This is a genomic window from Palleniella intestinalis, assembly GCF_013166595.1.
GTDB classification, from domain to species: Bacteria; Bacteroidota; Bacteroidia; order Bacteroidales; family Bacteroidaceae; genus Prevotella; species Prevotella intestinalis.
This window is the reverse complement of sequence record NZ_JABKKG010000004.1, coordinates 230,687-288,357: the sequence shown is the minus strand read 5'-3', so window position 1 is coordinate 288,357 and position 57,671 is coordinate 230,687. Positions and strand designations below refer to the sequence as shown.

Here is a 57,671-nt window from a genome sequence, read left to right as displayed (position 1 = left end):
CGGAGTCTTGTCATACCCTCCGACCTTGTATCCGTTATTGTTGAAATAGCGTTCGAGGGCGGACATGCCGATGCCTCCTGCCCCGATAAAGTATATTGCCTTCATTCTTGTATTGCCTTTCTTGTTTTAATGCCTTATTTCTTCTCTGCCTGTTCGATGACAATCTTGGCTATCACCTCCGCCGAATCACGGAAAGCGAGCTTCGCTGCCTCACGCTCAAGCGCGCTGATGCGTTCAGGACTGTTGACGAGTGCTATCGTTTCCCTGACAAGTTCCCGGCGTGCGTCCTTGTCAGCACAGAACACTGCTGCCTGCTTGTCGGACAATGCGCGGGCGTTCTTTGTCTGGTGGTCTTCCGCAACGTTAGGGGAAGGGACGAGGACAGCAGCCTTTCCGAGAAGGCAAAGCTCTGAAATGCTTGACGCTCCGGCACGTGAGATGACCACATCTGCGGCACGGTACGCCATCGCCATGTCGGAAATGAACGCCTGTGGGTGGACAAGCCGGGTGCCGGAAGCCTCCGCCTTCTTTTTGCACTCCTCCGCATAGAACTTTCCTGTCTGCCAAAGCACCTGTATGCCGGCTTTCTCGAACTCGCCGATGCCCTGTGCTATGCTGTCGTTAACTGTCCTTGCGCCCAGCGAACCGCCAATGACGAGAACTGTAGGGCGTTCAGGCTCAAGTCCGAAAGCCTTGCGTGCCTCCTCGCGTGATGCCTTGCACTCGAGCAGAGCCTGACGGACAGGGTTGCCGGTGAGGACGATGCGCTCCTTAGGGAAGAAGCGTTCCATGCCTTCGTAGGCGACACATATCTTGACAGCCTTCTTTGCCAAGGACTTGTTTGTCACTCCGGCATAGGAGTTCTGTTCCTGGACGATGCTGGGGATGCCCATGGAATGCGCGGCGTTGAGTGTCGGACTGCTGGCGTATCCGCCCACACCGACCACTGCCTGCGGGTTGAACTCACGGATGACCTTCTTCACTTGTGAGCGGCTTTTGAGGAAGTCGAGCATCACACCGACATTCCTCGGGCTCCAGAGAGGACGGATAAGTCCACGCACGGGCAGACCGACAATCTTGTAGCCTGCCTGCGGCACGCGCTCCATCTCCATGCGTCCGTTTGCGCCGACGAATAATATTTCCGCATCAGGGCGCAGCGCCTTGATTGCATTTGCTATCGAAACGGCAGGGAAGATATGGCCTCCGGTGCCTCCACCACTTACTATGATTCTCATGGGTTGTTTTGGGTTAAGTTGTTGTTTTTGTTATCATGATGAAACATGATGTAACATGATAAAGCATGATATAACATGCTTCGGCATGATGCCTTCCTGTTTCTCACACATGCGCCTTCTCTGTCGGCAGGCGTTTCTTCGCCGATTTTGAGATGGAAAGGAGCATGCCTATGTACACGCAGTTGATGATTGTCGACGTTCCGCCTTTGCTCACGAGCGGCAGCGGCTGTCCTGTGACAGGCGCAAGTCCCACGGCGACAAGCATGTTGAACATCGCCTGGATGACAAGGAGCATGCCGATGCCCATGGCAAGATACGCCGGGAAGGTGTTGGCGCAGTTGCGTGCGATATGTCCGGCGCGCCAGAAGATCATCACATACAGGCTGGCTATGATTGCCGCCCCCCACAGTCCGAGCTCCTCGATGATGATCGCGAAGATGAAATCCGAGAACGCCTGCGAGATGAAGTCACGCTCCTCGGAGTTGCCAGGACCGCAACCGATGCCCTGGCTCTTGACGATGGCGATGTTGGCGTGCGCCACCTGCGCGTCCTTGTCAAGGTCGTATTCGTCAGGAGAGATTTCTCCGGTGGACGTAAACTTCTCTATACGTGACTTCCATGTGTCAAAACGGTGGAACACTCCGCCGGACTTTTCTCCGTCCTTCTCCAGCCTGTCTTTCTGTGCGCTTGCAGCATATTCCACATGCTCCGTGTTTGCAGGCGTCGCATCCGATGCCGATTTGCCGAACGCCATAATGCTTGATACGACAATGACACCGAAGATAATGACCACGCCGAGGAGCTTTCCGAGCTGTGAAAGCGGGACACGGGCGACAAACATCATGAAGAACACCACTGCGGAGATGAGCACTGCGGTGGAGAAATTCTCCAGCAATATGGGTATCACGATGAACACACTTGTGCCGAGAACCCACCAAAATGCCTGTTTGTCGGCACCTTTCTCGGTCTGCATGGCACTGAGAATCTGTGCGACGGCGAGCACCAACGAGCCTTTCGCTATCTCGGAAGGCTGGAACTGTATGCCGGCGATGCCCATCCAACGGCTTGCTCCGTTGGTGCTTTCTCCGAAAAACAGCACCAAGAGGAGCATGAACACGGAGACGATGAGCAGCGGAAAGGTGGCAATCTTGAAGTATTTGCACGGCACATTGAGCACACAGATCATGGCACCGATGCCCATCAGGATGAAGAACGTGTGCTTCATGACAGGGAACCAGTAGCTTCCGCCCTTGTATATAAGGAATGACGAGGCGGAGAACACCTCAATGATGCTCACCAGACAGAGGAAGAAGAATATCATCCAGATGACCTTGTCTCCCTTGAAGAGATTCTCTAATTTCTTGTTCACTTTACCTTATTGTTAATCTATGGTGTACGGATGTTATTCCAAAGTGTTACCTTTGACGGTGCAAAGTGTTACCTTTCACCATGTAAAAGGTTACCTTTTGCATGGTGAAGTCTAACCTTTTGTTTGCCGTTTTGTAATCTCCCGAATATCAATGTGTTAGACAACACACTCTGACTCGTTATCCCATGCGGTCAATCATGGCATCGCATTGACAAGAGTCTTGAACTGCTCACCACGGTCTTCCATGTTCTTGAAGAGGTCGAACGATGCGCAGCATGGCGAGAGAAGCACGCAGTCGCCAGGTTGTGCAAGGCTCCGGCAAGCCTCGACACAGTCCTTCATGGAGTGAGTGTCGGCAACCGGCAGCCCGAGACTGTCGAAACTGTCGTGGAGCTTGGCGTTGTCCGCACCGAGATAGACCACGGCACGGCACTTTTCCTTCACTATTCCGGTGATTGTGGAGTAGTCGTTGCCCTTGTCCTTTCCGCCGATGATAAGCACTGTAGGCTTGTCCATGGCTTTCAGAGCGACATGGCAGGCGTCGACATTTGTCGCCTTTGAGTCGTTGACATAGAGCACTCCGCCCTTTTCTGCGACACGTTCAAGACGGTGCTCGACACCCGGAAAATCCTTCAGGCACTCACGCACGAGAGCCTCATCGGCACCTGCGCTTCGTGTTGCAAGATAGGCGGCGAGGGCATTGCGCTTGTTGTGCTGACCCATCTGTGAGAACTCGAGTTCCATGTCCTCAAAGTCCGTGTCGACAAAAGCATACTGTGACGGCATTCCGTCGTTCACCGGACGGCTTGAAGGCGTAGGCTGCGGAGCGTAGTCGAGCATGCGCTTGCGCAGTTCCTCGGAGATGTGCTCATCCTCTTTCCAATAGATGAAGATGTCGTTCTCCGTCTGGTTCTGTATGATTCGCATCTTAGAATCGGTATAGTTCTGCATCGGTGTCGCGCCATTCTTGAGGCAATCGAAGTCGTAGCGGTCAAGATGGTCGGGCGTGATGTTCATGAGCACGGCGATGTCAGCGCGGAAATCGAACATGTTGTCAAGCTGGAAGGAGCTTATTTCGAGGACATACCAGTCGTGGTCTTCCGTCGCCACCTGAAGGGCGTAGGAGCGTCCGATGTTGCCGGCGAGACCGACATCCACGCCGGATTTCTTCATTATATAATATATGAGTGACGTTGTGGTTGTCTTTCCGTTGGAACCCGTGATGCAGATTGTCCTGCCATGGCTGTAACGCTGTGCGAACTCGAGTTCGGCAAGGATAGGTGTTCCCTGCTCTATCAGCTGCCTTACGAGCGGCGCTGTGTCAGGGATGCCCGGGCTTTTCACCACCTCGTCGGCATCGAGGATGCGCTCTGCGGTGTGCTTTCCTTCCTCCCACTCTATGTTGTTGGCGTCAAGCAACGCCTTGTATTTCTCCTGAATGGTGCCCATATCGGACACAAACACGTCGTAGCCCTGCTTCTTTGCGAGGATTGCTGTGCCTGCTCCGGACTCTCCGGCACCGAGTATCGCTATCTTTCCCATCGTCGTCTGTTTTGGTTTGGGTTATGGGGTGTGGGTGTTGGTTGGAGCTTTATTATTAATAATGAGGCATTGTGTTATATCATGTTACATCATGTTGTATCATGAGGAATCATGTTGCATCATGAGAACCAATGAACCTCCAACCCATAACCCACAACCTTCCGGTTATCTTATCTTAAGAGTTATTATTGCAAGTGCCGCGAGCAGCACGGTGGTTATCCAGAAACGTGTCGTGATTTTTGACTCCAGCCAGCATCCGCGAGGCCAGTTGAGCAGCACTTTCACGTCCGGAGCAAGCTGTCCGGGCTGTATGCGGAACGTGTCATGGATAGGCGCACGCTTGAACAATCGCAGTTTCTTGCCGCGCTTGTTGCCGTATTTCGCCACCTGAACCTGCAGCAGCACGGAGACGCTCTCCATGAAGAAGATGAAGCAGAGGACAGGTATCAGCAGTTCCTTGTGGATGATGATGGCTGTCACGGCTATGATTCCGCCGATGGCGAGAGAGCCGGTGTCACCCATGAATATCTGTGCCGGATAGGCGTTGTACCACAGGAAACCTATCAGTGCGCCGATGAATGCGCAGAGGAAGATGACGAGTTCCTGCGAACCAGGCACATACATGATGTCAAAATATGAGGCGAACGACATGTTCGACGACACATAAGCCAGGATGCCAAGTGCCACTCCGATGATCGCGGCATTGCCGGAGCACATGCCGTCCATGCCGTCATTGAGGTTGGAACCGTTGGAGACGGCTGTGACAACGATGATTGTCATCAGCACGAACACAGCCCAGCCGGCGGCTTCCTTATGCTCGCCCATGAACCCGACGAACCATTTGTAGTCGAGGTTGTTGTCCTTCACGAACGGGATTGTCGTTATTGTGGACTTCACAGGCTCACTCTTGTGCACCACAATCTCCGTGCCTTGCTTCTTCATCGACACGTTCTCGTGGATGACCGCGTCAGGGGAAAGCCAGAGGGTCAAGCCGACAAACAAGCCGAGAAGGCACTGTCCGGCGAGCTTGTAGATAGGGCGCAGTCCGTCTTTCGTGATTTTCATCTTGATATAGTCGTCGATGAAACCTATCGCTCCAAGCCATACGGTTGTCACAAGGAGGATAATCATGTAGATGTTGCGCAGCCTTCCGAAGAGGAGACATGGCACAAGGATGGCGACAAGGATGATGACGCCGCCCATCGTTGGCACGCCTTTCTTCTGCTGGCCGTAAGGGTCTATGGAGACATCGCGCTGTGTCTCGCTGACATTGCGCTTGCGCAGCCATTTTATGAAGTACTCACCGAACCATATACTTATGACGAGTGAGGTGATGAGTGCCAAGATGGCACGGAAGGATATGTAGCTCCAAAGGTGTGCTCCTTGGATACCGTATTGCTCCAGGAAGCGGAAAAGGTAGTATAGCATAATACGTTTCTGCTGCTCTTATGTTTGTTTTTCTACATTCCGAAGACCTTGCGGACTTCCTCACGGTCATCAAAATGGTGCTTTGTCTCACCGATAATCTGGTAGTCCTCGTGCCCCTTTCCGGCGATGAGGACCACATCGCCCGGCGCAGCCAGTGTCAGTGCGGTCTTTATGGCCTGACGGCGGTCGGTGATGCGGAGGACTTTCTTCATCTGTTCCGCATCAAGTCCGGCTTCCATGTCATCAAGAATCATCTCCGGGTCTTCCTTTCTCGGGTTGTCGGAAGTGAGGATTACGCGGTCGCTCTGGCGCACGGCTTCCTGTGCCATGACAGGGCGCTTGCCCTTGTCGCGGTTGCCTCCGCATCCGCAGACGGTGATTACCTGTCCTTTGCCGTTGAGCACTTCGTGGATTGCCTTCAGCACATTGTCGATTGCATCAGGGGTATGGGCGTAGTCAACTATGGCTGTCACGCCTTCCTTTGAGCGTATCGGCTCGAGTCGTCCGGCAACACTCGTCAGTGTGGAGAGGACGAGGAGCACATCTTCCTCCTGCTTTCCAAGCATCAGGGCGGCACCGTAGACGGCGAGAAGGTTGGAGACATTGAACTTTCCGATGAAGCGGACGGCAACCTCGCGGTTATTGATTTCGAGGAGCATGCCCTCGAAATGGCATTCAAGGATGCGTGCCTTGAAGTCTGCCATGCCACGTGTGCTGTAAGTCTTCACAGTGGCCTTTGTGTTCTGCACCATGACCATGCCGTTCTTGTCGTCAGCATTGGTGATTGCGAAAGCACCTTTCGGCATATTGTCAAAGAAGAGTTTCTTTGCGTTGCGATAGTTCTCGAACGTTCCGTGGTAGTCAAGGTGGTCGCGGGTGAGGTTGGTGAACAGACCGCCGGCGAACTGCAAGCCGCCGATGCGCTGCTGTACGATGGCGTGGCTGGAGCATTCCATGAAGGCATATTCGCATCCTGCTTCAACCATCCGTGCGAGGAGGCGGTTGAGTTCGATAGGGTCAGGAGTGGTGTGTGACGCCTCTATCGCCTCATCCTCTATGTAGTTGCACACTGTGGAGAGTAGTCCGCACTTGTGACCCATTCTGCGGAACATACTATATAATAAGGTGGCGATTGTCGTTTTGCCGTTCGTTCCCGTCACGCCTACGAGCTTCAGTTTCCGTGAAGGCTCTCCGTAGAACATTGTTGCGGCAGGACCGACAGCGGATTCGCATGACTGCACCTGTACGAATGTCACATTTTCGCATTGTTCTTCAGGCATATCCTCGCAGATTATTGCCACGGCTCCGAGTTCGATGGCTTTAGGAATGAACTTGTGTCCGTCGACTTGCGTGCCTTTCATCGCCACGAAGATGTGTCCCGGCTGTATTCGGCGGCTGTCGATGTTTATGCCTGTGATATCCTTGTCAGTGTCGCCTACTGTCTTCAGTACGCTGACTTTCTTGATGATTTCCGATAGTTTCATGATAACATGTTATAAATTCTGTATGCCACATCCTGCATAAAAGGAGGGCTGTTCTTGTTCTATAGTTCATTCCCTGCTTATGGTTCTAACCAAGTTCAAGGGATATTTTCATGTTTTTCCTTATCTTCGTGTTTGGTGCAATGCTTTGGGTCTTTACCTTTCCTCTGCCCGTCAGATGCACTTTCACTCCTCGGCTCTCAAGGATATAGACAGCATCGCGGGCTCCCATGCCGATGACATCCGGGACGAAATACTTTGACGGCGCACCGCTTTTCACAAGACTCACGGATGCGGCGTTCTTCTGTGCCGTGCCCCAGATAGGGTTTCCGGTGGCATAAGAGCCTTTCCAACCGCCACCGGTCTTCATACCGAGGCGTGTCAGGACATAGTCAGCCGCCAATATGTTGCCCCTCTTTACATCAGGGACAAGCACCGAGGTGGAGTCGCGCGCCGTCAGGTGGTCACGCTTCAGCTGGTGAGCCATGATGCCTTCTGCGATGTCATGGAAGACCACTCCGCACATTCCGCCGCCTGAAGCAGGGAGACCTGTCTTCTTAAGGCAGACGATACACGTGTACTGAGGGTCGTCATACGGGAAATAACCGCAGAAGGACAACCAGTAGCGCACTGTGCCCGACTTGTAGGAACCGTGCTGGTCGGCAATCTGCGCCGTGCCTGTCTTGCCGGCGACACGGAAGGATTTGCTGCCGGCTTTCTTGCCAAGCCCCTTTGAGACTACACCTTCAAGTATTGCCTGTATCTTGTGGAGAGCCTCCTTGTTCTTGTATGTCTTCTCTATAAGGCACACCGGCGGGAACTCCTTGATCGTCTGTCCGTCCTTGACAATCTCCTTTACGAAGCGCGGTTGCATGAAGCGTCCGTTGTTGGCTATGGAGTTATAGAACGCCACTGTGAATATCGGCGGTATCTGTGTCTCGTAGCCTATGGACATCCATGGCAAGGTTGTCTTTGACCAGTTGAGGTACTGCCCTTTCTTCTTTGCCGGTACAGGCTTACGGATGATGGCATGCTTCTGTGCTCCGGGGAAAGGAAGGTCGAAGTCTATGCCAAGGCCGAGGCTGTGAATCTTCTCCACGAACTTCTCAGGATGTTCATGGTACAACCCTCTGTCTATAAGGCGGCTGACACCAATGTTACTGCTGTAGTGTAGCACCTGTGGCACAGTCATCACTCCATAGCCACCTCTGCGCCAGTTATGGTCACGCATCTCCCTGCCATACATCGGCCACACACCACCACCGGTGTCAATGTTATATGCTGCTGTAGTGTCTATGAGCCCGTCGTCAAGGGCGGCAAAGATTGATGCTGTCTTGAAAACGGAGCCCGGTTCGACAAGGTCAGAGACGGCATTGTTCTTCACCTCTCTGTAATAGTAGTTGCCATTGCTGTCCGTAAGGCGGCTCATGTTGACAAGAGCCTTTACGTCTCCCGTCTTGACCTCCATGACAATCACCACGCCAAGCTCACCGTTGTCCTTCTTCATCTCCTCTACCATGGCGTGTTCGGCAAGGTCCTGAATGTTGACATCGAGCGTTGTGACAATGTCTGCGCCATGGACAGGCTCCTTGACCATGATGTCCAGATACTTGTTGAGCACCTTGCGACGGTTGATAAGCCCTTTCTCTCCACGGAGGACAGAGTCGTAATACAGTTCCAGTCCGCAACGCGCGGAGTCTTTCAGACCGTACATCTCACCAATGGTTCTCGACGCAAGCAGTCCGTTAGGACGCGTACGGGCATTGAACTCTTCATAGCTGAAACCGCTGCGGAACTTCGGCAGGCGGAATATCGGCAGCTGGCGCACCTCGCAAAAGACATCATAGCTGACACGCTTGTTGATGATTCGCCAGTAGCGGCTCTGCTTCTCACGCCCTTCACGGAGATGCCGGCGGAACTCTTCCGCCGACACCTGCGGGAATATCTGGTTCAGACCGTAGCATATAGAGTCCTCCTTTTCCTCCCAAAGTGTGTCGGTCTGCGTTTCCCTCATCGTCTTGAAATCCACGAAAAGCATATATTCCGGAAGGCTTGACGCAAGGAGCTGACGGTCAGTGCTTAGTATGTTGCCGCGCGTAGGCTTGACAGGCACACTGTCAGCCTTCAGGCGGTCGGACACCTGTATCCAATAGTCTCGCTTCGCTGTCATGATATAGCCAGCACGGCAGACTATCACCACAGCTATCAGGCACATGATCCATGCGAGGATGCGGTAACGCAACATCGAAGATTTATAATCGAATTTGCTCATTTCCGGTTACTATTTGCTTTTGGGATAAAACTTGACAAAATAAAAATACAGCATTGTTTGCAGGCAGACCGGCTGCTTGTGTCATCCTTCTCTGCAGCGTATGCGGACTTGCTCAACGCAACAACATCCGTCGCAGCCTTACACATGCCTTGCCAATCATTGTTCGGGCACTTGTATGATAAAAGGCGGCTGGTCTGCAATATGAAGTGTACTGTCCCTGTTTTCCTTCAGGCGGTCAATGACATGGCTCTGCCTTGAGATTTCCGTAAGGCGGCTTGATGTTGACAACGCCTTGTACTTCACGTCCTTCAGTTCCTTTTTCAGCTTGTCTATCTCCAACAGACTTTTCTGGCAGCTGTAACGGTTAGAGATATAGAAAACGACAAAGCATGCTATGAGGAGCATAAGCCACACCTGCCTCCTGAGAATCTGTGCCGTGAAGAAATCACCGCCAAGAATCTTTATCACGGAGATGTCATGCCCATGCTTGGTGTCTTCTTCGTGGATTTCCTTCTCCAACGCCTCCCGGAAAGTAGGCTCCGGCTTCTGCGGCCCGGCTTTTTCCTCACCGCCTTCAGCCGTGCCACGTTCGTTCGCGGCACGCCCTTTCTTCTGCGCGGCAGGAGCGGCAGCGTCATCGGACACTGCAATTTCCTCCTCGTTTGTTATGATAAGTTCGTCGTCTTTCATCTTTTCTCAGCGATACGCAGTTTCGCGCTGCGGCTTCTTGGGTTGTTTGCCTGTTCTTCTTCTGTTGGGACTATCGGCTTGCCTGACACCGTCGCATAAGGCGTTGTGACACGTCCGAAAAAGTCCTGCTCGCGCTTTCCCTCGACATTTCCCGTCTTCATGACGTTCTTCACCATACGGTCCTCCAGCGAATGGTAGGTTATCACCACCAGCCTTCCTCCCGGACGGAGCACCTCACCGGCAGCGAGGAGCATCTCTTTCAAGGCGTCCATCTCGTGGTTCACCTCTATCCGGAGAGCCTGGAACAGTCGGGTGACATCCTTCTTCTCCCTTTCCCGGGGGAAGCACCTCTGCGTCGCGGCAAGCAAATCCCGGGTTGTAAGGATAGGCTTCTCAGCCCTTGCCCTGAGAATGCTTGCTGCTATCTTGCGCGACTGCTTAAGCTCGCCGTAGAGATAGATGATGTCCGCAAGGCGACTCTCGTCGTATTCGTTGACTATATCGGCAGCCGTCTTGCCTCCGCGCTTGTTCATCCGCATGTCGAGCGGTGCGTCAAACCTGAACGAGAAGCCACGGCTCTCGTCGTCAAAATGGTGGCTTGAGACACCGAGGTCGGCAAGAATACCGTCCACTCCGTCCACCCCATAGTACCTCATCCAGTTCTTCAGGTAGCGGAAATTCGAGCGCACGAAAGTCCAGCGGTCGTCACCGGCAAGGCGTATGCCATCCTCACGCGTCACTTCGGCGTTCTTTTCGGCGTCGGCATCCTGGTCGAAAGAGAACAGTTTCCCCTTTGCGTCCATACGGGAGAATATCTCCCTCGAATGCCCTCCGCCACCGAACGTGACATCAACGAAAACACCACCTTCGCCGACGGCCAAGCCATCGACACTCTCCTTTAGGAGAACCGGCACATGATATGTCTGATTATCGTTCTGCAACTGTCTTATTATTCTATTGCGGTTTTGGAGTACAAAGTTACGAAAATTTCTCTATTCCACACCATTTTTACACAAACTTTTTCGTAAAAATATTTTCTTTCTTAAAATATGTGTTTTTTTTGCTCAAAAAGAGATAAAAACAAAATAATATCACTACCTTTGCACAGCATTATGTGTACGAACAAAACCATTGACATAGACAGCCTGCTGAGAAGCAAAATGGGGGACAAGGCAAACATGGTGCCACGCTTCCTCGCCAACTGGCTGAAACGCATCCTCCACGAGGACGAGGTAAACGCATTCCTTTGGGAGAGCCGCAACGAGAAGGGAGTCCCATGGCTGCAGCGCTGTGTGGAATACCTTGGCATGAATCTGCAAGTCGAAGGAATGGAGAATCTTCCGCCCGCCAACGACGGACGGAGGTACACGTTTGTGTCCAACCATCCGCTCGGGGGAATCGACGGAGTGGCTCTCGGCGCACTGATAGGCAAGCACTACGACGGAAATTTCTCCTATCTCGTCCGCGACGAACTGATGTTCCTGCCGGGACTTGCACCTCTCTGCATCCCTATCAACAAGACCGGAAAGCAGAGCCGCGCATTCCCTGCAATGGTGGAGGCGGGCTTCGCCTCGGACAAGCACATGCTAATGTTCCCAGCCGGTCTGTGCTCGCGACGCCAAAAGGACGGCACAATACGCGACATCCCATGGACAAAGACCTTCGTGGTGAAGTCCATAGAGACCCACCGCGACATCATTCCCATACATTTCGGAGGACAGAACTCCGACAAGTTCTACCGCATCGCAAACCTTTGCAAGGCGCTGCACATAAAATTCAACATCGCAATGCTGTTCCTTGTCGATGAAATGTACAAAAACCGCAACAAGACTTTCCGCATAAGCATCGGCAAACCAATCCCTTGGCAGTCACTCGACAAGTCGAAAACACCGATGGAATGGGCAAAAACCATACAGGACAAGGTCTACGATTTACAGAAATAGAAAAGTACACTTTGTACACTGCCGAGTACACATAGTACACTGAAAAGTACACTAAATACACATCACATATACAATTTTCTCCGATTTCATCGACAAAAAGAACACACAAAGACCAACAACCCACAACCATAACAAAAGAACATGGAACAACCAATAATCGCACCAGTGCCAAAGGAACTGTTGAAAAGCGAACTGACAGAGGAACGCCAGCTGCGCCTTACAAACAAAAGCCACAACAGAATTTACATCATCACTGCACACAACGCACCGAACACGATGCGCGAGATAGGTCGTTTGCGTGAGGAGGCGTTCCGCGCCGCCGGCGGTGGAACGGGCAAGGAGTGCGACATCGATGAATTTGACATCTGCGAGAACTGCTACAAACAGCTCATCGTGTGGAACCCGGAGGAGGAGGAGATCATCGGAGGCTACAGGTTCCTGGAGGGTGAGGACTGGGATATGGACGAGAACGGGCAGCCTGTTCTCGCGACAAGCCACATGTTCCACTTCTCGGAGAAGTTCCTGAAGGAGTACAAGGATCAGACAGTGGAACTTGGAAGGTCGTTCGTCACCCTCGGCTACCAGAGTTCCGAAAAAGGTGCGAAGAGCATCTTTGCACTTGACAATCTGTGGGACGGTCTCGGGGCAATCACTGTCCTGAACCCCAAACTGAAATATTATTTCGGAAAAATGACGATGTATCCGTCATACATCCGTCGCGGAAGGGACATGATCCTGTACTTCCTGAACCAGTTCTTTGGCGACAAGGAAGCGTTGATTTTACCGATAAAACCGCTGAAAACAGACACTCCGGACTCTGAATTCGAGAACCTTTTCAATGCGCCGACGTTCAAGGAGAACTACCGAATCCTTAACCGTGAGATTCGCTCCCTGGGCTACAACATCCCGCCGCTTATCAATGCATACATGAATCTGTCGCCGACAATGAAGCTCTTCGGCACAGCCATCAACTACGGGTTCGGCGATGTGGAGGAGACAGGCATACTCATTGCCGTTGACGAGATATTCGAGCAGAAACGCGTTCGCCATATCGACTCTTTCATAAAGGAGCATCCTGAGTGCCGCACCATCACTTCCGGTGCCAACAAGGTCATCTACGAAGACAAGTCACAGCCATCCTCCGAAGATTTCAAGGAGGTGGAATAGCAGCACAAGAGAGAGACAGACTTGAACATCCGTCTTACAGTTGCAAAGAAAGAACCACACATTACACAACAAAGGCGCTATGCGCAAACATAACAAACATAACCCTTTCAACATGAAGAAACTATCAATTTTCCTTGCAGCGTTGGCAGTCGGAATGGCAGCGTACGCGCAAAATGCGCAAGAACTTGCGTTCGTCACAAAGAATAATGTAAACATGCGTGCCACACCGTCCACACAAGGAAAAATCGTGGGAAAGGCAAAAGAGGGCATGGTCTTTTACGCAGAAGCGGCAAATAACGGCTGGAGACTGGTAAAAAGCCCGACGGGAGAGAAGGCATACATCAGCGCGACTATGCTTGACAACCTCCGCCCGGAGGAATTAAAGGTCTACAAAGCCACAGACATCCTGAAAACACAGCAAGAGGCTGACGATGAAATGACAGCCGGATACACTGTGACAAAACAAGGAAAGAACTGGGAACAGGAGGAGACATGGGTGTTCATTGGCGACAAAACCGGAAAAAGCAACAAAGTGAAGGCGACATATACGACAAAATACGCCAACACAACCGGACTCGCACGTGCAAACGAGACAAACTATGTAGGCACAGTCAACGGATGGTACATCCTGCTCACCGGCACAATAGACTACAATGACAAGGTGGAGAAGTGTGAAACTCCTATTGTAGTATACCCTGCTTTCTCAGCAAACAGCGGAGTGTTTGTCGACGGAAACTATTTCCCGGACATGAGCGACACATCCAATTGGGGTGACTAAAAAAAACATTTCTCCAATAGCAGAGACAGAGCAACTGCGCTGTCATGCAAGGAATAAAAAAAACGAGCCCAATACAGACGGAAAAGGCTGCCACCCGAAATTCGGATGGCAGCCTTCCTATATATAACACTACTATTGGTCAACGCACGACAATCTTACATTTCTCAACATTCTTGCCACCTTCGCTCATCATAACAACATACACTCCCGGTGACAAGCGTGATGTGTCAACGCCAACGGATTCAGTGCCAGGGACGACATTTATCTTCTGACACTCCATGCCATTGCCGCCGATGACCTTGATTGCACGAGGGCTGTCGCTTGCGTCAAAACTAACATTAACAAGAGTGTTGCGCCTTGCTATTGTAGGAGAGACAGAGAAATGCGCCGGCATAGCGACCTTGGTAAGGCTTGTATTGGTTTTATCCACTTTATAAACACCATCCCCAATTTCAATATAGTTAGTGGTTCCGAAGCTGTACATGCACAACTCCAAATCTTTGTAGGCAGTCATTGCGTCTGTCTTTACAGAGCAAACCTCTACACCCTTATCATTGACAACCTTCACACCAACGATACAATATCCGTCTATGACATTTTTGTAGTATTCGCCGTATTCTTCTTGTGTATACTCAAAATGCCCCTTTTCTATAAGTGGGAGAATATACTCATAGCTATCATCATCATTAAAGAACGTCTGTGTTATATACCCAGCTTCTTTATTCACGGAAATCGAAGGATTGAAATATTCATAGAAAGCAGGAGTTGAAATTGCATAACTATCACGAGAACCCCATTCTACCCATGCTCCATTATCATCTTTTCTATAGCTGGTAATAATTTGTTCAAATGCCTCGAATGGAAAGGAAAACTCCTTTATAACGGAGAAATTTGTGTCAAAAACAGCAACTTTTCGTGGATTTTTATCGTCGTCATAATCAACAGTGTAGATTATCGGGATGTCATCCGCCCCCAACACAGCATTATTAACATAGATACACCGACCGTTTAGTGACAGGCTTGGTTTCTGGCTGATTTGCGCATTAATACTCTGTGCAAGGAATAAAGATGCACATAAAAACAAGTTTTTTTTCATAGTCATGTAAATTTTGGTTAGTAATTTATATTCATAATTCTCTGATATAGCATGAATTGACAAAAAAGAATTCTCCCTCTTCTTCCATTACAAAATTACTATAAAAACAGAAAAGCACCAATTACCCCCCCCATTTTTATTTTACTTATCCTTTTTTAACAGCTATTAGCAGCAAGACGGTTATCAACATTGGGAAAACTTTCTAACCTGTCCCCCATGTTTTAGAGACCTCTAACACCGGAAAAGCCAAACAAAGAAAAACCACCTTCCAATACTTTTGAAAACATACCATTACAAACAATAAAAAAAAAGGTAACGGTTCGCATTACAAACCGTTACCTTTTGTCATATAAATCGTAATCTTTTACCGTGTGAAAGGTTACCTTTCGCAAAACGACTCTTTCACGACTGTTTTAAGAACTGTAACACCCTGTATATCAAGATATTTCATTTTGCAAGTTTTTCTATCTCCACACGCAGACCATCAGCTGTGATTGCAGTGCCACAGATCGTGCCGTCAGGAGCGATGACGAAGAACGCGGGAATCCAACGGAGCTGCCAATTCTTGAATGTCGGGTCTTCACGCGTCTTCTTCAGATTGCTGATTTGCGGCCATAGGAAACGCTCTTTCCTCAACATATTCTTCCATGCCTCAGCTTGGAAATCAAAGCTGAAACTGAGCCATTTCATCGGTTTTCCGTTAGGTTGCATGTCCTTTGTCTCTTCATACAGTGCCTTCAGGGCAGGTATCTCACGACGGCAGTCACCGCACCAAGTAGCCCAGAAATCCACAACGACATACGAGCCCTTGAACGATTCAAGGGTTGTGACCACCCCGAGCGTGTCCTTTCCCGACAATTCAGGTGTCTTATCACCTGCTTTCAATGTGGGAAGATACTTTGCAAGTTCCTCCGCCGTCGGCACGAACTTGTCTTGTGCGAATGTCGAAAAGGCTGAGACGAGGAACAAAGTGGTAAGCAATAAAATCTTTTTCATACGTTTTTCTTTGGTTTCTTTATATCAAAAAACTGTTTACTCATATTATATTTTGATGCCTTCCGCTATGGCATAACCAAGTGATACACCCCTCCGGCATAGGGTCTTACCACGCCTTTCATCTCCAGTTCAAACAGCATGGCAACGACTTTCCCTACTGGAAGGCCGCTCTTTACTGACAAAGCACACGTCTGACAGTCACCCTCCTTCAGTATGTCGACGAGCTTCCGCTGCTCAGGAGAAAGGTCGGGGAACATTTCCAGCTGCACACCTTTCTTGCGTTCCTCCGCCTGCCGTTGTGCCGTCTGCCATCCGAGAGCCTCTACAATGTCATTGGCAGAGGTGAGCAGAGATGCTTTGTTGTCACGGATGAGTGCGTTGCAGCCTTCAGAAGAAGTATCGCTGACACGCCCGGGGAACGCGAACACATCACGTCCATAGTCGTTTGCGATGCGTGCAGTAACAAGACTGCCGCCGTGAGCTTTGGACTCCGCCACTACAGTACAGTCACCCAAACCTGCCACAATGCGGTTGCGGCGCAGGAAATTCGGTCTGTCGCAGCGTGTCCCCGAAGGATATTCGCTTACGACACCGCCATGGGCGAGCATCTCAGCAGCTATGGAGCGGTGGGACGCAGGATACATCATATCCAAGCCATGAGCGACAACGCCCACCGTTTCCGCACCGTTTGCCAATGCAGCTTTATGGGCGCAGACATCTATGCCATAAGCCAATCCGCTGAAAACCACCACATCGGGCACTATTGCTTTCAGGTCACGGACAAGACGGCTGACACAGTCCTGCCCGTAGGCAGTGTTCTGGCGTGTGCCGACAATGGAGACTGTATGGCACGCATTAAGGTCGGCATTGCCTATGGAAAACAGCACGACGGGCGCATCTATGCAGTCACGGAGACGCTGCGGGTAGCTTTCATCGTCGAAAGTATGGATGCTGACACCCTTTTTCGCGCACCATTCCACCTCCTTTTCCGCCCATTGCAACGCCTCTTTCCAGTCGGAACGCAGCAGTGAGCATAGGGTTTCCGACGCCTCATTGTCCACTTGCCGGATGTCCATGCGGTTGTCGTACAGCTCCGCCATTGTCCCTGCAGCAAGGCAAAGGCGCATGGCAGCCTGCGGATGGTTGAAGGTCAGTCGCTGGAATGCCAGTGATTTATGGACATTGTCATTCATTCAGATACTTCTCAAAAGCCTTGTTGCACACTTCACTCTCGCCAAGTCGCCCGTTTATCAGGCAGACAACATCCACCTGTCCGCGGAAACAGAGCGCGTCATTCTCCTGTATGCCCTCGTCGTTTGTGCGCAGGCGGTAGATGTCGTGAAGGAAGATGTAACGCAATCCCTCTTTTTTCAGGCGCACACAAGAGCGGAACTCGTCATCAGGACAAAGGGAGATCTTGTACTGAAGGTTCATGCGTGCCACGACAAAGTCCTCGCCTTTCTTGTGCATTTCGGAGAAGGAAATTCCGCAATGCTGCAGGAAAAGGTGGCGCGTGTGCTCTGTGTAGTGCAGATAGTTGGCATTGTTGACTATGCCTTGGATGTCGCATTCGTAGTCGCGCACCTGCATGATTGTCTCGTAATGGTATGTCATGGTGTTATGATGTTTGTTCTATTATGTGTGAAAGTTCCTCTATGCTGTTTGCCACAATTATGTAGTCGTTCCAATGGCCGCGCACCATGCCGTTGTCCTGCATGAAGTCAAGCAAGGCGATTGTCGTGTCCCAGAAGCCGAGAACATTATAAAGGACAACCTTTTTCTTATGGAAACCTATCGTGTTTCCTCCCGCCTGAGTGAAAATTTCGTCAAGCGTTCCTATGCCGCCGGGCAGTGCTATGGCGATGTCCGATTGTGCAATCATCAGTTCCTTGCGGTCATCAAGACCGTTTGTGGGTATGTAGACATCAATGTTGTCCGACACTCGTCCGCTCCTTTCCAATGCGCGTGGCACCATACCGACAGTCCTGCCGCCATGGGCGTGCACCGTATCGCCGATGCACCCCATGAGTCCGCAGTTGCCACCGCCCCATACGAGCGTGTGGTTGTTGGCAGCCATCCATTCGCCAAGACGGCGTGTGGCTTCGTAATATTCCTCGGCAATGTTGTTGTTTGCCGAACAGTAGACCGCTATTTTCATTCTTGTGTTTTTTGATTCAGATATTCGTAACCGAAGCGGCAGTTAAGGCAGTCCCTTCGGTCACAGTATTGTTTTTTAAGTTGGATTAGTGCCTGCGAGTCGCCGGCAGAGCACACATCAAGCCCCACATCACGCCACATCCTTGTGATGTTATTGTTCTCCGATGGAAGTTGCTCAAGCAGGTCAAGTGCACGCTCACACAGATGCTCCTTCACGAAACTTTTTCCATAGGCGAAAAGCATCGGTATGGCACAGTTTATCATAAGAAGGTTGACACTGTTCTTTGACAATCCCTGCCCAAGGAGTTTGCCGAGACTTTCGGTTGTCTCGCAGGCAAGGAGCTGGGACAGTGAGGTGCGGCTCTCATGGAAAAGGTGTGCAAGCTGCCGTATGCGCACATCGGGGAAGTTCTGTGGGCGCATGCGCATGAACCGCCATGCCGGTGCGCATCGCCGGCTGCCGTCAGGGAGAGTGTCGTACACCACCGGTGCGACCGAGAACTTTCGGCACAGGTAGTCGTATTCCTGCTGCATGCGCGGATTATCCTTTATCAGTCCGGCATGCCCGAGGAAGAGTGCCTCCACCTGAAGAAGGTCATCGCGGTGGTGGGCGACAGCCTTCAGTGGCAGTGTCATGGCCCATTGTTCAAGGGCTTCTGTGTTTGAGCCGAAACCGAAACTGCGTGCGAGGGACACGAAATAGGCATGTTCCCAATCGCCGTCAAGCTGTTGGAGGTACTCACTGACAGCGGTGGTCTTCTGCATAAGGCGTTCCGTCTGGAGGGAAGCCATCCATGAGTGTATCTTCAAAGACGTAAGATTCGGGATATTCTTATAGCAAGGCGGATAACTGTCCACACTTAGCAGTTCTTCATAGTTCTCTCGCACGTGTGCGGGTACATTTAAAATAAACTCCGGCAGTTCACATCCATTGCTCGTAACAGCCTTTCTACCACTGGAAGCCTGGGAGACAACATGCAAGATGACATTATTGTATGCCTCATCCTTGTCGTGCTTATGAGCGAACCAATCCTTTGCTGCAATATGCATTTCAACATTCCCTGCCCACAACTCCCCACCTATCCTGACCTTCGCATTGAAGAAGTCCGGGCCGGAACTGGAGTTATGGAGTCCGGAGTCCGCGATTTCCAATTCCCTGCCGTCAGTTGTCATGAGCTTGCCCTCAGGAAAAATCCTGTGTTTCCAGCAATAGTGCAACAGTTTTTCCATTATTAAAAACTTAAAAGTGTTATGTATTGCTGCAAAGTTCGTCATTTTCCTACAATTTCGCAACTTTTTCCTAATTTTTCTTCACTTTCGCTTGGTAATTAAAAAAAAGTACGTATCTTTGCAGCGTGCTTTATTATTAAAGTATTCCACTTATTTAAATATTATCAATTATGAAAAAAATCGCAATGTTTGTTGCTGCCGCTGCGATAGCAGCTTCAGCAAACGCACAGAGAACTGTGGTTACAGCTTCAAAAGCTTCTGACAACATCTATGTAGGTGTCAATGCCGGTGTAGCAGCTCCTACCACACACCACTCTGTATTCGGAAACCTCTCTCCTGAGCTTGGTGTACGTATTGGCAAGAATTTCACAACTGTATTTGGCGTTGCAGTTGACGCTACAATGCATTTCTCTTCTATGCCATCCGAGTTCAACACAAAGACATGGGTAGACAACACTAACATCTCCCTCCTCGGTACAGCAAACCTTTCCAACCTCTTCGCAGGATACAAAGGTGAGCCACGCACATTCGAGGTAATCGCTCTCGGCGGTTTCGGATGGAACCACACATACGGCATTGAGGAGAAGGCTAACGCCCTCACTTCTAAGGTAGCCTTGGATTTCGCTGTTAACCTTGGCAAGAACAAGGCATGGCAGGTTTACCTCGAGCCATCTCTCACTTACGGTCTTCAGGGATGGGGCGCTGCTAATTGCGAGGACAACATGAAGTACAACATCAACTGCTCAGGCATGGCTCTGAAAGTTGGTGTAAACTATAAGTTCGGCAACTCTAACGGCACAAACAACTTCGCTGTAGAGCAGGTTCGCGACCAGGCTGAGATTGACGCACTCAACGCACAGATTAACGCTGCACGTTCTGAGGCTGACGCTGCCAAGTCTGCTGCTTCAAGAAAAGACGCAGAGATCGCTCGTCTGAAGAAGGCTCTCTCTGACTGCGAGAACAAGCCGGCTCCTGTAGTAGAGACAAAGGCTGCTAACCTCCAGCCATCTGTAGTATTCGCTCAGGGCAAGTCTGTTGTCGAGAGATCACAGATGTCTAACGTTGAGATGATTGCTAAGTACATGAAGAACAATCCTAACGCTAGAATTAAGATTTCCGGCTACGCATCACCGGAAGGCTCTAAGGAGCTCAACCAGAAGCTCTCTGAGAAGCGTGCTGCTGCCGTTAAGGATGTCCTCGTTAAGAAGTACAAGATTGCTGCTGACCGTCTTGAGACAGAAGGTCTTGGCGCAACAGACAAACTCTTCGACGAAGTTGAGTTCAACCGTGTTACTCTCTTCAACGACACAACAAAGTAAAATAAACTAATTCTTTTGTGTAGAGGGTTTCTTTATAACAAAGAGACCCTCTATATTTAATTTTAGAGGAGCCTCGTCTTCGGGGCTCCTTTTTTAGGCGGATTCTAAAAGTCAGGAGAAAACTACAAGTGATAGGCAAAAACAATCAGCAATAAACACGCAACTTGCCTGTCATCTTTTCTAAAAGAGACAAAAGGCAAGGCAAAAGAATCCAACCTAAAAAACAATAATAAAAATCTTGGTTTTTAGAATCTTACTACCAATATGGCAAACTTTGAAGAATTGGGTGTCAACGACACCATCAGGAAAGCTATCGACGAACTGGGCTTCGTACAACCGATGCCTGTACAGGAGGCTGTAATACCAAAGCTCCTCAACGAAGGCAGCGACATCATCGCATTGGCACAGACAGGAACAGGAAAGACTGCCGCATTCGGTCTTCCTCTGCTGCAACGCATTGACCTCACCACACGCCGGACACAAGCCGTGGTGATGTCCCCAACAAGAGAGCTGTGCCTCCAAATCAGCGATGACCTCAAGGATTTCGGCAAATACATGGAAGGCCTTCGCATCACAGCAGTCTACGGAGGCGCACCTATCGACTCGCAAATACGCCAACTCAAAAAAGGCTCACAGGTCATCGTCGCCACACCGGGACGCCTTGTCGACCTCATCAACCGAGGAGTGGCAGACATCTCCACCGCCACGACAATAGTACTTGACGAGGCCGACGAAATGCTTAACATGGGCTTCGCCGACAGCATCAACGCCATATTCGAACAACTTACCGACAACCACCGCACACTGCTCTTCTCCGCGACAATGTCAAAAGAAGTGGAGAAAGTGGCAAAGAACTATCTGCATGACTATGAGGAGGTTGTCGTCGGCTCACGTAATGAAGGCGCGGAGAATGTTGACCACACATTCTACATGGTCACAGCAAAACAGAAATATCTCGCCTTGAAGCGCATCGTCGATTTCTATCCTAAAATCTACGGAATAATATTCTGCCGCACAAAACTCGAGACACAGGAGATTGCCGACAAACTCATCAAGGACGGCTACAACGCAGAGTCTCTCCATGGCGACCTGTCACAACCACAACGCGACCAGACTATGCAGAAATTCCGCCAGCATACTGTGCAACTGCTTGTCGCCACTGATGTTGCAGCACGCGGACTTGATGTCAACGATCTCACTCATGTCATAAACTATGGCATGCCTGACGACACGGAATCCTACACCCACCGCTCCGGACGCACGGGACGCGCAGGAAAGAAAGGCTCCTCAATAGCCATCGTGCACAGCCGCGAGAAACACAAAATCCATGCCGTAGAGAAAATCATACAGAAGAAATTCATCAAGGGAGCACTCCCTACCCCACAGGAAATCTGCAAGAAACAGCTCTTCCGCGTAATGGACCACATCACGAAAGTTGATGTCGACGATGAGACAATCAACCCATTCATGGAAGAGATACAGCGCCATTTTGAGTACTTCGACAAGGAGGACATCATCAAAAAGATTGTCATGATGGAGTTCAGCAAATTCTTGGAGTACTATGCTGACGAACCGGACATTGAGGAAGTAAGCGAAACAAAGAAAGGCAAGGACAAGAACCGCGACGGACGCCGACGTGACCGTGACGGACGCGACCGCGGACCGGAGCACAAGGCGGAGAAGGGCTACACACGCCTTTTCATCAATCTCGGCAAGGCAGAGGGCTTCTATCCGGGAGAAATCATGCAGTTTGTCAACCAGCATGTCTCAGGAAAAGGCAAAGGAGGACAGGGCAAACGCCAGGAAGTCGGACACATCGACCTCATGTCTCACTATTGCTTCATAGAAGTGCCTGAACGGGACGCTGACAATGTCATGGGCGCACTCGATGGGACAACCTACCATGGACGTCAGGTACGCTGCAACGCTGAGGGCGACGGCAAGCCGGAAGGGGCATTCAATGCTCCTATCAACCGTTGGAACAGAGGTGACGACCGTTTCAGCCGCACCAAGAAACGCCGCCGCGATGACGGCAAACCGTTCTTGAAGCCGTCAAAGAAGAAGAACCGTCAGGCAGGAGAATTCACTGCTGACGACTGGCTCTCACTCATGCAGGACAACAAGAACTTCAAGTTCCATGACAACGAGCCGGACTTCTCCGAGGAGGGATGGGCACGCAGAAAGCCTAAAAAGAACAAGAACAAGTAAAATAAGTTCCCACTTTCGCAATACGCGAAAGTGGGAGGTTTTAATTGATACATCATGATTAAACATGAGGTAGCACAACATGACGCAACATGATTAATCATGCTACACCAACCACACACCACCCAACCAAAAAACATCACCACATGAAAATAGGCAACATCGAATTAGGAGAACGCCCTCTGTTCCTTGCTCCCATGGAGGATGTCACGGACATCGGTTTCCGCCGCCTGTGCAAGCAGCAAGGAGCGGCAATGGTCTATTCGGAATTTGTCGCCGCAGAAGCCCTTGTACGCTCCGTAAAGTCCACTGTCGAGAAACTCACAATCTCCGAAGACGAACGCCCCGTAGGCATACAAATCTATGGCAGAGATGCCGATGCCGTCGTTGAAGCGGCAAAGATTGTAGAGACAGAGGCACACCCTGACGTCATAGACCTGAACTTCGGCTGCCCTGTAAAGAAGGTGGCGGGCAAAGGGGCAGGCGCAGGAATGCTCCGCAACATACCGCTGATGCTTGACATAACCTCCCGTGTCGTGAAAGCAGTCAGCACTCCCGTCACAGCCAAGACACGCCTCGGATGGGACCATGAGAACCTTGTCATCACCACACTTGCCGAGCAACTCCAAGACTGTGGCATACAGGCACTGACAATCCATGGCAGGACACGCTCACAGATGTACACCGGCCAAGCCGACTGGACTCTTATCGGTGAGGTGAAAAACAACCCTCGCATCCACATCCCTATCATCGGCAACGGTGACATAACCTCCCTTGCAGAAGCCGATGCAGCATTCAACGATTACGGTGTCGATGCTGTCATGGTCGGCAGGGCGACATTCGGCTGCCCATGGTTCTTCAACAAAAAGGAGTTGTCCCTCGAAGAGAAATTCCACCTCCTGCGGGAACAGCTGCGCATAAACATCGAGCGCATCGACGAGCGGCGCGGAATACTCCACACACGCCGCCACCTCGCTGCCACACCTATATTTAAAGGTATACCGGACTTCCGACAGACACGCATCGCCATGCTGCGCGCAAACACTCTTGACGAGCTACTCCCTATCCTCGACGAAGCCGAACAGCGCATCCGCGATATGCAGGCAGCAAATCCACAAAACGACAATTGCTGAGAACAACGACAGAAGACAACTATTGCACCATAAAAAGCAGTAACAATGGACAGAAAGGGTAATCTTTAGTTAATTAACCTTAACAAACAACAGTTTTTCATGCCTTGTCTTCTGTCTTTCAGCTTTTTGTTGTACCTTTGCACTCGCTTTTACGCAATGGCGCGTTCGTATATCGGTTAGTACCCAAGATTTTCATTCTTGTAAGAGGGGTTCGACTCCCCTACGCGCTACCACTCGAATATCATGTATCGCCGCAGTTGATGCGGCGTTTTGGTACATGAGGGTTTCAACTAATCCGCCCAGGGCAGCCTCAACGACGGCGCAAGACCCACAGGCTATTACTCAAACAATCAAAAATCATTAACAGAAATGGCAAATCACAAGTCATCAGAGAAGAGAATCCGTCAGACCAAGACCAAGACTCTCCACAACAAGTACTACGCTAAGACTATGCGTAACGCAGTGCGCAAGCTCCGCGCAACAACCGACAAGGCAGAGGCAACAGAAATGCTTCCTAAGGTTCAGAAGATGCTCGACAAGCTCGCAAAGCAGAACATCATCCACAAGAACAAGGCTGCAAACATCAAGTCAGGACTCGCCCTCTACATCAACTCTCTCTAAGAGAACGTTGTACAAGGCCGGCAATCATGACATAGCCGTGGCGTACAGCCACATACAACAATACGCAAGACCACTTATCAGCAATGGTAAGTGGTCTTTTTTTATGCCCTCATCCGTTTGTTCAGCAGGAATATTCTGAATCCGCATAAATCCACATGTCCAAATATCTTCTCATACAGATTTAGAAGATTTATTATTGTGTATGGCAAAAATAAATATCCCCTCACATCATGAAGAATTGATGCAAGGAAACAGCAAAAGGTGTGGCAGAGCCACATTCTTCATGGTAACCACTGGCTTCAGCCATGTGGATTGTGGGAATATCTCTGATGCTGTGTGGTGGAACCACACTCCTTTATCCAAAATCGGTCATTAGGGCTATTTGGGTTTAATGGTAAACATGTCAAAGAACGCTGTAATCCCTACCCACCATTTTCTCTTGGTTTCGATTACAATAGAAAGATAATGCAAAGGTACAATATTTCACAAGCGATTCCAACTTTTATAGGGGTATCAATGGGGGTATATACAATTCAGCCGGTATTTACCGGACATTAATGAAATCAAGTTCCACATGCAGACTTTCATCTGCTTGCGGAACTTGAAATCCATATATCACCTAAATATACTCACCAATGATTCAACTACAGCTGCCCCAACATACAAACAGAGTTACAGCCACATCCCAATCATCCTTGAGTACAACATTTATCGGATGCGAAGCAAAAAAAAATAACAGAATCTGACCATTTGTCTCTCCGCAACCAAGCTACTTTTCACAGCCGGACTTCCCGGAAACAGTTGACAACAAGAGCCTCATATACTCCTCATCCGTCGTTTCCCAACTCGTCTGTGCAATGGCTTTCCCCTGTCTGTCAAGGATGCAGAATGAAGATGCACCCATCTTCTTGGTATTCACGCCAAAGCGTTTCTCAAAGAAATCAAAGACCTTGTTCATATAATTGGAGAAATCTATCATCTTCGGTTTCTTTGGATTAATTGAGTAATACTTACAATCAAGTTTGTTCTTCTTGACAAAGCCCTCCACAAAAACCTTGGGATGTCCGCAAACGACAAACAGTTCAGCGTTCTTCTTGTCCTTCAGCAGCTCCAGAACATTAGGCAGCGTTTCCATTATGCATGGGCATGCGCCATGGAATACATACAACACGCGGTAGTCTGCATCGGATGACATAATCCTGTTATACAGACTGTCCGTGCTGATACTCACAACCTGTGCTTGCATCATGACCGAACAAACGCACATGACAAGCAACAGTAATCCTCTCTGCATCATATTCATTTTTATATCCAAATGCAAAGAAAAAAATCATTCTATACTCCCTGTTTCACGAGACCAACCTTTAGTGTTGATGAACAAGACCGCAATGTTAAGGAAAAAACAAAGAGTATAAAGCACACGAAAATAAACACTGCTCGGATTCAACCATACGAATGGTATCGTTATGGCATAAAAACACAGTACGAATAATACTACTTTTTTCATATATATATATGGTTTTATTGGTTATAGGTCTAAGCATCGGCAGTAAAACACATGGCAAACGCCTGTCACATCTTTTTCGTTTACTGTTTGTCATCTATTTTCATGATTTCTCTTTTGCAAATATACAATTTTTATTCCACAAATACAACATTTGTATAAAAAAAATCCATAATTAATTCTTTTTTAATACAATTACCAGCATATCATTTACAGAAAGAGATGAAAAGAGAGGGCAATGCTACATCATCGCCCCCTCCTTTTTTGATTAACGCTTTGCACATGTTGCAATGAAATATGTCGCAAGAGATTTGCTGACCAACCACATTGAAGAGCCTCTTGTTCAAGATGCTGCGTATATTCGTGACACGCTGCCTCTTAATATTCATCAGTACAGCAATCTCTGAAGGGATAAAACAAAGGCGGGTAAGGATGCACAGTTTCTGCTCTTCCGGTGTAAGGCTTTCCGACTTCTCATGCAGGGCATCAAAGAATTCCGGAAGATACTTGGTGGCAACACTCATGAATGTCGACCAGTCAGCAGCCGTAGGCATTGCTCCTTTGGAAGCATGCCTATGCATCACGGCAAGTATCTGGTGCTGTTGCAGATTCTGCTCCACCATAAGTTTGTTGACATCTAAATCATCTTGGTATATTGAAAGATTTTTCTCCAAACTCTCAATCCTGCTCCGCAATGATGCTTCACAAGAAGTACCGTCTTCCTTGTATTTGCTGTATTCTGCCAAAGCCTCATTGTAATCATGCAATGCCTGAGTGTATTTACTGTTAAGTTTTTTCAGTTTGTAAAGCATTCTTATTTTATATTGTTTATAAAACAAATAGAATGCGCATATTATCACTACAACAGACACAAAACAAAAGAACAACATCCGCCATAGGTTTTGTACCTCCTTGGATTTCTCCAAAGCCTCCTGCTGGTGGGAAGAATAGTCATAAAGAGATTGCACCCTACTCACCTCCTTTGCAGAGTTCCTTATGTTTGCCGTGTCATTGGCATCGGCATAAAGCCTTGCATATTTCACGACAGAGTCAGCCTGATGCAAGTCCATATAGACCTCCATCAAGCCTTTATATCCGTTCTCAAGGTTCATGATTTTCTCATCATAAGAAACAAGTTTCCTATAATAATAAAGGGCGGAGTCTATATTACAAGATTTATGATAATATTCTCCTAAACAATAGTAAAAGAGCTCGCATCCTTTCTCCACATTACCATTTTTGTCCACCAAACCTGATTTTGAAATATATTCATCAATCTCACGTTTTGCCTCGTCCAAAGCATTTCGTTCCAAATTATAAGATATTGTAGTAGCCAATTCTGATGCTGCCAAGGAATCGGCTCCCATTTCTTTGCACAATCTGTATGTTGTCCTGGAAACCTCTGCTGCTTTTGTTTTATTGTTTTCCAGCCAATATATTCCGGAGATTTTCATCATACTTTGCATTATCATTAGTGTGTCTTTGGCGATCTTTGCCATGGCAATGGCTTTGTCCAACATTTCCCGCTCTTTCTTCGGATAGCGTTGCTTATGGAACAGTTCCGCCATCTGGACATAGATTCTTCCCAACAGTTCATAGTTGCAGCTATTGGAAGTGGTGTCGGCAAGGTTCACGGCTTTCATGTAGTATTCCAATGCCGTAGGGCTGTTGCCCTTGTCGCGGTAGACACAGCCCTGCATGTAGTTTGCACGGATGCGCTCCTCCCTTGTGCCGTGGGAGTCGTAAAAGCGGAGGACGGAGTCCACAAAAACGGCGTTTTTCATAGAGACATAGTCAGAGTTCATCTTCTCCGCTTTTGTGAGCAACTCGCTCATGCGCTTCCTCTCGCCTGGAGTGGTGCATGATGACTGTGTCACAGCTATGATGAAGAATGCAACGAGGGTATAAAGTATATGTTTAGGTCGTATTGTCATTTGTATATATCTGAGTATGTTCCATTTCAATTGCAAAGATAATGATTTTTTACATAAAATCATATATTATAACAATAAAATTCCGATTTCATCGACATTTTCATAGATATACGCATAATAAATTAGTTCTCTAAAATACATCAACCCAAGAGTTACAGGCGGCTCTAAGAAAAGAAAGAAGCCAAAGAAACGGATTCGCCATTGCGCAGGAATGCATCATGAGGATTTATGGGGATTGTGCCATTCAGGAAGGTTCTTTTGATTCTTTGTTTTCTTAGAGCGACAGCAAAAAGAATCGGGCGATACCGGTCGCAGAACGAAAGGTTACGGTTTGCATGGTAAAAGGTAACGCTTTACACGACAAAAGGTTACCTTTCGCATCATGAAAGATAACCTTTTGTCACACACTTTATAACAAATTGATTTATAGTCAGATAAACTCTTACCAACAGACAGTGGCAAGCACCTGCATTTCCATGGACTTACCTCCCGGCGTTCCTCCCTGCCTTATTGCGCTGCGCCTTGCCCTTGTGGTGCATCAGACGGTTCTTTGTCTGCTTCTCCAGTTCATAGACACGCTTGATTTGCTTCTGGGTCAGGAACTTGCTGTACTCCTTGTAGTATTTCTTGCGTATGTCGAGAATCTTCTGGCTGTGGTCAAAATCCGCCTTCAGGCTCTGTTCCGCCTCAGCGTCCGTCATGCCCGGAGCGTTGCGGCGCATGCCCTTGCCACGCTTGGGACTGAGTGCCCACACCTCTTTCTGGCACTCCCCATAGGTCTTCACGAAGCGATTTGCCGTAGCATCGTCCATTGCCATTGCCTCGGCAATATGCTTCGCCTGCTTCTCCGCAAGCTGCTCGCGCGTCATGGCAACCCTCTTCTGCTTATCCTTGTTTGCTGCCTCCCCACGCGCAGAAGCATTCATCGCCCGCTTCTTCCTCTCCACACGCTCCTCAGGTGTCATGCGCTGCTTGTCATTGTCCTGAGCTTTTGTCTCCACACTGCATGCCATCACTGCAACGGCAAGCAGCAAAAATCTGAAAAAATGTTTCATAATCCTGTTGTTTTAATTTGTTATTATAATGTCTATTCTTCCATGAACACATCCTCCTGATACACCGAAAGCATGTACATCTGATCCTCAGGACTGAGGTTGCAGAAAGCCTTCTCGACCTCCGCAAAGTCCGTGTGCCGTGGCTCATGCCCGCCTGAGGAGAGCACGAAAGCAAGAACCACGGAGGCAGCGGCTGTGGCTGCCATGCCTGCCTTGACGCACCGGGACAGGCGGAAGCCCCGTTTTTCTTCCGTCCTGCGGCACGCTACCCCATTGAGGACATTATCCTCCATCTCCTTGAAAAAGCCGTCAGGAACGGTATAAGGCATCCTTTTGCCTACCTTGTCGAAATCAAATCTGTCCTTCATCATTGTCTGTATGTTTATCCGTGATTGTTCATGTACTCTGTTATCCTTCCTTTTGCAAGGTGGTAGTTGGACTTTGCGGCCGACGGAGTTGACTCCATGACGGCGGCAATCTCGTCATAATCCATCTCGTCATAGTAGCGCAGGTTGAACGCTATCTGCTGCTTCTCAGGCAGGGAAAGTATTGCTCTTTGCAGCATAACCGCCTCCAAATCGCTGTAGTCCACATAGGCGGCAGCCGGAAGCCCTGCCACGGCAGTCCCTGCGCTCTCCAGCGGCAATGTCTCCGGTCGGTGGCGTGAAAGCAGGCGCAATGCCTCGTTTGTGGCAATCCTGTAAATCCATGCCGTCAGCGAGCCTTTTCCGTCAAACCGCGGGAAAGAGCGGAACACCCTGACGAATGTCTCCTGCACTGCGTCCTGGGCATCATCGTGCGCCACGACAAGGCGGCGGATGTGCCAATAGACCGGCTCCTTGTACTTCGCCATCAGCTGTCTGAAGCCTTTGTCCGGAGCCGTCCGCATCGCAAGGATTATGTCTTTATCGTCCATAGCATTCATTTTTCGGAGGGTTTCTGTATATATAAACCCGAAAACTTCCGAAAAGTAAAATACGGAAATGATTTTTTTATATTTCTCAAAGATTTTTAATCTCTCGAAGAAAAGAAAGAAACAAAAGAATCCACGTAAATCCTCTTTATCCACATGTGCTATCCGTGTAAGGGAGAAGCAGGTGTTTTCCTGTTCATAAAAAACTTTAATCTATTATATGAATAAATTTCTGCAATATATTCTTCAAATACAAATAAAAGTATTATCTTTGTCCTCGTTAAACAAATGAATTAACGATAAAGGCCGGAAGCAAATATTTCCTGTCTATGAAAAACGAGATGTTCCTGCACCATTATGGGAAAGACATCAGAGAAAGACATCAATACAGCAAAGCAAAACAGGATGCACACAGCATCACTTACCGCACTGCATCTGTTGGTGGACGGAATATGTGCGTGTAGTATCGTAATGGTGACAGCGAACGCCGATGCTATCACCATAATTGCTATATTTTCCTTGTATAACATCATAGCATTTGCCTCACAACCGCTGACAGGGCTTTGGATGGATAAGACCATACACCACAGGATGCCATTCTTATCAGCAATCGTTTCTCTCTTATGCGGTTCAGCCCTGAGCATGCTCGCAGGGACATGGGAATCTATGGCTTTGTATGTCTCCACAGCCATTCTGTTAGGCATTGGCAACTCACTTTTTCATGTCTATGGAGGAAATGTTGTTGCAAAAGCGTGGCATAACGACCCACGTCCTTTGGGAGTTTTCGTCTCCACCGGAGCCGTGGGGCTGACATTGGGACTGTGCATTCACTCCACCATTATGTTACTATCCTTTTGGGCAGCCACAGCCATTGTCGCATGGTTTCATGCACACAATGCCAATTATTCAGAGTTTCTCCACACTGCCTGCAAGCACAACAAAGAGGGCAAAGTTCAGGAAAACATTCCTTTAGCCTTTTTATTATGCCTGATGATTGTCGTTGCAGGACGTTCTTTTATTGGTAAAATAACTCCACCGATAGTACCATCATCAATCGTGATGATAGTCCTTGCAAGTGTTATTGCCATGGCAGGAAAAGCAGCAGGAGGATTCCTTGCAGCATTAATAGGCATACGCAAGGCATTGATTGGCTCACTTATGGCAGCATGTGTAGCACTGCTGCTATGCCCTTTTCATATAGCAGTGATTCCTGTCACCGTCTTTCTTGCAAACCTGTCAATGCCATGCACGCTTCATCTTGCTGTCAGTGCCATGCCCGGGAGGACGGCTTTGGCGTTCGGTATGCTTGCTGCGGCACTCCTTCAGGGCTATTGGCTTGGCGGAATGTGTATGTCTCTTCCTGCCTTTTGGTCATTGCTGAATCCACTTCTTGCCACAATCATCATCGAAAGCCTGATGCTTCTCTATATGCGTGAGAAGGCTTGGCAGGTTCTTACAGCATGTGTGCTGATGAATATCCTCACCAATGTGCCACTGAACATCTTTATCTCTGCATCAAGTGTATCATGGGCTGAGCTTATAGGGCTGGAATTTATTATCATGCTTATAGAATATCTTCTATACCGATGCCTACGCATCAACAGACATACAGCAATGACTTACAGCGCAGTGTGCAATGGTACAAGTTTTCTTTCCGGACTTGTTTTTCAATTAACGATCTTATCATAACTAAAAAAAATACTATTATGATTCCTTACTTAGATATAGCTCCTGTACCAAACCATGACAATGAGAATGCCATAAAACTTTCTCCTAAAAAAGATATGCCGCCATATCTGCCTCCGGCAGATGAGCCTATCTATACGGACGGAAACGGTACAATGATTGCCACAGAGACAGGTCAAAAAGAAAACGCTTCGTCCATAGACAATAACTTCTCAAACACAGCTATTGTCTGTGGAGCAATAATACTACTTGCCATTTTCATTGTCATAGCAGGAAGAGTGAGAAAACAAAGGGAAAACATCAATTAAGCCGGTTAAGAAGCACTTTTTTCAAGACATCAATTCGTTTGTATTAGAACAAATCCGCTATTGAGAATATAAAATAAAAACAGCGGCAGCATATTCCAAAACAGAATATGCTGCCGCTGTGTGGGCATCAATGAAATGCTTTTGTCACCGTCCGATCCAAGACTCCGGATTCAGTTTTGCCGTGCCTCGGCGCAGCTGGAACTGCAGGATGTTGTCCTTGCCGACAAGGCCGAGCTGCTGTTTTGCAGCGACCTTCTGTCCGCGCGATACGCTTACGCTGCGCAGGTTGCAGTAGACGGAGATGTACTGTCCGTGGCGCACCATGACCACCATCTGCCCTCCATAGCCGAAAACGGCACTCACCTCGCCGTCGTATATGGCACGTGCGGCGCATCCGGAAGAGCCGAGGATGTTTATACCCTTATTGTCAAGGTGCACATTAGGCAGCCCTTCGACAGTGTACTGCCCGTAATGGCTCACTATACGGTAACCACCGGTGATAGGAATCGGCAACCGCCCGCGGTTCTTCTCAAACCCGCCACTGACAAGGCGGTCGGCAGAACTCATTCTGAGCGCAGGCTCCGCCTCTTTCTTTGCTTCTGCCACAGCCTTCTCCGAGCGTTCTTTCTCCGCCTTCGCCTTGCGCTCTGCAGCCACGCGCTCTGCCTCTGCCTCACGCGCAGCCTGTTCGGCACGCACCTTGGCAGCAGCATCTTTCTTTGCAGCCTCACGCGCCAAAGCCTTAGCTTTCTCCTCACGGGCACGCGCTTCGGCTATGCGCCGTGCGTTCTCCTCTGCCTTTCTGGCAGCCTCAGCCTGCTTGCGCGCAAGTTCCTCCGCAGCCCTTTTCCTTGCCGCGGCCTCTTCTTCGGCACGCTTCTTGGCCTCTGCCTCGGCACGCAGGCGGGCACGTTCCACCTCCTTGGCTATCTCAGCGTCAATCTGGGCGTTAAGGGCAGCGTCCTTCTTCTTCTGCTCGTCGATGACACTCTGTATCACCTTCTGCTGCTTCTGCAGCTTTCCGACAAGGGCTTGCTGCTCGGCATGCTTGCCTTGCAGTGCCGCCTGCTCCTTCTTTCCTTTATGGAGCAAGTTGCTCTTCTCGCTCTTGACTGCAACAAGCTGCTCCTGCTTCTTGTTTATCTGCTGCTGCTTCATCTTCACCTGCTCACCCTGCACTTTCTGGTACGAGGCATATTCACGCAGGAAGCGCATACGGCGGTACATCTGCGTCATGGACTTTGCGGAGAAGATGAACATCAGCTGGTCCTGAACCGAATTGTGGCGGTTCATGTAGCGCATTGCCTTGACATACCGGCGGCGGCGGTCCTGAAGCTGGAGATTGAGCGTTGAGAGCTGGCTCTCAAGGATGTCTATGTTGCCCTGTATGCCGCGGATGTCCTTATTGATGCTGTCGATGCTGCGGCGGCGGGTCTCGATGTCACCGGAGATAATCATCAGGTCGTGGAGTTTCTTCTTCACGTCCGCCTTGTTGCGTCGCAAGGCAGCTTCCTGCGCCCTGATTTGCTTCTGCAATGCCGCACGCTTGTTTTGCAGTCCCTTTATGGAAGAGTTTGTCGGTGCTGCCTTCTTTGTCTTCGCCCGTGTTGTCTTCTTGGTGCTTTTTCCTTGCGGACGCTTTTTTGCAGTGGTTGTCGTAGTCTTTTTCCTTGCCGTTCCGTTCCGCTGCTGTGCAGGAATGCCGAGGCAGAGGAGCATTGCGAGAATGATAAGTATGTGTCTCTTCATTGTCAGTCTGTGGTACTGTCAGTGGTATGGTCTTACGGGGTGGGGTTCAGTGGAATATGTCTTTTTATGCTATTGTGCAAAGCTCATGAGTTTTGCCATAAGCACCTGTGCCGGCACTTCCTTGTAATTAGCCTTTACCGAGGTGTAAGTCTCGAAGTCGCGTGTTGTGTTCGGTGCGCCGATGTTCACCTTCACGGTGACTTTTCCGCTGCCTTTTATGTTGGAGTTGATGAGTTGTTCAATCATCTTTCCGAAGTCTGCATCCTTGACTTTCTTGCCGTCAGGCGAATAAAGGTTCTTCCATGCCATGGCCTCGACTGTCTTGAAATTGATGTTGTTCTTGACAAGGACATCAAGGGAGTTATACGGAGCCTTTGTGTATTCCTTTCCCATGCGGTTGACAATAAGTATATAATCCGGCGTGAACTCAATGATTCCCACCTCTATGAATCCCATGAAGGTGAGGTTCATCCTTACCACCTGGCTGCGTTTCATGGCAAGTTTTCCGCCGAGGTTATAGGAACTGCCGTCCATACCGACAGCGAGGTCAAGGTCAGCAACGAACCTGTTGACTGTGGCTTTCTGCTCCACCTCGACTTGGCGTGCAAGTTCCTCACGCGTTTCAGAAGCGACGGTCGTTCCTCCGGTGGTTTTCTTGATAGGCTCCTGTGACACCTGCTTTGACGAACCGCAACCGGCAAGTGTCAGTCCGAGCACCATGGCGAAGATTGTTGCCTTTATGTTCATTTTCATTGGATTTTGTTTTATTGTCATTTCTTTTTCTGTGAGGCGGCGAGTTTTTTGTCTATTGCTTTCTGATGCTCGAGGTAAACTTCCTTCTCCTCACCCTCTTTGAGGTTCTTTACGGCAAGGTCCATGTAAATCTTAGCCTCTTCGTAGCGTCCCTGAAGATAGAGGATCCAAGCGTATGTGTCAAGGTATGTCGGGTTGTTCGGCTCCGCCTTTATTGTTTTCAGGCTCATTGCAGCCGCCTTGTCAAGGTCTCTGTTTTCCTCGGAGAGATAGTAAGCGTAATTGTTCAGGCACGGAATCTTCTCCGGGTCAAGGCGCAGGCAGTTCTCATAAGCCTCGAACGCCTCCTTTGTGTTGCCCAGCTTGTGCTGCGCATCGCCAAGGAGTTCGTACATCTCCACAGCCAGTTCCTTCTCCTTTGCCTCATCGACATGCTCCGAAGCCTTTATGAGAGCTTCCACACATTCCTTCGTCTGATCGTTAAGGAAATAACCCACACCGAGGAAATAGCTGAACGCCCATTCGTCGGGATTATACTGCAAGGCAGGCTTTGCAAGGCGTATCATCTCCTCATGCTCCCCTTTTCCCCATGCCATCTTTATCAGTTCGAAGCGCGCCTGGGCATGTTCCGGGCGAAGGTCAAGTATCTGTTGCAGCACAGTCCTTATGGAATCCTCCGGCATGTGCTTCATGGTCATGTAGGCAAGTTTGAGTTCCATGACCTGCGTGTCAGTCTGTTTGCTTTCGAGTATTTTGTCAAACAGGGCAAGAACCGCCGTGGAGTCCGTCGTCGCCTGTTCCTGCCGTCGGATGTACTGCTTGAGAAGGAGAAGGCGTGTCGATTGTTGTGTCTTCGGGCTGAGAAGTATTCTGTTGCGGAGAGTGTCAGCAATGTTCTCCTGTCCCTCACTGCTGTAATAATCCATCAAGGACATTTGTGCAGCCTCATTGTCAGGGTCTTCACGGAGAACAGCACTGTATTCTGCCATGGCTTCCTTCTTTTTGTTCTTTCCGAGCAGCCAGTTGCCCATCATCACGCGGTAGTTGAGGTCCAGAGGGTGGTTGTCTACAAGGGCTTTCAGTTCATGGTAAGCCTTCTTGTCCTCACCCATGTTGCTGTACAGCTGCACCTTTGTCATGGTAGTCTGCTCCGTCTGCCCGTCCTGAGTCTCAAGACGGTTGAGCGTCTCAAGGCATTTGGCATTGTCCTTCTTGTAGGAATAAATCTGCAGGAGCAGATGAAGCATGTCGGTACGCTCCGGAGTGCCGCGCACGATCTCCTCGGCGACAGATATGGCACTGTCAATCTCGTTGTTGTCAAGATAGACAGGAAGCAGCGCTTCCTTGTACGTGATGTTGCCCGGACTAAGCTCTGCGGCCTTGCGCATCATCACGACTTTCAGCGAGTCCTGCCCTTTCTGACGGTAACAGTCGGCAAGGAAGAAATAAGTCTCTGAGGCTTCCGGATTCATTTCCCGGCAACGCTCCAGCAGAACCATGGCAGAGTCGGTGTCGCCGACATTAAGACGCGTCACAGCGCCAAGGAAGATGTACTTGTAACTGTTCTTCTCCTCCTCGGTGAATCCTCCCTTTTCAAGGTAGTCATCGGCAAAAGTGACCATCGCCACAATGCCGAGAAGCATCGCGGCAAAAGCCCTTTTCAAACCTCCATGTTTACATATCAATCCATTCATCATATCAAGAAAAAAATCCTTGCAATCACTTCACACCGGTGTGGCCGTAGCCTCCTGCGCCGCGTTCTGTCTCATCCAGTTCGTCAACAGCAACGAACTCCACTGTCTCGTGCTTTGCTATGACCATCTGGGCGATACGCTCACCGTCGTTGATCGTAAAATCCTTGTCACTCAGGTTCACCAGCAGCACACCAATCTCTCCCCGGTAGTCGGCATCTATTGTGCCCGGAGAGTTCAAGACCGTTATGCCGTGCTTCAGTGCCAGTCCCGAACGTGGGCGCACCTGCGCCTCATAGCCGGCAGGAAGAGCCATGAACAGTCCCGTTTTGACTATCGCGCGCTGCAACGGACGGAGCACAATCGGCTCGTCAAGATTGGCACGCAGGTCCATTCCCGCACTCTGTTCCGTGGCATAAGCAGGGAGCTCGTGATGTCCCTTGTTGATTATCTTTACCTCTAACATCTTTCTTTCTGTTTGCATTATATCATATATAAAGTGCAAATTTACTGTTTTTTCCCGAATAACGCAAGAAATGTCAATCCATAATGCTTAATTCTTAATTTATTTTACTACTTTTGCATCATGATGAACTGGCAACAACTTATTTCGACGAAGCGCCTCGGACAGGAGGCACGGCATATTGAGCGCCACGATGAACGCTCTGAGTTCAAGCGCGATTATGACAGGCTCATATTCTCCGCCCCTTTCCGCCGCATGCAGAACAAGACACAGGTCTTCCCGCTCCCGGGAAGCATCTTCGTGCATAACCGCCTGACCCACTCGCTCGAAGTGGCAAGCGTGGGCATGTCACTCGGCAACGACGTGGCACGCGCGCTTACCGCCATACATCCGGAACTGCAGGACACATTGTTCCAGGAGATAGGCACCATCGTGGCCACCGCCTGCCTTGCCCACGACATGGGCAACCCTCCTTTCGGCCATTCGGGAGAGAAGGCTATACAGACATTCTTCACCGAGGGCAAGGGCAAGTACATCCGTGAGATGATAAGCCGCGAACTGTGGGACGACATCACGCACTTTGAGGGCAACGCCAATGGTTTCCGCCTTCTCGCCCACAGGTTCAAGGGACGCCGTGAGGGTGGTTTCGTGATGACATACACCACTCTCGCATCCATAATAAAGTATCCTTGCGAGAGCCGTATGGCGGAAAAAGGCACAGTCTGCGACGCTCCCGGCGCACAATACTGTGGCAAAGGAAAGTTCGGATTCTTCAACGATGATGCGCAAATCTATCGCAAAATCGCCACCGACCTTGGCTGTTACAAGCTCCGCCATCCTTTGGTCTATCTTGTGGAGGCTGCGGATGACATCTGTTATGAGATAATGGACATTGAGGATGCCCACAAACTGAAGATTCTTTCCTTTGAGGAGACAAGTTCCCTTCTGCTCGGATTCTTTGACAAGGAGACACAGGAGAGCATCCGCAAGCGCATCGATGATGAAGGGATAACGGACAGCAACGAGCAGGTCATCTACATGAGAGCGCGTGTCATCGGGCTTCTTGAAAGCCTTTGCGCCGATGTGTTTACCACCCATGAGCAGGACATCCTGCGCGGAGAGTTCCATGGCAGCCTCATGGATTCCATTCCCGAGCTGCCCCTCTCAGCCTACAAACGCTGCCAGAAGGTTTCGCAGAAAAAGATTTACAGCAGCAAGCCTGTCCTCGACATCGAGCTTTCGGGTTACAAAATCATGGAGACTCTCATGGAACAGATGGTGGAAGCCGCTGTCTATCCCGACCGTTTCTACTCCCGCCAGCTCATCCGCCGTGTGTCATCCCAGTACGACATTGAAGCCGAAGACCTTGAGACGCGCATCCTTGCAGTGATAGACTACATCTCAGGAATGACGGACATCTATGCCCTCGACATCTATCAGAAAATCAATGGCATAAGTCTGCCGATAGTATAGGCAAATATGGGAACACAGTTTTCAATACATAAAAAGCTATTACTATGGATAAATATATCAAAAAGAATGGAGTTCAGCAAGCAACTGATGCTGTATATATATTGAAAACCGCTATATTGCAAAGTCAGGCTCGTGCAGCAAAGTCGGTTAACCAAGAGCAATTGGCATTTATAGCATAGGTTACAACTGACGAATTAAAACACATTTCATCAGTTCGTCAAGAACTTCATCTACAAACGTCTCAAACTGAGCAAGATGCAATTCGTCAGTTTCAACTGACGAATTGTGGGGATTTCCCTATAATCCCATTCCTTAGTATCAGTTTCACACACCACATTGCAATTCTGACCTATGTGAAAGATAACATAAATCATCTTCTGAATCCGCATGAAAACCTATTCGCATGGTGTTCGATATGAGATTCCGTCAACTCCATTTCTATGCAATTCCAAGTCTCGCCAAGGCAATAGTAGCTTTCGATACTTTCTCTTTGTACCTGCTTGAATCCTGCTGCTTCATAACAACGTATTGCAGAGGGATTGTTTTCAAACACGCCAAGCGATATTTTGGTTGCACCTAATTCTTTGCAAGCATAGTCAACAGCCATGCCGACAAGCATCTTGCCCAAACCGAGACCTCGCCTTGAATCATCGACAATAACAAAGCCAAGACGCCATTCCGCCTCATCTGCTGACGGGCGTCGTAATGTCACATATCCAACAACCTCTTCATCGGAAACCATTGTAAAAGCCATTGACGAATGGCCATCTATGAACTTGCGATAATACATTTTCATATCTTCTGCCGTGACAGGGTAACGCGGATACCTGTCGGCACACCATTGCCGCATGAGGTGTTCGCTTTTCAGCCATCCGGCAATAATGTTTGCATCAGCCGGATGAAATTCTCTCAATCGCACGTTCATGGCCTGTAATCACGCTTTATTTCATCGATCGACTTGCCACCGATGCCGAAATTCTCATCCGGCAATTCCTTTATGGTAACGGTGAAGAACTGCTCCGGGATATTGGTAATCTCGGAAGCCGTAGCCGTGAGCCGCTCGATAAGCTCTTTCTTTTGTCCTGCGGTCAGTATGCCGCTTTCAATGGATATGTATGGCATATTCTCTATTATTTCTTCTTTATCGTTTGGCATTTTCTCTGTGTCATCTCTTCAGCAAAAGCCTGCTCACCATGCTCCTTTATGAAACGGATGCAAGCGGGACGGTCGGACCTGAAGATAAATGCAAACACTTTTGCCATGAAATTGGAATAGACTTTGCACTCCGTGACATTCATTCCGCATTCTGCACAAGTACGGAATCCCTGACCATAGACACACTTCCTTGTTTTGCACCATGATGCGGACTCATTCTCACGGCAGCCCGGACATTTCCCGGAAAGATGCTTACGGCAAGCACCACAATAAAGTCCGCAGCCGGCAATCAGCTCTGCATTGTTCTCAACAGGTTTCATACTATTTTGTTTTCGTTTATCCGAATGCAAAATTAATAAAAATCAATGGTATGCACAACTTTTCAGCTATAAAATTTAATTGTTGTATATTTCATAAACTTTCAACATGCTAATATACAAGGGCTTTGTTGCTTTTGCCAACACAATAAAAAAATATAAGATGTGAATCTGTCTTTCTATGCCCTTTAATGAACAAATTCCGCACTCTTGTGTAAATTCTACCCTGAAATATTTGGCAGTGTCAGATAAAGAATGTATCTTTGCAGCGTAATTTCTACACAAGAGATGTTATGGAAGAGAAAAACTACTGTTATAAGTATCCGCATCCGTCTGTCACAACCGACTGTGTGATATTCGGTTACGAGGACATGAAACTGAAGGTCCTGCTCATAGAACGCGGGCTTGAACCGTACAAAGGGAAATGGGCGTTTCCCGGTGGATTCGTCAAAATGGATGAGTCGGTGGAGGAGGGGGCGAGGCGCGAACTTAGGGAGGAGACCGGATTGGAAACAAACATGATAGAGCAGTTCTATTGCTTCTCCGACCCGCAGCGTGACCCTCGCGAAAGGGTCATCTCCGTTGCGTTCCTCGCTTTGGTGAAAATGTCGGAAGTCCATGGAGGCGATGACGCTGCCAACGCACGATGGTTCAACCTTGATGAGATACCGCAACTGGCGTTCGACCACGACAGGATGCTGCGCATGGCTCTGCAAAAGCTGCGTGAACGTATCCATTTCCAGCCAATCGGCTTTGAACTTATGCCTGAGAAATTCACCTTGAAGCAGCTGCAGATGCTCTACGAGGCTATCCTCGATGTGCATTTCGACCGCCGCAACTTTGCAAAGAAAATGCTTCATTTCGACATACTTACCCAACTTGAAGAGACCGTATGGCCGACACCGAAGCGTGAGGCTTATCTCTACAGTTTCAACAAGGAGAAGTATGACGAACTGAAACAGAAGGGATTCAGATTAGAGTTTTAACCTTAAAATCAACACACATTTATGTTAGGAGCAATCATTGGCGACATCGTAGGCAGCACTTACGAGTTCCACAACATCAAGACAAAGGAGTTCCCGTTTTTCCCGGAGTACTCAAACTATACCGATGACAGCATCCTCACCCTTGCCACGGCTGACTGGCTGCTGCATGGCGGTGACGTCGCGCATCTATACAGCAACTATGCGGCAAAGAACGATGCCAGCTATGGTGGCATGTTCATACTATGGGTTGCTCGTTCACAAACAAAAGGTGACTTCACCCCCTACAACAGCTGTGGCAATGGCAGTGCAATGCGTGTCAGCCCCGTAGGATGGGCGTTCGACACAAAAGAGGAGGTGTTGCATCACGCCAGACTGTCGGCGGAATGCACCCATAATCATCCCGAAGGAATAAAAGGTGCACAGGCGACAGCCCTATGCATCTTCATGGCACGTAACGGAGCATCGAAAGACGAAATACGCAAAGCCATAGAGAGTGAATTCAACTACGACCTTTCGCTCAGTATCGATGAGATCCGTCCCCGCTATTCATGGGGCGGACTGGACGACGCAGGGAATGGCGGAACATGTCAGGGCAGTGTGCCACAAGCCATACGCGCATTCCTTGACGGCACAGACTTTGAGGACTGCATCCGCAATGCCATAAGCATCGGCGGCGACAGCGACACCATCGGCTGCATAACAGGCTCTATTGCAGAGGCGTACTACGGCATCCCGCAGGACATCCGTGAGAAGGCAATGGGCTATCTGCCAACTGAATTTCAAAGCCTTGTCACAGAGTTTGAAGCGAAATACAGCACCAACAATGACAAGAGTAACTCACTCTTCCATACCTTGCGGCAATTCTTTCTGAAAATTATTGGTGTCGCTAAAACCCCATAAGTTGTTGTGACATCTAATTTTCATACGGAATGTTTCGAGCTGCCCATCACCAGTTTGGGTGTCATCGTTGTTGTGACATCAAATTCTCATATGAAATGTTTCGCATAAAGTGTGGCGGAGCCACACTTTACAGCGAAATCCTGTTGCTGTATGCGAGGATAGGGGCTTGTCACAACTGAAACAGATTAATGATAATGTGTTGCATACGTTTCTACGTTTAGCGGTACCTGTTCAAACAAACTGTCAAACTATCTTATAAACATATTATTAAATACAAAAATGTCACGGCACGCAGATGTGCCGTGACATTTTTATGTGGTTATGTTTCGCCCTTGGCAGTGGGAGCCGTGGGGAAATGCGGGATTACAGGTGCTGCTCGACCTCGATTTCGGTGAAGGTCTCGATGATGTCACCTGTCTGGATGTCGTTGCAGTTGACGAGTGAGATACCGCACTCAAGGCCTGTCGCAACCTCCTTGGCGTCATCCTTGTAACGCTTGAGGGCGTTGATGTTGCCGGTAAAGATGACTATGCCGTCGCGGATAAGGCGCGCCTTGTCGGAGCGGTGTACCTTGCCGTCGGTGACGATAGCACCGGCAACGGTACCGACCTTGGAGATTTTGAACACCTCGCGGACCTCAACAGTACCTGTGGCAACCTCTTTCTTGATTTTGTCAAGCATGCCTTCCATGGCGGCAGTGATGTCGTCGATGGCGTCATAGATGACAGAATAGGTGTTGATTTCCACTCCCTCGTTCTCCGCAAGTTTCTTTGCGGCAGCGGAAGGACGCACGTTGAAGCCGACAATCATACCATTCTCGGCTGTTGAAGCCAGCATGACATCGTTCTCGGAGATAGCACCGACTGCGCCCTGGATGACCTTCACCTCCACCTTCTCTGTAGAAAGCTTGATGAAAGAGTCGGTAAGCGCCTCGACAGAGCCCTGTGTGTCCGCCTTGACGATAAGGTTGAGCATGTGGAACTCTCCGAGTGCGATGCGGTGGGCAATCTCCTCGAGGGAGAGAGTCTTCGTTGTTCGGAGGCTCTGCTCACGCTGCAGCTGCAGTCGTTTGGTGGCAATCTCGCGTGCTTCCTGCTCTGTCTCCATGATGTGGAACGAGTCGCCGGCTGACGGAGCGCCGTTGAGTCCGAGGATAATCACCGGCTCTGACGGGGCAGCCTGCTGCACACGCTGGTTACGCTCGTTGAACATAGCCTTCACACGGCCGTAGTAGGTTCCTGCGATTACTATGTCGCCGACATGCAGTGTGCCGTTGCTGACAAGCACTGTTGACACGAATCCGCGTCCCTTATCAAGCGAAGCCTCGATGATAGAGCCTGTTGCCTTGCGGTTAGGGTTGGCCTTCAGCTCAAGCATCTCTGCCTCAAGGAGCACCTTCTCCATAAGCTCGTCGACACCGAGACCACTCTTTGCAGAGATTTCCTGGCACTGGTACTTGCCGCCCCAGTCCTCGACGAGAAGGTTCATCTGTGCGAGGTCCTCACGGATTTTGTCAGGGTTTGCGCCCGGCTTGTCAATCTTGTTGATAGCGAACACCATAGGTACGTTGGCAGCCTGTGCATGTGCGATAGCCTCCTTGGTGGTAGGCATGACGGAGTCGTCGGCAGCAATGATGATAATAGCTATATCCGTAACCTGTGTACCACGGGCACGCATGGCGGTGAACGCCTCATGTCCCGGTGTATCGAGGAAGGTTATTCGTCTGCCGTCGGCAAGCTTCACGTTGTAAGCACCGATGTGCTGTGTGATGCCTCCTGCCTCTCCGGCGATGACATTGGTGTTGCGGACATAGTCGAGGAGTGATGTTTTACCGTGGTCGACGTGTCCCATGACGGTGACAATCGGCGCACGCTCGACGAGATCCACCTCATCGTCAGCCTCCTCGGTGATGGCGTTCTGCACCTCGGCAGAGACATATTCCGTTGAGAAACCGAACTCTTCGGCAACCATATTGATGGTTTCTGCGTCAAGACGCTGGTTGATAGACACCATGACACCTATGGACATGAGAGTTCCAATCAGCTTTGTCACAGGGACATCCATCATCGTCGCAAGCTCGGAGACAGTAACGTACTCTGTCAGCTTGAGCACCTTGCTCTCAGCAGCCTCAGCAGCCATTGCGGCGTCGCGCTGTTCTGCTGCTGCGTCACGCTTGTCCTTACGGTACTTTGCGCCCTTTTTGTTTTGAGTCTGCTTGTTGGTAAGGCGTGCGAGTGTCTCCTTTACCTGGCGTGCAACATCCTCTTCGTTGACCTCCTGAGGCTGGTTGCTGCGGCGGTTCTTCTTCTTTGACTTCTTGTTGTTGCCCTGATTGCCGGCATTGGCATTAGCGTTCTGACCGCCGTTGTTGCCGCCTTTGCCCTTCTTAGGCTGGTTGGCAACATCGTTGATGTCGACACGCTCCTTGCCGATGCGTGCACGCTTCTTCTTCTGGTCACGTGCCTGCTGAGCCTTTTCCTCACGCTCCTTCTTCTTCTCCTCCTTGGATTTCTTCTTCGGACGAGTGCTTTGGTTGATAGCAGAGAGGTCAATCTTGCCAAGGACTGTGAAAGAAGGCTTCTTGTTATGCTCAAGACGGAATGCGCCGTTCTCTGTTATGCCCTCCTCCTTTGCCGGTTCTTTAGCCTCGACAGGCTTTGATTCCGTGGCAGGAACAGGCTTCTCGGCAGGTTTCGGAGCCTCAGGTTTTGGTGTTTCCTGTGACTTCTGCGGCTCTGCCTTTTCCTTCTTAGGTTCTTCCTTTACAGGCTTTGGTTCCTCTTTTACCGGCTGTGGAGCAGGCTTCTCCTCCTTTTTGGCAGGCTTTGGCTCAGCCTTCTCTGCCTTGGAAGGCTTTGCAGGCTTGCTCTTTGCCGGCTTCTTGAACTGGTCAAGGTCAATCTTGCCAATGACGTTGAAAGTCTGCTTCTCCTCCTTCTTCTCAGCCTTTTCGGTCTTTGCTGCCGCGGCAGCCTCCTTTCTGTCGGACTTTTTGTCCTTCTTCTGAATCATCTGTTCAGCCTTGCTGCGCACTTCGGCATCGGTGCTGAACTCTGTTTTCAGTGCAGAGTACTGCTCATCGGTGAGTTTGAGGTTAGGATCGACACTGTCTATGCCGTATTTCTTTTCAAGGAATTCAGACACCGTCTGTATTCCGATGTTAAGTTCACGAATTGCTTTGTTTAATCTTATGCTCATTGATACCTCCTATTCTTACTGTTCGAACTCAGCGCGGAGTACTTCGAGAACGTGGTCGACAGTCTCTTCTTCGAGGTCTGCCTTCTCAATTAGCATTTCACGTGGTGCGTTAAGAACTGATTTTGCCGTGTCAAGGCCGATAGACTTTATTGCTTCGATCACCCATCCGTCGATTTCGTCGATGAACTCGTCAAGATAGATGTCCTCTTCTCCCTCCTCATTGTCAGCGGAATCGCGGTAGACATCGATGGTGAATTCTGTGAGGAGAGAAGCGAGCTTGATGTTGAGTCCGCCGCGTCCGATGGCGAGGCTGACTTCCTCCGGTGCGAGGAACACATCTGCCTTGCGGTTCTCCTCGTCAAGGGTTATGCTGCTGACTTTTGCCGGAGAAAGTGCGCGCTGTATGAAGATTTTAGTGTTGGCGGAGTAGTTGATGACATCGATGTTCTCGTTGTTGAGCTCACGCACGATACCATGGATACGTGCGCCTTTGACACCTACACATGCGCCAACCGGGTCGATGCGGTCGTCGTAGGTCTCCACTGCAATCTTTGCACGCTCACCCGGGATGCGGGCAATCTTATGTACTTTGATGAGTCCGTCTGTGATTTCCGGCACTTCCTGCTCCAGAAGGCGCTGGAGGAACATAGGGGATGTGCGCGAAAGGATAATCTTAGGGTTGTTGTTCTCATTGTCAACGCGAAGGATCACCGCACGCACTGTCTCGCCTTTGCGGAAGGTGTCGTTTGGAATCTGCTCTGTCTTAGGGAGGATAAGCTCATTGTTCTGGTCGTCGATGATGAGAATCTCGCGCTTCCATGTCTGGTAAACCTCGCCTGAGATAAGTTCTCCGATGCGGTCCTTGTACTGGTTGTAGACAGCGTCATGCTCCAATTCGAGAATCTTTGACGCAAGAGTCTGGCGGAGGTTAAGGATTGCGCGGCGTCCGAAGCTTGCGAAATCGACAGATTCGGACACGTCCTCGCCGACCTCATAGTCGGCGTCAATCTTCTGTGCCTCCTTCAGTTCGATTTCCTTGTTCTCGTCCTGCACGGCTCCGTTCTCCACAACAGTGCGCTTCATGTAGATCTCGAGGTCGCCCTTGTCAGGGTTGACAATGACATCGAAATTCTCGTCACTGCCGAAGATTTTCGCTATCACGTTGCGGAAACTCTCTTCAAGGACGCTTACGAGCGTTGTGCGGTCAATGTTCTTTGTTTCCTTGAACTCCTTCAAGGTCTCAATCATTGAGGGCTGTTGAATAGTTGATTTTGTTGCCATTTTTATGTTTTTGTTTTCTTTTCTTCCTTTTCCTGTGCCACAGCCGGTGCATCGTGGCAGAAACTAACCCACACGGCGGGTGTGGGTTAATGGTTGCTTATTTGAACTTCAGGACATACTTTGTGTGCTTGACCTCGTTCATGTCGAACTCAAGGTCTGTCTCCACAAGCTGCGGGCGCTTCTGTCCTTCGAGGCGTTTCTTCTCCTTCACTGTGACAACGAACTTCGGTTCGTCGACGGACTTGAGGATTCCCGTATGCTTCTTGCCGTCCTTGCGGAGCACCTCCACTTCCTCGCCGATGCAGTTGATGTACTGCTGCACGACTTTGAAAGGCTGTCCGAGACCTGCCGAGCCCACTTCCAGCTCATAGTCCTCCTCGTCACGGTTAAGGTTTTCTTCGAGGAAACGGCTCAACTGCGCACAGTCCTCAATCCAGACTCCGTCCTTATGGTCAATCTCGACCACGATTCTGTCGTCCGGGGTAACTTCCACATCAACGAGGAAATACTCCTTTTCCTTGAGCCACTCGTTGACCAATGTCCTTACTGTTTCTTTGTTTATCATATATATGTGTTATAAGGTGTGCCTGAAAAACATGCTTCTGAGTGCACATCATATTCTTGGGCGGTATGCGTCCCTCCCTTTTCCAAAATAAGAATGAGAGACCTCGGCTGAGGCCCCTCATTCCACTGAACGTATGCAAAGTTACACATTATTATTAAGAATTTCACTACTGACAGCACCAAGCCTGCATATATTTAAATAACATTAACACAAAACATGTGTTGTCAGTCAAATATCTGCCGCATTATCTGTAACGACTTAGGCTCCGGGAACGACGGAATGTTCTGCCGGTAGTAGCGCACGAGGAGTTCGAGCAGTGCCTGCCGCTCCCTGCGTGAGAGGGGGAAAGCCGCCATATTGCCATAATCCATGCCGATGATTTCGCCGAACTGCCATGCGTTGTCAGCATGCTGTATGTCCCACCCGAGATACTTTGTCAGCATCACAAGGAAAGCTATGTGGAAGTTTGCCGTCCCTTCCGTCGCGAGGTCAAGCCATTGGAGGGATGTCTCCACGAAGCCATAAAGCCGGAAATCAGACTGTTCCGTGCGTGTCGCATAGGCAAGAATCTCGGCAAGGAAGATGCCCACGGCTATCTTTGCCGGCTCGAAGCACAGCGACTGCCATGGCGCAAGGAGCTGCGCATCGGAAATCTTCTGCATCTGCTGGCGCGGACGGTAGTCTATTTCCATGGCAAGGAGCGTCAGCGGCTGGAAGAGTTGCTTCGGCAGCCGTGACCGCTGGGTCTGCGGAATCTTCACTACGGAGGTCACCCTGCCAAGCTGTTCGGTGTAGAAATTGACAATCAGCTTCTTATCCCCATATTTCAGTGCGTTGAGCACTATGGCATTCGTCTTTACAAGCATCGTATTGTGTTTTACTGGTTATCAATGACATCACGTGCAGCACCGTCCATACTGCAACACCGTCATGATATTCCTCAGCCCTCAAACTGGCGGTATGCTTTCGGAGACATGCCCACCTGCTCCTTGAAGAACTTACCGAGAGCCGACTGTGTGCTGAAGTGCATCTCCTCGGCAATCTGCCCTATCGGCTTTGCAGTATGGCGGAGGAGGAGCCTTATTTCAAGCGTGGTGTAAATGTCAAGCCACTCGCTCGGTGTGCGCGACGACACTCTCTTAACCACTTCAAGCAGAGTCTTCGGCGAAATGCCCAGTTGCCCGCTGTACCATGATATGTGGCGCTCATGGCGGAAGTTGCCCTCCACCATGCGTATGAACGCCTCGAAGGTCTCCTGCGCCTTAAGACTTGTCGTTGGCTGTTCGTCGGTGATGATGTTGCTGAGGTCATAAATCATCGTGGCAAGCACCGTCCCCGCTATCTGGCGGCGGAACTTATGCGACGTGTCGCCCACCTTTTCCCTCAGAATGGCAAGATAATTCAGGAATGCCGCCATGGTTTCCGACGACAACGTTACCACAGGGCGCTTGCGCGACATGACGAAAAGGTTGGAGACATCGCGCACCTCACGGATGACGGAGTACAGATAGTCGTGGGAGATGAGCAGCGCACTGCCCCGGAAATCCTTGCTTGTCTTTATGTCGCCAAGCACCTGCCCCACCGCAACGATTATCACATCGTTGGGCTTCACCTTATGCTCCACCGTGTCCACGGTGTAGCGTCCTTCACCGCCTGTACAGACTGCGGCGAAAGCGCACTGCATCTTGCGTGCCTCGCCAGGCAGTGGCAGTTCTGTGAAATCCGTCAGCACAAGGTCTTCGTCGATGTGGCACGTCGGCGTGCAGTAACGCATGAAGCGCTTGATGTTTATGGGTAATAATGTGAGTTCCTTCATTTCTATTGGTTATGTCTTTCCTGCTTTTCGCCGTATCCGGCAATTTTCTCCTTCACATAGGTGGCAAGCTCCGGGCTGTCAACGATGTCTATATGGTCATAAAGTCCGAGGACAAACCTGCCAATGCCGAGCATCGAGCACACTTCCGTGGAGAGAATCCACCGTCCGTTCTCCTCGGTGATGTCATGTTCCGCACGCGGATATTCCTCAACAAGTACATTGTACGCCAGCCTGTCCATGCTTATGCGGACACGGGTGAGCGTCTCTGAGGCGAAATTGAAATAGTCGTTGAACATCTGACGGTGGAGGTTGGCATACGCCCACTCCTCATCAAGAATCTCGACGCTCTCCATTCGCGCGATGCGAAACGTCTTGTTCATCCCTGACCGTGGCTCATAGGCACGCAAGTCGCGTCCGCCATTCATCAGGAGGTAGGGCTCCACCTTCCTGTCGGTGACGGAATGAGAATGGGAGGAAGAGTATCCGCGGATGAGGATGACACGGCGGAACTTCACCGCCTCATAGATTTTGTTGGCAATCTGTGCCTGACGACGGCGCACAGGGTCGTTCTCGAGGATGTCAAAGTCATAGAACCGCGCGAGCTTCTGCTTCACGGAGCGCACCACGGCACTCCTGTCGTCGGCTCCGTCAAGGAGAAGTTTCAGCATTATCGCCTCATCCTCGGTGAACTTCACGATGTCGCAAAGGCGCGAGAGGAACTTCGACTGCCGCGAGATGCTGTAATAACGCCCATGCTTCACGAGGTTGAACTCGGCTCCCTTGAAGAACTCCAGATAATAGTACAGGTTGCGTTTGCCGATGCCGAGATGCTCACACATCTGCTCGACAGTCCACTGCCTGTTCTCGGTAAGCATAAGAAGGAGTTCAAGTTGCAGTCCCAGTTTGTCGTGGCGCATATAGCTTCATGTTCTTTATGTGGTGAATGATGGCGAATATTAGCTTTATTATAAATCAAAATCACCTATCTTCTCTTTATATTCAAACCATAAGCTCTTTAATCTTAGACCATTCTTTGACTTTTTCTCCAAATGTTACGCTGGCGACATTAGATGTAGAAACTAAAGCTATGTATGGAAAATCGATATCAGGAAAGAATTTTTCAAACGTCCTTTTTGTACCCTTCGGCTGATTACCTTTTCCATTCAATACAATCATTTTGATACTATGATGTTGAGAAAGGAATGTTGCAATGTCATTAGCAACTTGCGATTTTTCATCAAAACCTGCGTCTGTCGACCCTTTTCTTGATGCAGCAGAAAGGCAATCCCAAAGAGCTATGCCAACTTCCGCAACAAAATCCTTATTGCTTAAGTCCTCAAATCCAGGAAAGACTGTCCTTAAAATCTCCCAAAATGAATTATTCTTATTTGCATAATATGATTGCTGCTTAATCGACTCATCGCCAGGAAGAGTTCCTAAAATAAGCACTTTTGGTTCTTTTCCAACCCAAGGTTCCAACCCTTGTTTTAGAGAATGATTGGCTGTGGAAACGAAGCTTTCTTTGACTTTCACTATCGTTTCAGGCATTGTGGTGGCATTGCACTTTTTCCCTTTTACTTTTATCTCGCCTGATTTTATGAGAGTGTACAGCATATCCACAGTCATACCACTGCTCCCGAAATCGCTGATATAGAAACCAATCTTCCTCATCTTACCTCTAATACATTTTTGTGTGTCACGTTCAGCATTGCGGAGTTTCTTTATCAATACCTTTAGCTGTTCTATTTCATCATATGTAAATTCTGTCTTTCCTTTCATTGTATATAATTTAGGTTATTCTAATGCTTTAACTAATAGAGATAATAAAATCCATTGGAAAGTAGGTAACCTCTCAAGCACTTAGTATATTTATCAGTGAAAATCAACAATATACTTAGAACATGAGCGATAGATTCCACTTGCAAAGTTACTGATTTTTTCTGTATTATCAATGAGTTTTTCAAAAAAATCAAATGCTGAACTGAAAAAACATAATTTTATCTCTTACAAGCAGAAACAGATGCAAACACGAAACCATAAAAGCATTATGCAGCAAAACGAGATAATAAGAATTTTATACTCTATCATTACAAAATGATGGAGATAGGGACAAAAGAATCCAATGGTGACCATTGACTGCACGGAAGGTGACGTTTTAACACACCAAAGGTTACCTTTCACTGAGTAAAAGGTAACCTTTGGTAAAGCATTATAATACAGCGGATTGACTAATCCGTCACTCGCTGCATCCTGATTATTCTTCCTATGGCAAAAGGAGATGTGATTTCCAAGAATGAGTCGCTCACACTTACAAACTCTATGACTCCTTGGAATGCGTATTCCGAGTTCACCTTCATGTGCAGAGTATTCTTCTGCAATGAGGAGATATAGCGCAAATCCCATGTTCCTGTGACATCCTCATCGACCACAATCTCCCAGTCGGTCAGAACGCTTTCACCGTTGACCATGACGCGCTCGCGGGACTTAAGCAGGACATGCCCTGTCAGTTTGCCGTCATCACCAAAGGTGTAGTGTTGCTCCAAATATGTCAGCTCCGACTCCACAACGGACATCCAACTGCCTTGGACTTGCTCGGAATACTGTTCTCTGAGAGCCTTTGTCTCCACAGTGGTGGTGTCGTCAACTATCGGCTCTGACTCTTTCTCGCAAGAGGAAAGCGTAATCAGAAATGCGCAACATAATAAAATAAATATCCTATGCTTCATAAAAAACAGACAGCTAAATCCCATTACAATTGCTACACAATAAGGGCAGAACCCATTTGAGCTATTATTCCACACACTACATATAGACAGATTACTATTAGAAATCCACTATTACATACTTTACATTAAACTCCATGTTCTCGGCTAATACAGGATAAGTTCTATTCAGTTCTATACCACTTGCATCCGACAATATAAGTGTACCTTCTGTCTTGCACACTATCGTACTACCGCTTTTTAATAGTTCAAAACCATAAGTAGGTTTCTGTCCTGGAATATACCCCATATTTTCAGAAGTAACACCTCCATTCGGTTTAACTACGAAATCTTCTGTAGGCAGAGGATATTTGTTTATAAAATAGACATCTCTGCATATATATGTCCCAGCTGGCATGCCAAATTTCTTTGCGCCTTCCGAATTGAATATACATGCAAAATTATCTCCCCCTTTTCTGCCATTTGGATTTTTCTCTATATCTGTATACCCTCTCAATGTCAAGTACTGAACTTCACCAATAGCTGAAGCGGTCATCAATTTCGAAGCATACGATGGTGAAAGTTTCACGCTATCCATTAAAATATCCTTATATCTAACATTATAAATAAACATACTATCCCAGTCTTGAGTTTTTGCCATTGTACGAGGTGAGGGTTGGGATGGCACAATTTCCACCGTAACAGCATTAGATGCGTGATTTGACAAAGACTCTTGTTCATCAGAGCATGAAAACAAAAACAGCGCAAGGCTAATGAATGTAAGATTTTTAAAAATTTTCATAGATAAACTAATTTAAATTAATTGAATATTTTAGTGAATAAATAACACCAATAATAATACAAATATTTAATTTTTGTCATTATAATAATGAAATAACATTCACCGTGCAAATATAAGAATATTTTTTGAAAAAGCAAAATAAAATGTAAAAAAATAGCATCTTACAATGTTATTCTTCAACAGGGGCTTGTCTTACGAACCGCGTTAGCGGTGGCAATAGAGTAGCCGTGGGTAGCAACCCACGGATTGCAAAACAGCCACCGCACAACGACCGAATCTCGGTCGAACAGTACGTAGATGATGATATTTTATTCGACCGATAAACCGGTCGCGCACAGAGCGTTTCTTGTATTCCGTGGGTGCTACCCACGGCTACTTTCTTCAACCGCTGACGCGGTTCTCCGCACAAAGGTATCCCGGCATAAACGTACATACATTAAAGATGCATTATATTTTACCGGACACACATAATATAATATTCAACCTCGTCAGCGGCATTTCTCCGCCGGATGTGCACACCCTGCCACGCAGACTTTCCTCCACCCTACTTGAATTCAAGGCTCAGTTCGCCCGTGCCGAGGAGGTTGTACGAGAGGCGGTGATAGGGCGTTGTGCCGTATTCTTGAATAGCCTGGCGGTGCTTCTTTGTGGGATAGCCCTTGTTGGATGCCCAGTCGTACTGCGGAAATTCCTCCGCAATGGTGTTCATGTAGTCGTCGCGGTAGGTCTTTGCGAGGATGCTTGCCGCCGCTATGGCAAGATATTTGCCGTCGCCTTTCACTATCGGCGTGTATGGCAATGGCTGTTCCGCACGGCTGCCGTCAGGGAGCAGAGGGCAATAGGGCGTGAATCGGTTGCCGTCGATTATCAGTGCTTCGGGTCTTACGCCAAGGCCGTCGATGGCGCGGTGCATGGCAAGGAACGATGCGCGCAGGATGTTGATGCGGTCTATCTCCTCAGGAGTGACAATGCCCACCGCCCATGCCACGGCGTCACGCTCTATCTGCTCGCGCAGCATGTAACGCCTTTTCTCCGTAAGTTGCTTGGAATCATTCAGTTCCTCATTATGGTAGTCGGGCGGAAGGATAACGGCGGCGGCATAAACCGAACCGGCAAGGCATCCGCGGCCTGCCTCGTCGCAGCCTGCTTCGACAAGACCGTCATAATAATGGTTTAGGAGCATCGGTTTATTTAATTTTGCTTAAATGTTAGAGTTATTTAACTAAGAATTTTCAAGAGTGAACTTATCGTTCACAAAACCACTATACTTTTGCACTCGGAAAGCATGATTAGCATAACCATCAATAGCATATCCATAATTAAAACCACACAGAATATGAACAACGAGATTACACTTCAGGAAAATGTTTCCACTGCTTTAGGCAACGAAATCCGGCATTTCGCAAACTCAATCGAGACGGTTTTCGCTGCAATCGCCACATGGTACAGTGGCATACTTGAGCAGAACGTCACCGCAAAGCAGGCGAAAGCGCTGGTAATGGCACAGGTTGCGTTCTTCGCAATGGTGTTCCCTGCTGACCTCGGTATGGTCTATCGTGCGGCAAGCATTGCTCTTTTCGCGGGTTCGTTGCTGCTGTGCAAGCAGCGAATGGCGGAATAACCTTGGTGGAAAAGCCATGCCGGGCAAGCGGAAAAGCGTGGAATCAGAACATCCGCGCCACTCTTTCGATGCCTGCGACAAGGGCGTCAACCTCCTCAAGGGTATTGTACAGTGCGAATGATGCACGCGCCGTGCCGTTGACTCTAAGGCGTTCCATAAGCGGTTGGGCACAGTGGTGGCCGGTGCGGATGGCTATTCCGAGGCGGTCAAGCAGCGTTCCCATGTCAAGATGGTGGATGTCGCCGACCCGGAACGATATGACCGCGTCCTTCATGGCTGCATCTTTCGGACCGAAAATCTCCATGCCGTCGATGGCATTCATCCTTTCCATGGCATATCGGGTGAGCTCTTGCTCGTGCTTGGCGATGTTGTCCATGCCGAGGGCGGTGACGTATTCGAGTGCTTTTGCCAACCCGTGGGTGGCCACATAGTCGGGAGTGCCTGCCTCAAACTTGAATGGCAGCCGCTCGAAGACAGTCTTCTCGAATGTCACACTCTCAATCATCTCGCCGCCGCCTTGGTACGGTGGCAGACGGTCAAGCCAGTCTTCCTTGCCGTAAAGCACACCGATGCCTGTCGGACCATAGATTTTATGTCCCGAGAATGTGAAAAATTCGCAGTCGAGTTCCTGCATGTCGACCTTGAAATGTGGCGTTGACTGCGCACCGTCTATCATCACCGGAACACCGTGTTCGTGTGCAATGCGGATTATTTCCTTCACCGGATTGATTGTTCCGAGGACATTGCTGACATGGGTGACGCTGACAATCTTTGTCCTGTCAGAGAACAGTTTCTCGTAGGCCTCCATGTCAAGCGTGCCGTCGTCGTGCATCGGTATGACCTTCAGGGCTATGCCTTTTTTCGCCGCTTGCAGCTGCCAGGGGACGATGTTCGAGTGGTGTTCCATGACGGAGAGTATCACCTCGTCCCCCTCTTCCATAAAGGCGTCGGAGAAAGAGGAGACGACAAGGTTCGCGCTCTCTGTCGTTCCACGGGTGAAAATCACCTCGCTGACGGAGCGCGCATTGATGAACCGGCGGACTGTCTCACGTGCCTGCTCATGCAAATCGGTGGCCTGCTGTGAGAGATAGTGCACCCCGCGGTGGACATTGGCATTGACATTGTAGTACTCATCAGTCATTGCCTCGATGACAACCCTCGGCTTCTGCGTAGTCGCCGCATTGTCAAGATACACTAAGGGCTTGTTGTAGACCTCACGCCCAAGTATCGGGAATTCCTCCCTTACCTTTGAAATATCGTACATTTCTTTTTACCTTTTTTGTTCAACGACAGATATTCATCCGCCAAGCAACAGAAAACAATCTGCAAGACAGACACACCTCACCTGCCCTTTTGTCCACGTCAACCATGGACAGAAGGGCATTTTTTGTTACATAACGTATCGTCAGCGGTACTCTTCCGGCACCTCTTCCTTCCATTGCGGATAGGGATTGGCAAGCAGGCATACATTATAATAATGCCTGTTGTCGGTCACTTCGGGGCCGATGAATGAAGGTTTGTCGAACGGTTCGTCAACACTCCCCAGTTCAACCTCCGCGAACACAAGCCCGTCGTTTGCACCATGAAACTCGTCAACCTCAAACGTATGCGCGCCGCTCCTAACAAGATAGCGCGTCTTGTCTATCATTCCGCCACGGCAGAGGTCAAGGAGGTGCTGCGCCTCGTCCAAGGTTATTTCCTTCTCAAACTCATATCTGGACATCCCACCGTCGGCAGAAGGTCCCTTTATGGTCAGGAATGCCTTGTCGTCACGCACCCTTATGCGCACCGTTGCACCGGTGACAGCCATGTAGCCCTGCCGGATATGGCTGGCGGAGAAAGCCCGGCTGCGCCATGGCGCGCCGGCTTTCCTCACCATAAACTTACGTTCTATCTCCTGTCCGCTCATTATCCGATTGCAACGACGAAATAGATTAGGAACGCCAATGCAAGGGCTACAAGCACACCGAAGATGGCATTGACAACATTCTTTCCCTGCTGTTCGTCGCGTGCCGCCTTGCGGGCGCGTCCGATTTCTCTTTTGTTTTTGTTGCGTGACATAGTTTTCTGTATTTTAGTTTATTAAGGTTTATTGTTCCAATTCATTGATTCCGGCTTGCAAACCTGCATGAGGACAAGCCTCAACGGCAATCCTTGCGCGGTCAGTCCACCACAGGGAACTCCATGAGGTATGCCTTTATGAAACCGTCCAGCTTGCCGTCCATGACGGCATCCACGTCCGTTGTCTGATAGTTTGTGCGGTGGTCCTTCACACGACGGTCGTCAAACACATAGGAACGTATTTGGCTTCCCCACTCTATCTTCAGTTTTCCCGCCTCTATTGCAGCCTGAGCCTCAAGGCGTTTCTTCATGGCACGGTCATAGAGCTGTGACTTGAGGAGGCGCATGGCGTTCTCACGGTTCTGCTGCTGCTTCCTCGATTCGGTGTTGGCGATGAGGATTTCCTCTTCCTCACCGGTATCAGGGTCGGTGTACATATAGCGCAATCGCACACCTGTCTCCACCTTGTTGACATTCTGACCGCCGGCGCCTGAGGAACGGAATGTGTCCCAAGAGACCTTCGACGGGTCGACATAGACCTCGATTGTGTCATCGACAAGCGGCGAGACGAACACGGAAGCGAAGGATGTCATGCGCTTTCCCTGCGCGTTGTAAGGGGAGACACGCACAAGACGGTGCACACCGTTCTCCGATTTCAGGAAGCCATAGGCATACTCTCCGCCCTCAATCTGCATCGTGACAGACTTGATTCCTGCCTCATCCCCTTCCTGAAGGTCGGAGATTGTTACCTTGTAGCCGCCCTTCTCAGCCCATCTCTGGTACATGCGCATAAGCATTTCCGCCCAGTCCTGAGCCTCGGTGCCGCCGGCGCCGGAGTTGATTTTCAGCACACAGTCCATCGGGTCTTCTTCCTGGCGGAGCATGTTGCGCAGCTCAAGGTCGTCGATAGCCTTCACGGCACGTTCGTATGCGGCATCCACTTCCTCTTCCGTCACAAGCTCGTCCTTGTAGAAATCAAACGAGAGTTGCAGCTCGTCGGCAGCGGTGCGCACCTCATTGTAGCCGTCAATCCATTTCTTTATGCCCTTGACAAGCTTCATCTGCTCCTGCGCACGGACAGGATCTTCCCAGAAATCAGGTGCCTGAGTGCGGAGGTCTTCCTCTTCGTACTCCATCTTCTTCCTGTCGATGTCAAGGTACTTATACAAGGCGTCTGCCCTGTCCTGTATGTCTTTCAGTTGGTCAAGTGTTATCATTCTTCGTACATCTTTTTAATTATCTCTGAATAATTCTTGTTCAATACATTGCGCCTTATCTTCAGCGTGTTGGTTATCTCACCCTTCTCGAGGGAGAAATGGTGAGCCATAAGCGTGAATTTCTTTACCTGTTCGTATCCTGCAAGCGACTGCTGGAGCGTCTCCAGGCGTTCGGCAAACATCGCATTGATGCGCTTGTCGGCGCACAACGCCTCACGGTCGGCGAACTCTATGCCGTTTTCATAGGCGTATTTCTCCAGTAATTGGTAGTTCGGGACTATCAGTGCAGAAACAAACTTGCGCTTGTCGGCTATCACAGCTACCTGCTCCACATACTTGTCGACAAGGATTTTCGACTCCACAAGCTGTGGGGCGATGTACTTGCCGTTGGAGGTCTTGTACAAATCCTTTATGCGTTCCGTGATGTAAAGCTCACCGTCCTTCATGTAGCCCACATCGCCTGTCCTGAAATATCCGTCAGGAGTGAACGCCGCCTCGTTAAGGTCAGGGCGGTTGTAGTAGCCTTTCGTGATTGTCGGGCCTTTCAGAAGAATCTCCCCTTCCTCCGAGAATTTGATGTCAAGGCTCTCTATCGGCCTGCCTATGCTTCCTATTGTGTACGGCTTGTCCACATGGTCGTTGCTGACAGTGGCGAGGGATTCCGTCAGCCCATATCCTACCATCATGAAAATACCGATGGAATGGATGAATTCTTCCACTTTAGGTGACACAAAAGAGCCTGCCGTCGGGAAGAAATGAGGGCGTTCTATTCCGAGCCTTTTCCTTACCATCGAGAACACTGTCCTGTCCAACATCATGTATTCCACCTGCAGAGTGACAGGCGGACGCTTGCCTTTGC

56 protein-coding genes and 1 tRNA gene (2 of these 57 running past the window's edge) are annotated in these 57,671 nt (G+C 49.3%); 15 read left to right on the top strand and 42 right to left on the bottom strand.

Going from position 1 to position 57,671, the window contains the following annotated elements:
• The 9 genes from HPS57_RS07665 to rsmH form a co-directional block, all read right to left on the bottom strand.
• Positions 1-105, bottom strand: the beginning of a protein-coding gene (locus HPS57_RS07665) for a UDP-N-acetylmuramate--L-alanine ligase (RefSeq protein WP_172181792.1). Its footprint begins 1,260 nt before the window's first position; 105 of the gene's 1,365 nt are visible here — the first part of the coding sequence; it begins with the start codon at positions 103-105; its stop codon lies beyond the left edge, outside the window.
• 29 nt (positions 106-134) lie between these two features.
• Positions 135-1,235 carry an undecaprenyldiphospho-muramoylpentapeptide beta-N-acetylglucosaminyltransferase gene (murG, locus tag HPS57_RS07660; RefSeq protein WP_172181791.1) on the bottom strand — a complete coding sequence of 367 codons (1,101 nt, stop codon included), beginning with the start codon at positions 1,233-1,235 and terminating at the stop codon, positions 135-137.
• A 103-nt stretch (positions 1,236-1,338) separates the two neighbouring features.
• Positions 1,339-2,604, bottom strand: coding sequence for an FtsW/RodA/SpoVE family cell cycle protein (locus HPS57_RS07655; RefSeq protein ID WP_369811477.1), 1,266 nt, complete (start codon positions 2,602-2,604; stop codon positions 1,339-1,341).
• A gap of 195 nt (positions 2,605-2,799) precedes the next feature.
• Complete coding sequence (gene murD / locus HPS57_RS07650) at positions 2,800-4,146, bottom strand: UDP-N-acetylmuramoyl-L-alanine--D-glutamate ligase (RefSeq protein ID WP_172181790.1); 1,347 nt, start codon at positions 4,144-4,146, stop codon at positions 2,800-2,802.
• 165 nt (positions 4,147-4,311) lie between these two features.
• The gene (locus tag HPS57_RS07645; protein WP_172181789.1) at positions 4,312-5,574 is read right to left on the bottom strand and encodes a phospho-N-acetylmuramoyl-pentapeptide-transferase; all 1,263 of its coding nucleotides are present in this window, start codon (positions 5,572-5,574) and stop codon (positions 4,312-4,314) included.
• Between the two features lie 32 nt (positions 5,575-5,606).
• Positions 5,607-7,058 (bottom strand): UDP-N-acetylmuramoyl-L-alanyl-D-glutamate--2,6-diaminopimelate ligase, encoded by a 1,452-nt coding sequence (locus tag HPS57_RS07640; RefSeq protein WP_172181788.1) that lies wholly within the window; start codon positions 7,056-7,058, stop codon positions 5,607-5,609.
• A gap of 85 nt (positions 7,059-7,143) precedes the next feature.
• Positions 7,144-9,327 carry a PASTA domain-containing penicillin-binding protein gene (locus HPS57_RS07635; protein ID WP_172181787.1) on the bottom strand — a complete coding sequence of 728 codons (2,184 nt, stop codon included), beginning with the start codon at positions 9,325-9,327 and terminating at the stop codon, positions 7,144-7,146.
• A 156-nt stretch (positions 9,328-9,483) separates the two neighbouring features.
• Positions 9,484-10,017 carry an FtsL-like putative cell division protein gene (locus HPS57_RS07630; protein WP_172181785.1) on the bottom strand — a complete coding sequence of 178 codons (534 nt, stop codon included), beginning with the start codon at positions 10,015-10,017 and terminating at the stop codon, positions 9,484-9,486.
• Positions 10,014-10,958, bottom strand: coding sequence for a 16S rRNA (cytosine(1402)-N(4))-methyltransferase RsmH (gene rsmH / locus HPS57_RS07625; protein WP_172181783.1), 945 nt, complete (start codon positions 10,956-10,958; stop codon positions 10,014-10,016). Before rsmH ends, HPS57_RS07630 begins: the two co-directional genes overlap by 4 nt.
• 171 nt (positions 10,959-11,129) lie before the next feature.
• On the opposite strand from rsmH, the gene glsA reads away from it, so the two are divergent.
• The 3 genes from glsA to HPS57_RS07610 all read left to right on the top strand — a co-directional run bounded on the left by glsA (position 11,130) and on the right by HPS57_RS07610 (position 13,905).
• Complete coding sequence (glsA, locus tag HPS57_RS07620; RefSeq protein WP_172181781.1) at positions 11,130-11,960, top strand: lyso-glycine lipid O-acyltransferase GlsA; 831 nt, start codon at positions 11,130-11,132, stop codon at positions 11,958-11,960.
• A 141-nt stretch (positions 11,961-12,101) separates the two neighbouring features.
• Positions 12,102-13,127, top strand: a complete 1,026-nt coding sequence (gene glsB / locus HPS57_RS07615; protein WP_172181779.1) for a glycine N(alpha)-acyltransferase GlsB — start codon at positions 12,102-12,104, stop codon at positions 13,125-13,127.
• Positions 13,128-13,239: 112 nt separating this feature from the next.
• Entirely contained in the window at positions 13,240-13,905 is a 666-nt protein-coding gene (locus HPS57_RS07610) for an SH3 domain-containing protein (protein WP_172181777.1), read from the top strand.
• Positions 13,906-14,044: 139 nt separating this feature from the next.
• Here the strand turns inward: HPS57_RS07610 and HPS57_RS07605 are convergent, their stop codons facing one another.
• The 6 genes from HPS57_RS07605 to HPS57_RS07580 form a co-directional block, all read right to left on the bottom strand.
• Positions 14,045-15,001: a T9SS type A sorting domain-containing protein gene (locus HPS57_RS07605; protein ID WP_172181775.1), complete on the bottom strand. Its 957-nt coding sequence runs from the start codon at positions 14,999-15,001 to the stop codon at positions 14,045-14,047.
• A gap of 447 nt (positions 15,002-15,448) precedes the next feature.
• On the bottom strand, positions 15,449-15,997 hold the full coding sequence (locus HPS57_RS07600; protein WP_172181773.1) for a TlpA family protein disulfide reductase: 549 nt from the start codon (positions 15,995-15,997) through the stop codon (positions 15,449-15,451).
• A 65-nt stretch (positions 15,998-16,062) separates the two neighbouring features.
• On the bottom strand, positions 16,063-17,190 hold the full coding sequence (gene dprA / locus HPS57_RS07595) for a DNA-processing protein DprA (protein WP_253946496.1): 1,128 nt from the start codon (positions 17,188-17,190) through the stop codon (positions 16,063-16,065).
• Positions 17,183-17,611 (bottom strand): acyl-CoA thioesterase, encoded by a 429-nt coding sequence (locus HPS57_RS07590; protein ID WP_172181771.1) that lies wholly within the window; start codon positions 17,609-17,611, stop codon positions 17,183-17,185. Before HPS57_RS07590 ends, dprA begins: the two co-directional genes overlap by 8 nt.
• A gap of 4 nt (positions 17,612-17,615) precedes the next feature.
• Positions 17,616-18,155 carry an LOG family protein gene (locus tag HPS57_RS07585; protein ID WP_172181769.1) on the bottom strand — a complete coding sequence of 180 codons (540 nt, stop codon included), beginning with the start codon at positions 18,153-18,155 and terminating at the stop codon, positions 17,616-17,618.
• Positions 18,152-19,384: a DUF2851 family protein gene (locus HPS57_RS07580; protein WP_172181767.1), complete on the bottom strand. Its 1,233-nt coding sequence runs from the start codon at positions 19,382-19,384 to the stop codon at positions 18,152-18,154. The genes HPS57_RS07585 and HPS57_RS07580 overlap by 4 nt, the downstream gene beginning before the upstream one ends.
• Before the next feature lie 170 nt (positions 19,385-19,554).
• On the opposite strand from HPS57_RS07580, the gene HPS57_RS07575 reads away from it, so the two are divergent.
• The 5 genes from HPS57_RS07575 to rpsT all read left to right on the top strand — a co-directional run bounded on the left by HPS57_RS07575 (position 19,555) and on the right by rpsT (position 24,662).
• A complete protein-coding gene (locus tag HPS57_RS07575; RefSeq protein WP_172181765.1) occupies positions 19,555-20,703 on the top strand; it encodes an OmpA family protein in 1,149 nt (382 codons plus the stop codon).
• 264 nt (positions 20,704-20,967) lie between these two features.
• Positions 20,968-22,911 carry a DEAD/DEAH box helicase gene (locus HPS57_RS07570; protein WP_172181763.1) on the top strand — a complete coding sequence of 648 codons (1,944 nt, stop codon included), beginning with the start codon at positions 20,968-20,970 and terminating at the stop codon, positions 22,909-22,911.
• 143 nt (positions 22,912-23,054) lie between these two features.
• Positions 23,055-24,041 (top strand): tRNA dihydrouridine synthase, encoded by a 987-nt coding sequence (locus HPS57_RS07565; protein ID WP_172181761.1) that lies wholly within the window; start codon positions 23,055-23,057, stop codon positions 24,039-24,041.
• A gap of 158 nt (positions 24,042-24,199) precedes the next feature.
• Positions 24,200-24,274, top strand: a tRNA-Glu gene (locus HPS57_RS07560).
• Positions 24,275-24,410: 136 nt separating this feature from the next.
• Positions 24,411-24,662: a 30S ribosomal protein S20 gene (gene rpsT / locus HPS57_RS07555; protein WP_172181759.1), complete on the top strand. Its 252-nt coding sequence runs from the start codon at positions 24,411-24,413 to the stop codon at positions 24,660-24,662.
• A gap of 769 nt (positions 24,663-25,431) precedes the next feature.
• On the opposite strand, the gene HPS57_RS07550 is transcribed toward rpsT, so the two are convergent.
• The 5 genes from HPS57_RS07550 to HPS57_RS07530 all read right to left on the bottom strand — a co-directional run bounded on the left by HPS57_RS07550 (position 25,432) and on the right by HPS57_RS07530 (position 30,071).
• Complete coding sequence (locus HPS57_RS07550; protein ID WP_172181757.1) at positions 25,432-25,959, bottom strand: hypothetical protein; 528 nt, start codon at positions 25,957-25,959, stop codon at positions 25,432-25,434.
• 413 nt (positions 25,960-26,372) lie between these two features.
• Positions 26,373-28,100, bottom strand: a complete 1,728-nt coding sequence (locus HPS57_RS07545) for a tetratricopeptide repeat protein (RefSeq protein WP_172181755.1) — start codon at positions 28,098-28,100, stop codon at positions 26,373-26,375.
• A gap of 482 nt (positions 28,101-28,582) precedes the next feature.
• Positions 28,583-29,155: a hypothetical protein gene (locus tag HPS57_RS07540; protein WP_172181753.1), complete on the bottom strand. Its 573-nt coding sequence runs from the start codon at positions 29,153-29,155 to the stop codon at positions 28,583-28,585.
• A 32-nt stretch (positions 29,156-29,187) separates the two neighbouring features.
• Positions 29,188-29,526, bottom strand: coding sequence for a hypothetical protein (locus HPS57_RS07535; RefSeq protein WP_172181751.1), 339 nt, complete (start codon positions 29,524-29,526; stop codon positions 29,188-29,190).
• An 11-nt stretch (positions 29,527-29,537) separates the two neighbouring features.
• A complete protein-coding gene (locus HPS57_RS07530) occupies positions 29,538-30,071 on the bottom strand; it encodes an RNA polymerase sigma factor (protein WP_253946495.1) in 534 nt (177 codons plus the stop codon).
• 354 nt (positions 30,072-30,425) lie between these two features.
• Here HPS57_RS07530 and HPS57_RS07525 point away from each other — a divergent pair, with 354 nt between their 5' ends.
• Together HPS57_RS07525 and HPS57_RS07520 are read left to right on the top strand one after the other, a co-directional pair.
• The gene (locus HPS57_RS07525; RefSeq protein WP_172181746.1) at positions 30,426-31,757 is read left to right on the top strand and encodes an MFS transporter; all 1,332 of its coding nucleotides are present in this window, start codon (positions 30,426-30,428) and stop codon (positions 31,755-31,757) included.
• A 17-nt stretch (positions 31,758-31,774) separates the two neighbouring features.
• The gene (locus tag HPS57_RS07520) at positions 31,775-32,062 is read left to right on the top strand and encodes a hypothetical protein (protein WP_172181743.1); all 288 of its coding nucleotides are present in this window, start codon (positions 31,775-31,777) and stop codon (positions 32,060-32,062) included.
• Positions 32,063-32,206: 144 nt separating this feature from the next.
• Here HPS57_RS07520 and HPS57_RS07515 read toward each other — a convergent pair whose 3' ends face one another.
• The 4 genes from HPS57_RS07515 to dut all read right to left on the bottom strand — a co-directional run bounded on the left by HPS57_RS07515 (position 32,207) and on the right by dut (position 36,721).
• Positions 32,207-33,811 (bottom strand): murein hydrolase activator EnvC family protein, encoded by a 1,605-nt coding sequence (locus HPS57_RS07515; protein ID WP_172181740.1) that lies wholly within the window; start codon positions 33,809-33,811, stop codon positions 32,207-32,209.
• A 69-nt stretch (positions 33,812-33,880) separates the two neighbouring features.
• The gene (gene lolB1, locus HPS57_RS07510; protein WP_172181737.1) at positions 33,881-34,564 is read right to left on the bottom strand and encodes a lipoprotein insertase outer membrane protein LolB1; all 684 of its coding nucleotides are present in this window, start codon (positions 34,562-34,564) and stop codon (positions 33,881-33,883) included.
• A gap of 17 nt (positions 34,565-34,581) precedes the next feature.
• Positions 34,582-36,228, bottom strand: coding sequence for a tetratricopeptide repeat protein (locus HPS57_RS07505; RefSeq protein ID WP_172181734.1), 1,647 nt, complete (start codon positions 36,226-36,228; stop codon positions 34,582-34,584).
• 55 nt (positions 36,229-36,283) lie between these two features.
• Positions 36,284-36,721 carry a dUTP diphosphatase gene (dut, locus tag HPS57_RS07500; protein ID WP_172181731.1) on the bottom strand — a complete coding sequence of 146 codons (438 nt, stop codon included), beginning with the start codon at positions 36,719-36,721 and terminating at the stop codon, positions 36,284-36,286.
• Between the two features lie 123 nt (positions 36,722-36,844).
• Between dut and dgt the strand changes: the two genes are divergently transcribed.
• Complete coding sequence (dgt, locus tag HPS57_RS07495; RefSeq protein WP_172181977.1) at positions 36,845-38,191, top strand: dGTP triphosphohydrolase; 1,347 nt, start codon at positions 36,845-36,847, stop codon at positions 38,189-38,191.
• A 44-nt stretch (positions 38,192-38,235) separates the two neighbouring features.
• The gene (locus tag HPS57_RS14440) at positions 38,236-38,370 is read left to right on the top strand and encodes a hypothetical protein (RefSeq protein WP_256378281.1); all 135 of its coding nucleotides are present in this window, start codon (positions 38,236-38,238) and stop codon (positions 38,368-38,370) included.
• A gap of 191 nt (positions 38,371-38,561) precedes the next feature.
• Here the strand turns inward: HPS57_RS14440 and HPS57_RS07490 are convergent, their stop codons facing one another.
• The 3 genes from HPS57_RS07490 to HPS57_RS07480 are packed head-to-tail and all read right to left on the bottom strand — an operon-like array spanning position 38,562 to position 39,666.
• Positions 38,562-39,116 (bottom strand): GNAT family N-acetyltransferase, encoded by a 555-nt coding sequence (locus HPS57_RS07490; RefSeq protein WP_172181728.1) that lies wholly within the window; start codon positions 39,114-39,116, stop codon positions 38,562-38,564.
• Positions 39,113-39,313, bottom strand: coding sequence for a 4-oxalocrotonate tautomerase DmpI (gene dmpI / locus HPS57_RS07485; protein ID WP_172181975.1), 201 nt, complete (start codon positions 39,311-39,313; stop codon positions 39,113-39,115). Before dmpI ends, HPS57_RS07490 begins: the two co-directional genes overlap by 4 nt.
• 8 nt (positions 39,314-39,321) lie before the next feature.
• Positions 39,322-39,666: a DUF3795 domain-containing protein gene (locus HPS57_RS07480; protein WP_172181725.1), complete on the bottom strand. Its 345-nt coding sequence runs from the start codon at positions 39,664-39,666 to the stop codon at positions 39,322-39,324.
• Between the two features lie 290 nt (positions 39,667-39,956).
• Here HPS57_RS07480 and HPS57_RS07475 point away from each other — a divergent pair, with 290 nt between their 5' ends.
• Together HPS57_RS07475 and HPS57_RS07470 are read left to right on the top strand one after the other, a co-directional pair.
• The gene (locus HPS57_RS07475; RefSeq protein WP_172181722.1) at positions 39,957-40,649 is read left to right on the top strand and encodes an NUDIX hydrolase; all 693 of its coding nucleotides are present in this window, start codon (positions 39,957-39,959) and stop codon (positions 40,647-40,649) included.
• Between the two features lie 21 nt (positions 40,650-40,670).
• Entirely contained in the window at positions 40,671-41,549 is an 879-nt protein-coding gene (locus HPS57_RS07470) for an ADP-ribosylglycohydrolase family protein (protein ID WP_172181719.1), read from the top strand.
• Between the two features lie 363 nt (positions 41,550-41,912).
• On the opposite strand, the gene infB is transcribed toward HPS57_RS07470, so the two are convergent.
• The 10 genes from infB to rnhB form a co-directional block, all read right to left on the bottom strand.
• Entirely contained in the window at positions 41,913-44,747 is a 2,835-nt protein-coding gene (gene infB / locus HPS57_RS07465) for a translation initiation factor IF-2 (protein ID WP_172181716.1), read from the bottom strand.
• Between the two features lie 15 nt (positions 44,748-44,762).
• A complete protein-coding gene (gene nusA / locus HPS57_RS07460) occupies positions 44,763-46,028 on the bottom strand; it encodes a transcription termination factor NusA (protein ID WP_172181713.1) in 1,266 nt (421 codons plus the stop codon).
• A gap of 97 nt (positions 46,029-46,125) precedes the next feature.
• Positions 46,126-46,593 (bottom strand): ribosome assembly cofactor RimP, encoded by a 468-nt coding sequence (gene rimP / locus HPS57_RS07455; RefSeq protein WP_172181711.1) that lies wholly within the window; start codon positions 46,591-46,593, stop codon positions 46,126-46,128.
• 224 nt (positions 46,594-46,817) lie between these two features.
• Positions 46,818-47,459, bottom strand: a complete 642-nt coding sequence (recO, locus tag HPS57_RS07450; protein ID WP_172181709.1) for a DNA repair protein RecO — start codon at positions 47,457-47,459, stop codon at positions 46,818-46,820.
• 74 nt (positions 47,460-47,533) lie between these two features.
• A complete protein-coding gene (locus HPS57_RS07445; protein WP_172181707.1) occupies positions 47,534-48,409 on the bottom strand; it encodes a helix-turn-helix domain-containing protein in 876 nt (291 codons plus the stop codon).
• A 2-nt stretch (positions 48,410-48,411) separates the two neighbouring features.
• Positions 48,412-49,326, bottom strand: a complete 915-nt coding sequence (locus tag HPS57_RS07440; RefSeq protein ID WP_172181705.1) for a helix-turn-helix transcriptional regulator — start codon at positions 49,324-49,326, stop codon at positions 48,412-48,414.
• Positions 49,327-49,408: 82 nt separating this feature from the next.
• A complete protein-coding gene (locus HPS57_RS07435) occupies positions 49,409-50,188 on the bottom strand; it encodes a DNA-deoxyinosine glycosylase (RefSeq protein WP_172181703.1) in 780 nt (259 codons plus the stop codon).
• Positions 50,189-50,637: 449 nt separating this feature from the next.
• Positions 50,638-51,135, bottom strand: coding sequence for a hypothetical protein (locus HPS57_RS07430; RefSeq protein ID WP_172181701.1), 498 nt, complete (start codon positions 51,133-51,135; stop codon positions 50,638-50,640).
• Between the two features lie 97 nt (positions 51,136-51,232).
• On the bottom strand, positions 51,233-51,772 hold the full coding sequence (locus HPS57_RS07425) for a hypothetical protein (RefSeq protein ID WP_172181699.1): 540 nt from the start codon (positions 51,770-51,772) through the stop codon (positions 51,233-51,235).
• Positions 51,773-52,457: 685 nt separating this feature from the next.
• Positions 52,458-53,096, bottom strand: a complete 639-nt coding sequence (rnhB, locus tag HPS57_RS07420) for a ribonuclease HII (protein WP_172181697.1) — start codon at positions 53,094-53,096, stop codon at positions 52,458-52,460.
• A gap of 153 nt (positions 53,097-53,249) precedes the next feature.
• On the opposite strand from rnhB, the gene HPS57_RS07415 reads away from it, so the two are divergent.
• Positions 53,250-53,534, top strand: a complete 285-nt coding sequence (locus HPS57_RS07415; RefSeq protein WP_172181695.1) for a hypothetical protein — start codon at positions 53,250-53,252, stop codon at positions 53,532-53,534.
• Positions 53,535-53,577: 43 nt separating this feature from the next.
• On the opposite strand, the gene HPS57_RS07410 is transcribed toward HPS57_RS07415, so the two are convergent.
• From HPS57_RS07410 to HPS57_RS07390, 5 genes are all read right to left on the bottom strand, one after another.
• Entirely contained in the window at positions 53,578-54,798 is a 1,221-nt protein-coding gene (locus HPS57_RS07410) for an aminotransferase class V-fold PLP-dependent enzyme (RefSeq protein WP_172181693.1), read from the bottom strand.
• 141 nt (positions 54,799-54,939) lie between these two features.
• Positions 54,940-55,443, bottom strand: coding sequence for a CYTH domain-containing protein (locus HPS57_RS07405; RefSeq protein ID WP_172181691.1), 504 nt, complete (start codon positions 55,441-55,443; stop codon positions 54,940-54,942).
• On the bottom strand, positions 55,443-55,595 hold the full coding sequence (locus HPS57_RS07400) for a hypothetical protein (protein ID WP_172181689.1): 153 nt from the start codon (positions 55,593-55,595) through the stop codon (positions 55,443-55,445). The genes HPS57_RS07405 and HPS57_RS07400 overlap by 1 nt, the downstream gene beginning before the upstream one ends.
• A 101-nt stretch (positions 55,596-55,696) precedes the next feature.
• The gene (prfB, locus tag HPS57_RS07395; RefSeq protein WP_135938452.1) at positions 55,697-56,812 is read right to left on the bottom strand and encodes a peptide chain release factor 2; all 1,116 of its coding nucleotides are present in this window, start codon (positions 56,810-56,812) and stop codon (positions 55,697-55,699) included.
• Positions 56,809-57,671, bottom strand: partial view of an AMP-dependent synthetase/ligase gene (locus tag HPS57_RS07390; protein WP_172181687.1) — the 3' end only. It continues 946 nt past the right edge of the window; 863 of the gene's 1,809 nt are visible here — the last part of the coding sequence; the start codon falls outside the window, past its right edge — the gene reads right to left on this strand; the stop codon is at positions 56,809-56,811. The genes prfB and HPS57_RS07390 overlap by 4 nt, the downstream gene beginning before the upstream one ends.

Bases quoted from the DNA above. Each gene is read 5' to 3' on its own strand.
- murG (WP_172181791.1), bottom strand. From the start codon at position 1,235: ATGAGAATCATAGTAAGTGGTGGAGGCACCGGAGGCCATATCTTCCCT.
- murD (WP_172181790.1), bottom strand. From the start codon at position 4,146: ATGGGAAAGATAGCGATACTCGGTGCCGGAGAGTCCGGAGCAGGCACA.
- HPS57_RS07645 (WP_172181789.1), bottom strand. From the start codon at position 5,574: ATGCTATACTACCTTTTCCGCTTCCTGGAGCAATACGGTATCCAAGGA.
- HPS57_RS07640 (WP_172181788.1), bottom strand. From the start codon at position 7,058: ATGAAACTATCGGAAATCATCAAGAAAGTCAGCGTACTGAAGACAGTA.
- HPS57_RS07635 (WP_172181787.1), bottom strand. From the start codon at position 9,327: ATGAGCAAATTCGATTATAAATCTTCGATGTTGCGTTACCGCATCCTC.
- HPS57_RS07630 (WP_172181785.1), bottom strand. From the start codon at position 10,017: ATGAAAGACGACGAACTTATCATAACAAACGAGGAGGAAATTGCAGTG.
- glsA (WP_172181781.1), top strand. From the start codon at position 11,130: ATGTGTACGAACAAAACCATTGACATAGACAGCCTGCTGAGAAGCAAA.
- glsB (WP_172181779.1), top strand. From the start codon at position 12,102: ATGGAACAACCAATAATCGCACCAGTGCCAAAGGAACTGTTGAAAAGC.
- HPS57_RS07610 (WP_172181777.1), top strand. From the start codon at position 13,240: ATGAAGAAACTATCAATTTTCCTTGCAGCGTTGGCAGTCGGAATGGCA.
- HPS57_RS07605 (WP_172181775.1), bottom strand. From the start codon at position 15,001: ATGAAAAAAAACTTGTTTTTATGTGCATCTTTATTCCTTGCACAGAGT.
- HPS57_RS07600 (WP_172181773.1), bottom strand. From the start codon at position 15,997: ATGAAAAAGATTTTATTGCTTACCACTTTGTTCCTCGTCTCAGCCTTT.
- dprA (WP_253946496.1), bottom strand. From the start codon at position 17,190: ATGAATGACAATGTCCATAAATCACTGGCATTCCAGCGACTGACCTTC.
- HPS57_RS07590 (WP_172181771.1), bottom strand. From the start codon at position 17,611: ATGACATACCATTACGAGACAATCATGCAGGTGCGCGACTACGAATGC.
- HPS57_RS07585 (WP_172181769.1), bottom strand. From the start codon at position 18,155: ATGAAAATAGCGGTCTACTGTTCGGCAAACAACAACATTGCCGAGGAA.
- HPS57_RS07580 (WP_172181767.1), bottom strand. From the start codon at position 19,384: ATGGAAAAACTGTTGCACTATTGCTGGAAACACAGGATTTTTCCTGAG.
- HPS57_RS07575 (WP_172181765.1), top strand. From the start codon at position 19,555: ATGAAAAAAATCGCAATGTTTGTTGCTGCCGCTGCGATAGCAGCTTCA.
- HPS57_RS07570 (WP_172181763.1), top strand. From the start codon at position 20,968: ATGGCAAACTTTGAAGAATTGGGTGTCAACGACACCATCAGGAAAGCT.
- HPS57_RS07565 (WP_172181761.1), top strand. From the start codon at position 23,055: ATGAAAATAGGCAACATCGAATTAGGAGAACGCCCTCTGTTCCTTGCT.
- rpsT (WP_172181759.1), top strand. From the start codon at position 24,411: ATGGCAAATCACAAGTCATCAGAGAAGAGAATCCGTCAGACCAAGACC.
- HPS57_RS07550 (WP_172181757.1), bottom strand. From the start codon at position 25,959: ATGATGCAGAGAGGATTACTGTTGCTTGTCATGTGCGTTTGTTCGGTC.
- HPS57_RS07545 (WP_172181755.1), bottom strand. From the start codon at position 28,100: ATGACAATACGACCTAAACATATACTTTATACCCTCGTTGCATTCTTC.
- HPS57_RS07540 (WP_172181753.1), bottom strand. From the start codon at position 29,155: ATGAAACATTTTTTCAGATTTTTGCTGCTTGCCGTTGCAGTGATGGCA.
- HPS57_RS07535 (WP_172181751.1), bottom strand. From the start codon at position 29,526: ATGATGAAGGACAGATTTGATTTCGACAAGGTAGGCAAAAGGATGCCT.
- HPS57_RS07530 (WP_253946495.1), bottom strand. From the start codon at position 30,071: ATGGACGATAAAGACATAATCCTTGCGATGCGGACGGCTCCGGACAAA.
- HPS57_RS07525 (WP_172181746.1), top strand. From the start codon at position 30,426: ATGGGAAAGACATCAGAGAAAGACATCAATACAGCAAAGCAAAACAGG.
- HPS57_RS07520 (WP_172181743.1), top strand. From the start codon at position 31,775: ATGATTCCTTACTTAGATATAGCTCCTGTACCAAACCATGACAATGAG.
- HPS57_RS07515 (WP_172181740.1), bottom strand. From the start codon at position 33,811: ATGAAGAGACACATACTTATCATTCTCGCAATGCTCCTCTGCCTCGGC.
- lolB1 (WP_172181737.1), bottom strand. From the start codon at position 34,564: ATGAAAATGAACATAAAGGCAACAATCTTCGCCATGGTGCTCGGACTG.
- dut (WP_172181731.1), bottom strand. From the start codon at position 36,721: ATGTTAGAGGTAAAGATAATCAACAAGGGACATCACGAGCTCCCTGCT.
- dgt (WP_172181977.1), top strand. From the start codon at position 36,845: ATGAACTGGCAACAACTTATTTCGACGAAGCGCCTCGGACAGGAGGCA.
- HPS57_RS14440 (WP_256378281.1), top strand. From the start codon at position 38,236: ATGGATAAATATATCAAAAAGAATGGAGTTCAGCAAGCAACTGATGCT.
- HPS57_RS07490 (WP_172181728.1), bottom strand. From the start codon at position 39,116: ATGAACGTGCGATTGAGAGAATTTCATCCGGCTGATGCAAACATTATT.
- dmpI (WP_172181975.1), bottom strand. From the start codon at position 39,313: ATGCCATACATATCCATTGAAAGCGGCATACTGACCGCAGGACAAAAG.
- HPS57_RS07480 (WP_172181725.1), bottom strand. From the start codon at position 39,666: ATGAAACCTGTTGAGAACAATGCAGAGCTGATTGCCGGCTGCGGACTT.
- HPS57_RS07475 (WP_172181722.1), top strand. From the start codon at position 39,957: ATGGAAGAGAAAAACTACTGTTATAAGTATCCGCATCCGTCTGTCACA.
- HPS57_RS07470 (WP_172181719.1), top strand. From the start codon at position 40,671: ATGTTAGGAGCAATCATTGGCGACATCGTAGGCAGCACTTACGAGTTC.
- infB (WP_172181716.1), bottom strand. From the start codon at position 44,747: ATGAGCATAAGATTAAACAAAGCAATTCGTGAACTTAACATCGGAATA.
- nusA (WP_172181713.1), bottom strand. From the start codon at position 46,028: ATGGCAACAAAATCAACTATTCAACAGCCCTCAATGATTGAGACCTTG.
- rimP (WP_172181711.1), bottom strand. From the start codon at position 46,593: ATGATAAACAAAGAAACAGTAAGGACATTGGTCAACGAGTGGCTCAAG.
- recO (WP_172181709.1), bottom strand. From the start codon at position 47,459: ATGCTTGTAAAGACGAATGCCATAGTGCTCAACGCACTGAAATATGGG.
- HPS57_RS07445 (WP_172181707.1), bottom strand. From the start codon at position 48,409: ATGAAGGAACTCACATTATTACCCATAAACATCAAGCGCTTCATGCGT.
- HPS57_RS07440 (WP_172181705.1), bottom strand. From the start codon at position 49,326: ATGCGCCACGACAAACTGGGACTGCAACTTGAACTCCTTCTTATGCTT.
- HPS57_RS07435 (WP_172181703.1), bottom strand. From the start codon at position 50,188: ATGAAAGGAAAGACAGAATTTACATATGATGAAATAGAACAGCTAAAG.
- HPS57_RS07430 (WP_172181701.1), bottom strand. From the start codon at position 51,135: ATGAAGCATAGGATATTTATTTTATTATGTTGCGCATTTCTGATTACG.
- HPS57_RS07425 (WP_172181699.1), bottom strand. From the start codon at position 51,772: ATGGCAAAAACTCAAGACTGGGATAGTATGTTTATTTATAATGTTAGA.
- rnhB (WP_172181697.1), bottom strand. From the start codon at position 53,096: ATGCTCCTAAACCATTATTATGACGGTCTTGTCGAAGCAGGCTGCGAC.
- HPS57_RS07415 (WP_172181695.1), top strand. From the start codon at position 53,250: ATGAACAACGAGATTACACTTCAGGAAAATGTTTCCACTGCTTTAGGC.
- HPS57_RS07410 (WP_172181693.1), bottom strand. From the start codon at position 54,798: ATGTACGATATTTCAAAGGTAAGGGAGGAATTCCCGATACTTGGGCGT.
- HPS57_RS07405 (WP_172181691.1), bottom strand. From the start codon at position 55,443: ATGAGCGGACAGGAGATAGAACGTAAGTTTATGGTGAGGAAAGCCGGC.
- HPS57_RS07400 (WP_172181689.1), bottom strand. From the start codon at position 55,595: ATGTCACGCAACAAAAACAAAAGAGAAATCGGACGCGCCCGCAAGGCG.
- prfB (WP_135938452.1), bottom strand. From the start codon at position 56,812: ATGATAACACTTGACCAACTGAAAGACATACAGGACAGGGCAGACGCC.